Raw genomic sequence first — 56,450 nt, 5'->3', positions numbered from 1 at the left:
CCTCCGCCTCAAGTGCTTCTTTTGAAGCGTCGCGCGTCACGTGCATCTTCGCCCGGAGCTTACCGTTCACTTGGATGACGACCTCAATCTTATCGCTGACGAGTTTCGACTCGTCAAACGTTGGCCACGCCGCATACGTCAATTCTTCTGCCATCCCTAGACGCTCCCACAATTCTTCAGCCAAGTGTGGTGCGACCGGAGCGAGCATCTTGATGAAGTTGACCATCTCTTGCTTCGGTAACGTGTCTTGTTTGTAAGCTTCGTTGATGAAGACCATGAGTTGCGAGATCGCTGTATTGAAGCGAAGTGCCTCATAATCTTCCGTCACTTTTTTCACCGTCTGATGGTACGTGCGCTCAAAGTCGGCCGTCGCAGCGACGTCTTCGAGTTTCGCTTGTTCGAACAAACGCCAGACACGGTCGAGGAAGCGACGTGCCCCGTCAAGGCCGTTCGTCGACCACGCGATCGCCGCATCAAGCGGTCCCATGAACATCTCATAGAGACGAAGCGTGTCGGCACCGTGTGATTTGACGATATCGTCCGGGTTGACGACGTTGCCTTTTGATTTCGACATCTTCTCGTTGTTCTCACCGAGAATCATGCCTTGGTTGTAAAGCTTTTGGAACGGCTCGTTCGTCGGGACGATCCCGATGTCGTAGAGCACTTTGTGCCAGAAACGCGCGTAGAGCAAGTGCAGGACCGCGTGCTCCGTACCACCGACGTACAAGTCGACCGGGAGCCAGCGTTTCAACTTCTCAGGATCGGCGATCATGTCTTCGTTATGCGGATCGATGTAGCGGATGTAGTACCAGCAACTGCCGGCCCATTGCGGCATCGTGTTCGTCTCACGACGACCCTTCTCACCCGTCACGGGGTCTGTGTACGTCAACCACTCGTCTGCGTTCGCGAGTGGTGACTCGCCTGTGCCTGACGGCTTGATCTCATCGATGATCGGAAGTTCGAGCGGAAGCTCTTCGATCGATACCGTCTTGAGCGTCCCGTCTTCCATATGAACGATCGGGATCGGCTCGCCCCAATAGCGTTGACGGCTGAACAACCAGTCACGGAGACGATACGTCGTCTTCGCCCGGCCCGTGCCGGCAAGTTCGAGTTCTTCGATGATCTTGGCGATGGCATCGACTTTATTGAGACCGTCGAGCGCTCCTGAGTTCACATGTTCGCCGTCTTCCGTGTAAGCCGCCTCATCCAAGTTACCGCCTTTGACGACTTCACGGATTGGGAGGTCAAACGTCTTCGCGAACTCATAGTCTCGCTCATCGTGGCCCGGTACGGCCATGACCGCACCCGTGCCGTATGTCGACAAGACGTAGTCAGCGATCCAAATCGGAAGTTGTTCCCCGTTGACCGGGTTGACCGCATAAGCGCCCGTGAAGACACCCGTCTTCTCTTTGGCGAGGTCAGTCCGCTCAAGATCGGTCTTCTTCGAGACTTCTTCCGCGTACGCTTCGACCGCGACGAGTTGTTCCGGCGTCGCGATCGCTTTGACGAACGGGTGCTCCGGCGCGAGTGTGACGTACGTCGCTCCGTAAAGAGTATCAGGCCGCGTCGTGAACACGGTAACGACTTTATCGTGCCCGTCGACTTTAAAGTCGACTTCGGCGCCGACCGATTTTCCGATCCAGTTGCGTTGCATCTCTTTGACGCTCTCTGGCCAGTCGAGTGTTTCTAAATCATCAAGCAACCGCTCCGCGTAATGCGTGATGCGGAGCACCCACTGTTTCATCGGGACGCGGTAGACCGGATGGTTCCCACGTTCAGACAATCCGTCGATGACTTCCTCGTTAGCGAGTACCGTACCGAGGGCCGGACACCAGTTGACCGCCACTTCGTCGACGTAGGCGAGGCCACGCTCATAGAGCTGCGTGAAGATCCATTGCGTCCACTTGTAGTATTTCGGGTCGGTCGTGCTGATCTCACGGTCCCAGTCGTACGAGAAGCCGAGGTCTTTCAACTGACGGCGGAACGTCCCGATGTTACGCTCCGTGAACTCGCGCGGGTCGTTTCCTGTATCGAGGGCGTACTGTTCGGCCGGAAGACCGAACGCGTCCCAACCGATCGGGTGAAGGACGTTATAGCCTTGCATCCGTTTCATACGGGCGATGATATCTGTCGCCGTGTAACCTTCCGGGTGACCGACGTGAAGTCCGGCTCCTGACGGGTAAGGGAACATGTCGAGGACGTAGAAACATTCCTTGTCCGGGTCTTCCGTCGTCCGGAATGACTCTTTCTCTTCCCAACGTTTTTGCCATTTCGGCTCGATGTCTTGATGTTTAAAATAGCTCAAAATTATTCCTCCTCTGCATAATAAAAAGCCCTCCGCCCCGGTAAATGGGACGAAAGGCTTGAAAGCTCTCCGCGGTACCACCCATGTTGCATGTCTGCCACTTGAGACGCCGGTAACGAGGCGTAACTTCGGTTCACCCTACTTTTAGTTCAGGCGAACAGCTCCAAGGCGAGTTCTCGCGGTCCATATACCGGTTCACACCAACCACCGGCTCTCTAAAATATCGACCCTACGATACTATTCCTTATCAACGCAATTTTTATCTCACTTCTTCATTCTAGCGCAAGATAAAAATCCACGTCAATGTGAACTTACAATCACGTTTTAATTTGTTTGAGCGTCGAGATCGTTTTCACTGCGAAGAAAGCGATTAATCCGAATCCGACCTTGTTGACCAAGTCGGCGACGTTGTAGATGAGCTCACGCACTAACTGAACCTCTACCCCGGTCGCGAACAGGGTGACCGCGTAACCGATCGGGTAAATCGCCCAACCGATCAAGATGAATAGGCGCATGTTGAGCAGCGCTTTCCGAATCGGTGCCGGCGACGATTCCGCCGCTTTCGTGACGTTCGTGAACAGCAAGTAGATGATATAGATCCAGGCCAAACAGCCGACTAGATAGCCCCACAATCCAAGTTGCGTGAAGCCGCCGTTCAAGTTGATCGATGATTCACCGAGATATCCCGAAACGATCATAATAATGTCGGCGACGATCAATTTCGTCAGCAGTCCCGACTTCATCTTCCCTTTCAAACTGAGGAGAAGCGGGAACTTCACGAGCAAGAGCGGTGTCGTCACGAGCCAATCGATATAACGAATCTCGGTTGGAAAACCTGTGATCTCAGACAACAGTCCCGAATCACCAACGGCGTCCTTCATGAAATAGTAATGGATGGCAGCGACAAACGTGACCAAGGCAGCGACCGTGGCGACAGAACGATATTCCGGGTCAAGGCTGTTTCGTTCCACTAAAAAATAGAGCGTCGCGGCGGCCATCCCGACAAATCCGACCCAAAACATGTATTGGGTCGCGAGCACGAGTAAATTGACTTCTTCGTTCATGGTGTACATCCCCTCATCGGCTAGAAACAGGAAACGACGGAACGATTATGTGAAAGGATCCTTTACCTAGATTTTAAATGAGATTGCAACATCGCATGCAAATTGAATACGCGGTCGATGTGCAATTCGAATCAAGTTTGACGATTCAACGAACTGATTTTCATAAAGAAGAAAAGCGCTGTGACAATGAGTAGAAGCAACAATCCAAACACAGCGTTCATACCGAGTAAATCGAACGTGAGTCCTGAGAGTGTCGGTCCAATCATCCGTCCGACCGACGCGGCGATGTTGACGAGTCCTTGGAACTGTCCGGCTTTACCCGGAGGTGCAAGTTTTGCGGCGATCGTCGGGACGGCCGGCCAGATGAACATCTCACCGATCGTCATGACGATCATCGCGACCATGAACATCGTGAACCCTCCCGCGAACGGCACGATGATGAAAGCAGCGAGGAAGATGACGGCACCGACGACGAGTTGGCGCTTCAAATCGTCTTCAAAGTAGCGCAGCGCCCGGTTAAGGAGCGGTTGGGCGAACACGATCAACGCTCCGTTGACCGTCCACAGCAGTGAATATTGGCTGATCGTCACACCGAGGTCTTTCGAATGGACGGCGATCGTTCCTTGCCACTGGACGTAGACGAACCAGAGTGCGGCATAACCGATGGCGACAAACCACAGCGATTTCATCGTCGCGCCAGAGAGCGTCGTCGCCGCGGCCTCGAGCTGAGATTGGACGATTGGGCGACCCGGGTTTTTCAAGTAACGCAGGCCGAACAACAGCACAACGACGAAAAGGACCGACAAGAAGAAGTTCGCATAGAAGATCCACTCGATGTTGATACGCGCGATCTGACCGCTCATCGCCGTCCCGAGGGCAACACCGACGTTTTGGGCGACGTAAATCGCGTTGAACGAGCGCCGGCCGCCTTCAGGCCAAATCAAACCAGCAAACGCGTACACGGTCGGAAAGACGAGCCCACCCGAGAACCCGATCAAACCGAGCCATGCCAAATACCCGAAGAACGTAGCATGAAACAATAAGAATCCGAGCGAGCTCGCGAGCAACAGCCCGACCGAGATGACGAGCGTCCGCTTCCCGCCGATGCGGTCGAACAACGTCCCGCCGATATAGTTACCAGCGATCGCGAGCGCTGAGTTGACGAGCAGCGCAATACCTGCGAGCGTCATCGACTCGCCTAAATATCCATTAATATAGAGTGTGTTAAATGGCCATAAAAAAGACGCCGCCGTTGTGTTGAGCGCCATCGCAATGACTAGAATCCATACCGAAATCGGCATTTTATTGTTCATACCCGTTACTCCTTTCATTCCTTTAAACGATAAAAAATCCGGCACGACGGCCGAATCTGTGATGAGTCCTTCTCCAAGCTAACGGAACGCTACATAACTGTCAAGAAAAATTACTTATTATGAAGTAAAGCAAGTCCCACCTTGTGATAGCATGAGCAAGGAAGGAGAGGATAGCATTGAATAACCCGTTTGGCCAAGCTAGATTTCATAAATTAAATGAAGCGTATCGTCGCGAATTCGGAGAGAAAGTGTTCAAAGTCCCACTCGATGGCGGCTTCACTTGTCCGAACCGCGACGGTCTCGTCTCAAAAGGCGGCTGCACGTTCTGTTCGGATGACGGCAGCGGCGATTTTGCCGGCAACGCCTGTGATCCGATCCCGGTCCAGTTCGCCGAGGGCACGGCCCGTCTGCATCGGAAATGGAAGCAGGCGTTGTATATCGCCTACTTCCAAGCGTTCAGCAACACGTACGCACCCGTAGAGCGCTTGCGCGAGCTGTTCGAACCGGCACTCGCAGAAGAAGGCGTCGTCGGCCTGTCGATCGCGACACGTCCCGACTGTCTGCCAGACGACGTCGTCGACTATCTCGCTGAGTTGAACGAGCGGACGTCACTCACGGTCGAACTCGGCCTGCAGACGATCCATGATTCAACCGCGAAAAAGATCAACCGGGGTCACGACTATAAGACGTTCCTAGATGGTCTCGCGAAACTGCGGAGCCGGAACATTTCCGTCTGTGTCCATATCATCAACGGGCTTCCCGGTGAAACGCCAGACATGATGCTCGACACGGCCCGAGAAGTTGCTAAAATGGATATACAAGGAATCAAGATCCATTTGCTCCACGTCTTAAAACAGACGCCGCTCGCCAGACAATACGAGTTGGGGCTGCTCGAACTCATGGACGAGACGACATACGTCTCGCTCGTCTGCGATCAGCTCGAGTACTTACCGCCTGAAATCGTGATTCACCGATTGACGGGCGACGGTCCACCCGACTTATTGATCGGACCGACGTGGAGCCGGCACAAAATGGCCGTCTTGAACGCCATCAACGCCGAGTTGGAACGTCGTGATTCCTTCCAAGGAAAAAAGAAGGATGAGATCTATGGGATTAATGAGAGTTTTACCGTTCGCGAAGCATCTGTTAAGTGAACACGTTACAGACGGTTCCGTCGCCATCGATATGACGGCCGGCAACGGACACGATACATTGTTTCTAGCAGAACGAGTCGGCAGCGGCCACGTCTACGCGTTTGACGTCCAAGAGGCGGCAGTCAAGGCGACGACAGACCGCATCACCGCCGCCAATCTGCTTGATCGTGTCTCGGTCGTCCACGACAGCCACGACACGGTCAAGGCGGTCGTCGCGGATGAAACCCGTCCGATCACGGCGGCCGTCTTCAATCTCGGCTACTTGCCTGGGAGCGACAAGTCGATCACAACGACCGGCAACACGACGATCGACGCCCTCGAGCAATTGCTCGACGTGATGGCCGTCGGCGGTGTCGTCGTCGTCGTCATCTACCACGGCCATGAGAGCGGGAAAGTCGAGCGGGACGAGGTGCTCACGTACGTCGAGTCACTCGACCAAAAACGAGCCGGCGTTCTCCGTTACGGTTTCGTCAACCAAATCAATCATCCGCCATTCATCGTGGCGATCGAAAAACGGGCATGAAAACAGGCGACTCACGCGAGTCGCCTGTTATTTATTCCCGAATCAATTCATAAAACGTTAACAGCGTCTCCGCGAACTTCGTGTTCAACCGTTCATAGCCAAAGTGCGGGAACCCTTCGAGTCGACGGATGTAGACTTGGTCGCCGCCGATTTTGCGGCAGACGTTCAACGTCAGCTTCACGTCGGCGAAACGATCGTCCGGCGCGTAGAAGCAAGCGAGCGGTAAGCGAGGTAAATGTTTCTTCTCCTCTTGATGCTCGACGATCTCTTCTTCGATTTCGCGGTACTGCGCGTATGTGATCTCGCCGAAACGAGATGACTCTTCCCCGCCGCCGGTGAACGTCATCATACTGAGCGGCAAATCGGGGCGGAACCGGTCGACCGCACTGGCGACGACTTGTTTGAGCCCGCCGATTTGGCGGGACGAATGCCAATCAAAGAGCGGGGAGATGTATGTCAAACTCCCGAGCGGCACGTCGTACTCTTGCAGGAGGCGGTTCGTCAAGAGCGCCCCGAGACTGAAGGCGATGACGTGAATCGGTAGTTTGGACTGACTCGCTTCCCGTAGCGTGTTCTTGATCAGCTGTTTATGGTCTTCTGCCGTTAGTCCGACCGTCTGTCCGGTCACGACGAGCACCTCATAGTCGACACTGAGTCGCTGCAAAAATGCTTCACTGAGCCGGGACGTGAACTGTAACGGGTAAACGATCACGATGACCCCTTTTCGTGATTCTTCTTCATATGTCATGCTGTCACCTCATTATTAGTATGTCTCATCAATTCTAACAAAAAACATCAGCCGCTGACTGATGTTTGAAAGAAAATCCGTCTGGAGTCTTAGCGTGGGTCGTAACGCAAATGGATGAGCTCCATCGGTTGATCGTACACTTCTTCTTGAATTCGGTTCAGTTCGGTGAACGCTTGATGGCTTAAGAAGGCGATCGCTTGCTCGTTCGAACTCTCGACGTACAGCTCGATCGGCTGCGCTTTCCGCTCTTGGAGATGCGTCAGCAGTTCCGCCCCAAGTCCTTGGCGATGGTGAGCCGGATGAAGATAAAGACGAAGCACTTCCCACGTATCACCGCGGTCGATCGCATGGTAAAACCCGATGACGTCTCCTTCGGACTCACCGACGATGAACAACTGTTCTTTCGCTTCTTCACTCGAACCAATGGCCCGGACGATCTCTTCTTGTTGATAGGCGCGCTCCATCACCTTAGACCGAACGTCATCTGTCACACTGATGGTCGCAAGTGCGATATCTCGAATCGTGGCGGCATCTTCTGGTACGGCTTCCCGCATCTTCATAACAGCTTCCCCCTTTTGGCCAATCTAGTACTATCATTCCCCATCACGTAAAAAATATCCTGCCCTTCTATTACTTTTTCGTGTCGAAATAAAGCAGAACGTTATTTTCTATTTTAACTAGGGTATATGAGTACCAATGCCAACTTACAAAGGAGTGTTTAGACATGGAACCAACATTACAAAACGATCCGCACGCAGCTAACGCTAACAACCCGAATCGCCAATTCGACCAAACCAACTCGGGTGGTCCTAGAATCAACGTCGTGACCGGGATGCTTCTCGGTGCGCTCGTCGGCGGTCTGATCGCCCTACTTAGCTCGTCGAACCGTGAGACGACGAAACAGTCACTCACGAATGCGAAGTCGTCTGTCGGCGGTCTCGTCGACACGATCAAAGAAGATCCGGCCGGTAAAGCGTCTCAAGTCATCGAGCAAGTGAAATCGGCTTCAGGTATGATTCAAGAAGTATCGACCGATGTGCAAAACGTCTATGAAAAAGTTGTCGGTGAAGTCGACACGGTCAAACAAGACGTGAACAAAGTCGTCGAGACAGCCCAGGAAGCAAAATCAGATTTGCAAGATATTGGCGAGAAAGTCGTCGAGGCGAAAGATACGGCACTTGGCAACGAGAACGCAACAAACGAAAATAAACCACAAGCATAATAAAAAACGACCTTTCTCACGAAAGGTCGTCTTTTTGTGCTTATGCGAAACGTTTTGCGCCTTCTTCAAGCACTGCCGCTTTGTCCGTTTGCTCCCATGGGAGTTCAACGTCTGTGCGACCAAAGTGTCCGTAAGCTGCTGTCTGTCTGTAGATCGGGCGACGAAGGTCGAGCATCTTGATGATGCCGGCCGGACGAAGGTCGAAGTTCTCACGAATGAGTTCAACGAGTTCAGTCTCGCTCAATTTACCAGTGCCGAACGTGTCCACCGCGATTGAAACCGGGTGTGCGACACCGATCGCGTATGCAAGTTGAACTTCCGCTTTGTCAGCAAGTCCAGCTGCCACGAGGTTTTTCGCCACGTAGCGGGCCGCATATGCTGCCGAACGGTCAACTTTGGTAGGATCTTTACCTGAGAACGCACCACCGCCGTGGCGAGCGTATCCACCGTATGTGTCGACGATGATTTTACGTCCTGTAAGACCTGCATCACCTTGTGGTCCACCGATGACGAAACGGCCAGTCGGGTTGATGAAGTATTTTGTCTCGGCGTCGATGAGTTCAGCCGGGATGACTGCTTCGATCACGTGTTCTTTAAGGTCCGCTTGGATCTGCTCGAGCGTGATGTCTTCTGCATGTTGTGTCGAGATGACGATCGTATCGATACGGACCGGGTTGTTGTCTTGGTCGTATTCGACAGTTACTTGTGTCTTACCGTCTGGACGAAGGTAAGCAAGCGTTCCGTTTTTGCGAACTTCTGCCAAGCGACGTGACAATTTGTGAGCGAGTGAGATCGGGAGCGGCATGAGTTCAGGTGTCTCGTTCGTTGCATAACCGAACATGAGGCCTTGGTCACCGGCACCGATCGCATCGATCTCTTCGTCAGTCATTTGACCTTCACGAGCTTCGAGCGCTTGGTCGACACCGAGGGCGATGTCTGCCGACTGCTCGTCGATTGCTGTGAGTACAGCACAAGTCTCAGCGTCAAAACCATATTTGGCACGCGTGTAGCCGATTTCACGAACAGTTTCACGTACAACTTTCGGGATATCCACGTAAGTCGATGTCGTGATTTCACCAGCTACGAGCACGAGACCTGTCGTGACAGACGTCTCAGCCGCAACGCGGGCGTTTGGATCTTCAGCCAAAATGGCATCCAAAATCGCATCTGAGATTTGGTCACAAATTTTATCCGGATGTCCTTCAGTGACGGACTCCGAAGTGAAAAGTCGACGGTTCAAGTTTGACATTTCGAAAAACCTCCTATTAATAAGGGTGATGTGTGGACGGTACTCGTTCCCCTTACGCGTTGCTTTGGGACGGTAATGAAAAAAACCTTTCGCCACGTTCAATGGGAAAGGTTGAATCGTTCTTCCTTACCCTCTTATCGTTCGAAGCTGTCGCTTCGCTTCAGGATAGCACCTTTTCCGAAAAAAACTACAGGATCGGACGGTTGCTGGGCTTCGTAGGGCCTTGTTCCCTCCACCGCTCAGAATAAGAGTATCCGTTACGAACACCATCATATAAATGCCATACCGTTCTGTCAAGCGTATCTGCTTAATTTGTAAATTTCTTCGTAATCACGGAAATCATTTATGTTTGTGAAATATCAAACATTTTTTTGACGGTTTCCGTTTTTTCACTCCCCGCTTATACAGAATATGTTAGAATGTCCTTGTAAGAAAGCGCTTACTTTAAAGGGTAAAGAAATGCTTGTTTTTGATTAGTGTGTCACATATAATAAAAATGTCATACTAATCAAACGCGGAAGTATGCGGATTTCATCCACATCTATTTAGGGGAAAGGTGGGATTCAGGATGGCGACTACGCTCCTGAAAATCGAAGAATTAATTAAAGGTGCCGATGTATTACGGAACTTAACGGTTCCAGAATTGGTGGAAGAAGCCATTCGTAACGGTGAAGGCGTACTGACGAAAGACGGGGCTTTATCGGTCAGTACAGGGAAATTCACAGGGCGGTCACCGAAAGACAAATTCGTCGTCCAAGATGAAGTCAGCAACTCGTTAGTGGATTGGGGGCCGGTCAATCAGCCGATCGCAGAAGAAAAATTTACCGCTCTTCTCGACAAAGTCCTCACCCATCTCGAGACGAAACAGAAGCTGTATTATCTCGAAGCTTCGGCTGGAGCAGATGAGCACTACACGCTACCGGTACGCGCCATCACCGAGTACGCGTGGCACAGCTTGTTCGCGAAGCAGTTGTTCTTGCGGGAGTGGCCGACAGCCGGTGCGTTTGACCCATTCACGGTCATTTATGCGCCGAGCTACAAGGCCGACCCAACAGTTGACGGGACAAACTCAGAAACGTTTATCCTCGTTTCTTTCGCCAAGCGTACCATTCTGATCGGGGGAACAGAATACGGCGGCGAAATCAAAAAATCAATCTTCTCGGTCATGAACTTCCTATTACCTGAACAGCACGTCTTGTCGATGCATTGCTCGGCCAACGTCTCGGACGCCGGGGAGACGGCGCTCTTTTTCGGACTATCGGGCACGGGCAAGACAACGCTCTCGGCCGATACGGAACGTCATCTCATCGGTGACGATGAGCACGGTTGGTCACCAGACGGCATCTTCAACATCGAAGGAGGTTGCTACGCCAAGACGATCAACTTGTCGCGTGAGAACGAGCCGCAAATTTATGACGCCATCCGTTTCGGCTCGTTGATTGAAAACGTCGTCTTGAACGAAGACCGCTCAGCCGACTACAAAAACATCTCGCTCACCGAGAACACGCGAGCAGCTTACCCGATTCAATTTATCGATAACGCGATGCTCCCTTCACGGGCCGGCCACCCGAACACGATCGTCTTCTTGACGGCCGATGCTTACGGGGTGCTCCCGCCGATCAGCAAGTTGACGAAAGAGCAAGCGATGTATCACTTCCTATCCGGCTACACGTCAAAACTAGCCGGGACGGAGCGCGGCGTGACCGAGCCACAAGCAACGTTCTCGACTTGCTTCGGCTCACCGTTCTTGCCGCTCGCCCCGGAACGGTACGCCGACATGCTCGGTAAGTTGATCGAGCAGCATAACGTCGACGTCTACCTCGTCAACACGGGTTGGACCGGCGGGGCTTACGGTGAAGGGTCACGTATGAAGCTCAGCTACACACGGGCCATGGTGAACGCCGCGATCAACGGTCAATTGCGTGACGTCGACACTGTGAAGCATGACATCTTCAACGTCGACATCCCGGTCCATATCGATGGCGTCCCACAAGACGTGCTCAACCCACGTGACACTTGGAAAGATACAGCTCATTACGATGTCGAAGCACGAGCGCTCGCCTTGAAGTTCCAACAAAACTTTAAACGATTCACGAAAGCGAGTGAGAAAGTCATCGCTGCCGGCCCAATCGTCTTTTAACTCAAAATGACTAGTACCCCGCTCGGGCACTAGTCATTTTTTCTTGCAATCGCCAACATCCAATCCATCGCTCGGTCCGTCGTCTTCCATTTTTCCCAGAACGGGAGCTGATGGGCGAACGGCAAGATCCAAAGCTCTGCTTGCGAACCGATCTTGTCGGCGAGGGCGGTCGCATGACGAAGCCGGACTTGCTCGTCGTCCGTCCCATGAATGAGTAGCGTCGGCGCCTGCCAGTCTTTGAAGAGCGGAGACCGTTCGACATACGCCTCATGGACCGCCTCCGGGTCTCCCCCGGTCATCCGGCGCAACATTTTCCGCATCGAACGCTGTTCTTCATACGTCCACTCCAAATTCGTCACACCCGCCCACGACGTGACCGACGTGACGGGACGTTTTGATGCGAGCGACAACGCCATCATGCCGCCACGGGAAAAGCCGAGGGCGTGAATCGTCTGGTGCGTCCGGCTAATGCGGTCATACAGAGACACGACGTCCTCTAAGTCGGCGCCTCCGAAATCCTCTTTCCCGGTCCCCCCGTGGTTCCCGCGATAAACCGGCGCCACGACATGGAACCCTTTCGCCGCGAATTGCATCAGCCGAGGCAACCGCACGTCACCGATCCTTCCGGTGCCGCCTCGTAAATAAAACAGCACCTGGCCGTTTGGGCGTTTGGGCGTGATCGTGTAGGCGACGACTTCTTCCCCGTCACTCGTCTCGTACCAACCTCGATGAACGGGGTATCCCGCATAAGGAGGCAGGACGTCGACTCGATTAAACCAACTTTTTGTCATGGAGTACTTTCATCGTCTCGGGCAACACTTTATCTTTCATCATGAAACTGTAGCGGCCGTTACGGAGCAGGTTCGTCGGTAACGTGTCCAACAAGACGGCCCCATCGGTCTCATCGACGGCCGGATGATCCTCGAACCGCTCGATCTCCGCAAAATAAATATTTTTGATGACGGTGTCTCCACGCCCGAGCACCCGGTACTGCCCTAAATAATGGAGCGTCTTGACGACGCCTCCCGTCTCCTCGTACACTTCCCGAATCGCCGCGTCGTCCTCGTGTTCTCCGGGTTCGACTTTCCCTCCCGGAAATTCGAGTCCGCGCTGCTTGTGCTTCGTGAGCACCCATTTGTCCGCATAGCGGGCGACGACCCAGACGTGAAGCGGCGTATCCGAAAATGGATAGTGCTCGAAGCTCAACTCGACTTTATTGTGATAGTAGTCCGTGAATGTCAACATAGTCCATCCCTTTCTTTCCCGTGTCTACTCTCACTTTACCTTGTCTCACCCTAGTTTCAAACAAAAAAATAGGCCCGCCGAGGCGGACCTACAACAAATCATTGGTTTAAGCGCTTTTCAAGCTCAGCTTTTTGTTCTTCGTAACCTGGTTTTCCAAGCAACGCGAACATGTTCGCTTTATATGCTTCAACACCTGGTTGGTTGAACGGGTTGACTCCGAGAATGTAGCCGCTCATCGCGCACGCCTTCTCGAAGAAGTAGAACAAGTATCCGAGATGATATGGCGTCATCTCTGGCAATTCGACGACGAGGTTCGGCACGTTTCCGTCCGTGTGGGCGAGAAGCGTTCCTTCCGCCGCCTTGTCGTTGACGAATTGGATCGTCTCACCGGCAAGGAAGTTCAAGCCGTCGAGGTCTTGTGCGTCTTCCGGGACGTTCAATGCGTGACGGACGTTCGTGACACGGATGACCGTCTCGAACAAGTCGCGGCGACCTTCTTGGATGTATTGTCCCATCGAGTGGAGGTCAGTCGAGAAGTCAACAGCCGCCGGGAAGATCCCTTTGTTGTCTTTGCCTTCTGACTCGCCATAAAGCTGTTTCCACCACTCTGATACATAGTGGAGTGCCGGCTCGTAGTTGACGAGAAGTTCGATTGATTTACCTTTCGCATACATGGCGTTACGGACGACCGCGTACTGATACGCCTCGTTCTCTGAAAGTTCAGGTGAACTGTAGGCATTTTCCGCGTCACGCGCACCTTCCATGAGGGCATCGATATCGATGCCTGCCGCAGCGATTGGAAGCAAACCGACTGGTGTGAGGACAGAGAACCGTCCACCGACATCGTCCGGAATGACGAACGTCTCGTAACCCTCTGCATCAGCGAGCGTCTTCAAAGCGCCACGGGCACGGTCTGTCGTCGCATAAATGCGCTCACGTGCGCCGTCTTGGCCGTACTTCTCTTCCATGAACTGCTTGAGGACACGGAAAGCAATTGCCGGCTCTGTCGTCGTTCCCGATTTTGAGATGACGTTGACCGAGACTTCTTTGCCTTCAAGTACTTGAAGCAACTCCGTCATGTACGTTGACGAGATGTTGTGGCCCGCGAAGAAGACTTGCGGGGCGTTACGCTCCTCTTTTGACAACACGTTGAAGAATGAATGTTGCAGCATCTCGATGGCTGCACGAGCGCCGAGATACGACCCACCGATTCCGACGACGACGAGGACGTCCGAGTTGTCGCGGATTCGTTCAGCGGCCGCTTTGATGCGTGCGAACTCATCCGTATCAAAATTCGTTGGAAGGTCGACCCAGCCTAGAAAATCGCTGCCGGCACCGCTCCGGTCGTGGATGACCGAATGGAGTGCTTTCACCGTTTCTTGCATTTGATCGACTTCGTGTTCCCCGACGAAAGACAGGGCGTTAGAATAATCGAAACGTACTGTTGACATGGCATTTCCTCCTTTAAATCGCTCATCTAAGAGCCATACATGACCCATCATAAACGGAAACGACGGATTCGTTCAATCATTATTGCAAAATAGGCATCAAATCGCCTTATTTGCTCAATTCAAGAATCGCAGCCACGTCTTCGCGTTCGAGTGTACGGAAACGTCCGAACGCTCCACGCTTCATCGCTGAATCAAGGATCGCCTCGAACGTCGATTCGTCGATCTCATAGTCGCGGAGTGAACTTGGCGCACCAAGTTGGTCAAAGAAAGCACGAACCGCTGTGATCGTACGTTTTGCCGTCTCGAGGTCTGTCGCACCCGGTTCGACGTCGAACACTTCTGTCCCGAGTCGTGCGAACCGTGCCGCGTTGTCTTCTTCAAGGACGTGCTCCATCCAGCGTGGGAAGAGGATGGCGAGGCCGCCTGCGTGCGGGATGTCATGGACAGCCGAAACGGCGTGCTCGATGTTGTGCGACGCCCAGTCGCCAGAAGCGCCCATCTGCAAGACCCCGTTCAAGGCGATCGTGCCTGCGAACAAGATGATGGCACGCAAGTCGACGTTCTCTAAGTCGTCGACGAGCTTCGGTGCCGACTCGACGACCGCTTTCAAGACGCCTTCAGTCATCCGCTCTTGAACCGGAGCGTGGTTCGGGTGGAAGTACTGCTCGAAACAATGGCTCATCATGTCGACGATGCCATAGATCGTTTGGTCTTTCGGCACCGACACAGTATAGCGCGGGTCGAGGATCGAGAACGTCGGATAGACGAGCGGGTGGCCCCAACCATATTTCTCTTGCGTCTCCCAGTTCGTGATGACCGAACCGGAGTTCATCTCAGAACCTGTCGCCGCGAGCGTGAGCACCGTCCCGAACGGTACCGCTTCAGTCGGGATATGGTCACGGAGGACGATGTCCCATGCGTCGCCGTCATACGGGATCGCTGCCGAGATCAATTTCGTGCAATCGATGACTGAACCGCCGCCGACCGCGAGCAAGGCGTCGATGCCTTCTTCGCGTGCTTTCGTGACCGCACGTCTCACCGTTTCAATCCGCGGGTTCGGTTCGACACCTGAGAAGTCGACGAACTCGATGTCCGCTTTATTTAATTCAGCAACGACTTCCTCATACGTCCCGTTCTTCTTGATGCTCCCGCCTCCATAGACGAGCATCACTTTCTTCGCGTCAAGCGCTTTGAGCTCCCCTGTGAGCTTCTCGATCTGATGCGTCCCGAAGATCAATTTCGTTGGGTTTTTGTATTCAAAGTTGTGCATAAGTCATCCTCCTTCAAAAATATGTAACACCTACACTATATACCCTGTTTTTCTGTATTGAAAAGTGATTAGCCCTGACTGTATATGCGGTCGATGATTTGATGAAGCAGGACCGCCTGTTCGGCCTGCTCGTATGACGGCTCATGCCGACACGCTTCAAGGAAGGAGCGAATCTGTGTCGCGTACGGATCGTCTAACGTCAAATGAGCCGGCGTCTTGTCAAACAGAGCGCCATGTTCTTCTGTATGGATCGTGAGCGGGAACAACGACGCACCGCCGGCTGTCCCGCGCAATTCGACGTTCATCGTATCCTTCGGCCCGATGTTCGCCATGAAGCTCGCATCTAAAAAGAGTGAGGCCCCGTTCTCGAACGTGACCATCGCCCGGGCCGTGTCTTCAACCGAGAAGTTGTCGGCGTCCCAATCCCCCATCAGACCGACACCAGGACGCGTCCCAAGATACTGTCCGACGTGACCGACCACGTCGACCGGTTTCGGATAATCCATCAAATAGAGAGCGAGGTCGAGCATATGTACGCCGATATCAAGTAGCGCCCCGCCTCCTTGAAGTTCTTTGTCCGTGAACACGCCCCAACCCGGGATGCCACGGCGCCTTAGGGCGAGCGCGGTCGCCGCATAGATGTGACCGAGTTCATTTGAGTCAATCAAACGTTTCAGCAGTTGCGTGTCCGTCCGATGCCGGAAATGGAAGCCGTAGTGGAGCGTCCGGTTGGCCCGCTTGGCCGCTTGTAGCATCTCGTCCGCCTCACGCTCCGAGATGGCCGGCGGTTTCTCGCAAAGGACGTGACAACCAGCATCGAGCGCCTGGATGACATGGTCTTTATACAGGGCGTTCGGTGTGCAGACGCTGACCGCATCAAGCTGCTCGTTTGCGAGCATGTCCGCTACCGTGTCATAAACCCGTTCGATCCCGAACTGACGAGCAACCACCTCCCCGCGCTCCCGTGTCCGGTTCATGACCGCGACGACGTCCGCCCCGGCCGCGATGTAATGCGGGATGTGTGCGTTTGTGGCGATACCACCCGTCCCGATGATTCCAATTTTCATGTAAATCTACTCCTTTCTCTATCTCTTTCGGGAACGTCTCTTCAATTTCCTGTACAAAAAAAGGCGACCTATTTGGAATAGGCCGCCTTTCATCACTTACTTTTTGAAATTCGTGTTTTTGATCCAGTCTTCGAGCTTGTCCTTGAGGACTGTGAAGCCTGGCGCTTCTTCTTGCTTGAAGTTTGAAGCTTCGTTGCGGCGTGGTGCGCCACGACGAGCTGGCTTAGCCGACTTCTCGCGTTTTGGTGCTTCTTGTGTCGCTTTCATTGAAAGCTTGATTTTCTTAGATGCTTCATCAACATCAAGAATTTTCACTTCAACTTCTTGGCCGACTTGAACGTACTCGTTCACGTCTTTCACGTAGTCGTGTGAGATTTCAGAGATGTGGACAAGACCTTGTGTCTCGTCGTCGAGTGCGACGAACGCACCGAAAGGTTGAATTCCTGTTACTTTACCTTTTAAAACTTGATCTTTTTCGTATTTTGCCATTACAAACACTCCTATGCTAAATTCATCAACTTACTATAACATACTTTTTTCGATAAAGTGTAGAAAATAGTAAAAAAGATTATTTAGGATTATTTTGACGTTTCAAAGTCGCACCTCAGGGTAAATACAAATCAAGCAAGACTTCAAGTATTCCCCCCTGATTCCGCTAGGCTAACGCCTAGCCCTTTTTTTGTTTTAAGATGTCGCAAACGTCCGCTGCTAGCCGATTTCATAGACATCCCCACTAGCCATCTCGTCCAAACTCATCGCGAATCGACCGACCGATATCCCCAAGTCCATCGCGGTCGGTTCGTACGAATGTTCAAGGTTCGGGTGCCTTACTCATTTACCTTCTAATCCGCCCTCAATCTCGACCCCATAATCTATATTCACACGCCACTTTCGTATATCTTCCCATTTTATGTTACATCGTTCAACCCATTTTAGAATAATCGGTCGATATTCGGTCGTGGCCGAGGCGCGATCACCATTCATCTTGTCGCTAAAACGTCAACAGACCCTCATCGCTGAGAGTCTGTCGTTGACGTTGCCAATTCAAACTGTTTCATGAACCGATCGATACGGCGGATCGCTTCTTGAAGCTGCTCGATCGACGTCGCATAACTCGCACGGACAAAGCCTTCCCCGCTCGCTCCGAACGCATTGCCCGGAACGACCGCCACTCGCTCTTCAAGCAGCAACCGTTCGGCGAACTCCTCGCTCGAAAGCCCGGTATGACGGATGGACGGGAATGCATAGAACGCACCACCCGGGACGTGGGTCGGGAGACCTGCGTCATTTAACGCCTGGATAAAATAGTTACGACGCTGGCGATAACTCTTCACCATCTTCGGGACGTGTTGGTCACGGCTACGCAGCGCCTCGAGCCCTCCGAATTGGACGAGCGTCGGCGCACACATCATGCCGTACTGATGCACTTTAAGCATCTCACGCGTCACGACTTCCGGCGCGCATGTGAACCCGAGCCGCCATCCGGTCATCGCAAACGCTTTTGAGAAACCGTTGACGACGATCGTCCGCTCGCGCATGTCGTGGAGCGTCGCGAAGCTCGTGAACGGGGCATCGTAAGACAGCTCCGCGTAGATCTCATCGCTCACAACCCACAAATCATGTTTCGTAGCGAGTTCCGCGATTTCGGCGAGTTCTTCGCCTGTCATCGTCGCACCGGTCGGGTTCGACGGGAAGCAGAGCAAAATCGCTTTCGTCCGTTCCGTGATCGCTGCTGCGACGTCTTCCCGATTCAAGCGGAACCCGGATTCCGGACGACAAGCGACCGGGACGACGGTTCCACCGGCTAATTCAATGAGCGGCCCGTAGGAGACGAAAGCTGGCTCGACGACGAGAACCTCGTCACCTGGGTTCAATAAAGCACGGAAGGCGATATCGAGCGCCTGAGACGCCCCTGTCGTGACGATCAGTTCGGTCGCCGGGTCATACGTGACGTCAAAACGGTCGGTCATGTAACGAGCAATCGCTTCACGCAGCTCGAGCAGACCCGCGTTGGCACTATAAGCCGTATAGCCTTGCTCGAGTGCCGCGTAGCTCGCTTCGCGGACGTTCCATGGCGTGATGAAGTCCGGCTCTCCCACCCCAAGAGAGACGACATTTTCCATCGTCTGTGCCAAATCGAAGAAACGGCGAATGCCAGACGGCTTCATCGAGACGACTTGATTCGATAGCGACTTCATGGCGTGATGTTCAACCGTTTGTCTTCGACTTGTGGGGTGAACAAAATACCGTCATGCTTGTACGTCTTCAACTTGAAGTGGGTCGTCGTCGACACGACCGAGTCAAGCGGTGACAGTTTGTCCGAGACGAACGACGCCACGTCTTGGAGCGAATTCGCCCGGATGACGACTTGCAGGTCGTACGCGCCCGACATCAAATAGAGAGCCGTCACTTCCGGGAAGCGGTAAATCCGTTCCGCGACCTCGTCAAACCCGCGACCTCGCTTCGGTGTGACTTTGACGTCGATGAACGCCGTGACATCGTGACGGTTAATCTTCTGCCAGTTGATCATCGCCCGGAAACCGAGCAAGATGCCGTCTGCTTTGAACTTCTCGAGCATCGTTTCGACGGTCGCCTCATCGGTCGCGAGCAAGTCCGCGAGCAACTTCGTCTCGAGGTATCCTTTTTCTTCAAGCAATTCCAAAAGTTCTAACTCTTTTGTTGTGTACATATTAGTTGTCTCCTTCCGTTCTACCGGGAAACGTCCCTGCGAACGACCTTTCTGTCTGTCTCACGTACTCCCGCCGTTCGGACTGGACGATATGAAAATTTTTCATCTCCATATTCACCAAATCGTGTTTTTGACAAAACCGCTCAAAGTAGCGTCGACGCGCCTCATCTTGTTTCGCCGATAAGTTGTCGGTTCCGTTAAAAGCGTAGAGCACCGTTGCCCGGGCTGGATGAACGACCGTCCCGTGCTCAATCACACGTAAGATAAAGTCCCAGTCCCAATAGTTATAAACCGTCTCATCGAACATGCCAATGACGTCATGAAGCCGCTTGCGGTAAAGCGTGCCGGACGGGATGAACGTCGAGTCTTGCCGAATCCGGTCCAAGTCGAGTTCGTAGGCGAACGCCTCCCACTCCGTGACGACCCGCCGTCCGTCTTGCCATGTGAACCGAAACAGTTCCGCATCGGTGAAGACGAGGTCTGCCGTCGTCAAATCATCGAGCGCTCGTTCGATATGGGTCGGCATGAGTAAATCATCGTCATCTAATAAGAGAATATACTCGCCTCTTGCCTCCATCACACCTCGGTTTCGCGCTTTGACGTGATGATTTTCTTCAAGCTCGATCAACCGAACCGACAATCGATTCAAAAAAGGCGCCAAAAGATGTTGTTTTGGCGGCCCATCATTATTTACTACAAGCACTTCGAACTGTTGAAACGTCTGTACCGTCAAACTTTCGAGCAGTTCCGTCAGTTCCGCCTCACGCGCGTAGGCCGGAATGACGATCGAAACGAGCGGCCTCATCCGCGGTAAGCAGTTTCGACGTGCGGTAAGATGGCTTCCCAGCTGACGCCGTTCTCTTTTGATACTGTGACAAAATCGCCGTAAGCGAATACGCTCTCGACACCTTCGATCGTGACGAGTTTCGCGAGAAGCGGCTGATCTGTCGTTTCGCCGGCTTTCACACTTTGGCTCTTAGCCCCAAAGACGTTTTCAGGAAGTGTAATTTTCATTGCATTTGGATTAGGTGTTGGATCGATTCGTAACATAGTGGTTCCCCCTTATAATTGACAAGCTTCTGAAGATGTAAGTAACTGTTTGGCCATGGCGCGTGTATCTTCCTCAGTTGGACACTCGCCAAACGAATCCGTTAAAATGCGACGGATCGTCTCATTCAACTCCGATTCCGAGTCGATCTGCACGAGCGCCACTGTGATGTCATCGAACTCTGGCCCGTAAGACCCAAGCCCGTAACCGAGCGGGTCCCATGCTAATAATAAATCTTCTGAACGCATTTTTAAAACCCTTCTTTTTAGCCTTGATATTATATCGTACTTCCTCAATCTACCGCACTTTTGACGATGGCGCTAGCCTTACCTCGGATTTCCCGCTTTTTCAAATCGAGCCAACACTATATCTAGTATTGGTTCCTGGTCATAACCTTTTTAATAATTTATGAAATCAGTGACATTCTTCTTGATTTCCGTATTGACAAATCGGATTGAACGCTTACGAAAAAAGCGGACAGCTTTGACCTCGGGAGTCAGTAAATCTTTTTTTTCGTCTCATATCACGTCTCAAAACGGTTGAGAGCGCCGTTTTAGAGTAAAAGTAATTCATAGCGTCACAGTTTTATGAATTTCAAAGATTGCAAAACTAAATATGGGTGATTTATGATTAAAAAGAGAATAAAACGTCAATATATAGTTAACGGATATTTATCACGTTCTCTACCCAATGACGTTGTATCGGACTAGTTCCGCTATACCTTTATAATTTCTACACCTGAAGAAGGAGTGATCGTTTTGACATCCCCTATCCACCACGAGACGATGTTGCCGGCAACACCAACCCTTGCCGACGTAGCAACATTGATCCAATCCTTAACACAACGCTACCCGCAGCTCAGCGTCGCACGCTACGAGGAACGTTTGATTCGAGCACTCGATTCAAAATCACTGACACAAGATGTAGTATATGACTTGATGACGATGCACGCCCTCGATATGTTGAAGGCTGAAGAGCCAGACTGGACATTCGTCGCGACCGAGATGTACTTAAACCGTCTCTACCTTGAAGCAGCACGCAACCGCGGGTATGACGCTTCGATGCGTTACGGCTCACTCTATTCGATGATCGAGACGCTGACGAACAAAGGCATCTTCACGTCGGCGTTAATTGACACATACTCTAAAGAAGATATCACTTATTTAGAGACGTTGATCGACCCGTCACGCGATCGCCTCTTCACTTACATCGGCCTACGGACGTTATCGGACCGTTACCTCGGACGTGACCACGTCAAAAACTTGTACGAGCTCCCGCAAGAACGGTTCATGGTCATCGCCATGACGCTCATGCAAAACGAGGCCGCGTCTAAACGGGTCCAACTTGTCGAAGAAGCTTACTGGGCGCTCTCGAACCTGTATATGACCGTCGCCACACCGACGCTCTCGAACGCCGGTAAATCGTACGGGCAGCTTAGCTCTTGCTTCATCGATACGGTCGATGATTCACTCCGCGGTATTTACGACTCGAACACGGACGTGGCCACACTTTCAAAAGGCGGCGGCGGCATCGGGGTCTACCTCGGCAAAATTCGTTCACGCGGAAGTGACATTAAAGGATTCAAGGGTGTCTCGAGCGGCGCGTTGCCTTGGATGAAGCAGTTGAACAACACGGCCGTCTCGGTCGATCAACTCGGCATGCGTCAAGGCTCGATCGCCGTCTACTTGGACATCTGGCACAAGGATATCTTTGAATTCCTCGATGCCAAGTTGAACAACGGCGATGAGCGCCTCCGCACTCATGACTTGTTCACCGGCGTCTGTTTACCGGACTTGTTCATGCGTACTGTCGAAGCGCGGGGCGATTGGCATTTGTTCGACCCGCATGAGATCCGCACAGTCATGGGCTTCAGTCTTGAAGACTTCTACGACGAGACGGATAACGGCGGTTCGTTCACCGAGAAATATATGGCTTGTGTCAACAATCCAGAGCTCACACGTGTAACGGTGCCGGCCATCGACCTCGTCAAACGCTACATGCGCTCACAGCTCGAAACGGGCACGCCGTACATGTTCTTCCGGGATGCGGTCAACCGCGCCAACCCGAACAAACATGCAGGTATGATTTACAGCTCGAACCTCTGTTCAGAAATCGCTCAGAACATGTCGGCGACGACAATCGATGAAGAGTACACAGCAGACGGGAAAATCGTTATCACGAAGACGCCGGGCGACTTTGTCGTCTGTAACTTGAGCTCGATCGCACTCGCACGTGCCGTCAAATCCGACGTGCTCGAGCGCCTCATCCCGATTCAAATGCGAATGCTCGATAACGTCATCGACCTCAACACGATCGAAGTGCCGCAAGCGATGATCACGAACCAAAAATATCGTTCTGTCGGTCTCGGCACGTTCGGGTGGCACCATTTGCTCGCCCTCGAAGGCATACGCTGGGAATCGGTCGACGCCGTCCATTATGCTGAAAAACTTTACGAAAAAATCGCCTATCTCACGATTCACGCGTCGATGGAACTCGCAAAAGAAAAAGGCGCGTTCGGCGTGTTTGAAGGTTCGGAATGGCACACGGGCGAATACTTCAGTCGCCGCAACTACCGGTCGCACGACGAGCTCGACTGGGACGGCCTCGCGGCCGAGGTTCACCAAAACGGTGTCCGCAACGCCTATATGATGGCCGTCGCCCCGAACTCGTCGACAGCGATCATCGCTGGCAGCACCGCTTCGATCGACCCAATCTACAAGAAAGTCTATTCGGAAGAGAAGAAAAATTATAAGATCCCAGTGACCGTCCCTGACCTCAACTCGGAGACGAACTGGTTCTATAAATCAGCGTTTGAAGTCGACCAACTTTGGAGCATCCGTCAAAACGCGGCCCGCCAACGCCACATCGACCAAGCGATCAGTTTCAACTTATACGTCAAGAACGACGTGAAGGCGACTGAAATGCTGGGGATGCACCTCGAGGCATGGTCGCTTGGTATGAAATCGATCTATTACACGCGTTCAACGACCGTCGAAGTCGATGAATGCGAATCGTGTTCGTCGTAACATCTGTTTAACGAAAGGTGGGACCTAACCATGAACGTCGCAATCGTCTATAGTTCAATGAGCGGGAATACAGAAGAGGTCGCCGAGTTGATTCAGGCGACCCATGTCGATCGGGGTGACCGTGCCGTCTTGTACGAAGCGGACCGCATCGGCCATCGCGAGGCCGGGTCGCTCGCCACGTACGACCTCGTCTATTTCGGGTCGTACACGTGGGCCGATGGCGTCTTACCAGACGAGATGAAAGATACGTTTCGGCTTCTCTTGAAAGAGCAGTCGGTACCGATTCGTCAAGCCGCCGTGTTCGGGACGGGTGACAAGATGTTCGTTCATTTCTGCCGCGCTGTCGACGAGATGGCATACCACCTTTCGAAATTTGGAATCCCCCTTGCCGGTGAACTGTTGAAAATCGAACAGTCGCCGCGCAACCAACCGTACAACGTCCGTGCTTGGACCGAGCGGTTGGCACGAAACGCCGAAGAAGGAGTTCACGTCTATGACCATTCAAAAGATCAAACTACTGTCGCCCAAACATCCTAACCGGGCGACAGCCATTATCGGTGGCGAGACGAGTTCGATCGTCAACTGGAACGATATCGCCTATCCGCAATTTTATACGATTTATAAACAGTTACTGTCTAACTTCTGGATCCCAGATGAGATCTCGATGTCAAAAGACATGCAACAATGGCCGCAACTGACCGAGCGTGAACAAGACGCGTTCAAACGCATCATCGGCTTGTTGTCGATTCTCGACTCGGTGCAGACACGCTACATTCTCGAGTCGGCGATGTTCTCTTCCGACTCGTCGGTCCACTCGGTGCTCGCCATCATCGCCCAGCAAGAAGTCGTCCATAATCAATCATACAGCTACGTGTTGTCGAGTCTTGTTCCGCTCAGCGAGCAGAACCGCATCTTCGATATCGCCAAAGATGACGAGATGGTCATGAAACGTAATCAGTTCATCTTAGACTTGTATGAAGATTTCCGGGCCGTGCCGAACGCGGAGAACTTCGCGAAGTCTCTCGTCGCCTCGGTCATCCTTGAAGGCATCAACTTCTATTCCGGATTCGCCTACTTCTATAACCTCGCCCGTCATCAGAAGATGGTCGGGACGTCGACGATGATCAGCTATATCCAACGGGACGAGATGCAACATTCGCATTTCGTCAGCCAGCTGCTTCGCGCCGTCTTGACCGAGAACCCGGAAATCGATGCCGACGGAAGCTTCAGCCAGTTCGTCTACGACACGATGGGCCAAGCGGTCGACCTCGAGATCGAGTGGTGCGAATACGTACTCCGTGACCTCGATGGCCTCGACGTCAGCGAGATGCGCGATTACATCAAATATCTTGCCAACAAACGCCTGCGCGTCATCGGGTTGAACGATTTGTATGAAGGTTTCAACGAGGACGTCATGCCGTGGATCCGTGCCTATTCGGACGACTCGCTCAACGCGACGAAATCCGATTTCTTCGAACAAAAATCACGCTCATACGCGAAAGTGACCGACGCCAACGGTTTCGACGACTTATAAGCCAAGCCCTCTTCCATTCGGACGAGGGCTTGTTTACTACATAAAAGGAAGGCCCCGGCTCGTGTTGAGCTGGGGCCTTCTGTATACTCCTGCGCGAGCAGGTTGGAATTAATGGTACGCTCTCACGTATTGGGCAATACCTTCAGCAACACCGATTGCCATGCGCTGGCGCGATGCTTCACTGCGAAGGTGGACAATATCTTGCGGAGACGAGATGAACCCGAGTTCGACGAGTGCTGACGGCATCGTGTTATACGTGATGACGTAGTAGTTCGCTGTCTTGACACCACGGTTTTTCATCCCTGACATTTCACCCATCAAATTCGATTGGATGTTCGTTGCGAGCACCCGACTCTTGGCACTATGGGCCGACGAGGTCGAGTAGAACGTTTCGACTCCGTTCGCCGCGGATGTCGTCGCCGCGTTCGTGTGCAGGCTGACGAAGAGATTGCCACGTAAGTTTCTAGCCGCTTGGACACGTTGATCGAGCGTCAAGTAAACGTCTGTCGAACGTGTCAACCGGACTTCGTAACCATACTTCGAACGAAGATACGCTTCCGTACGTTTCGTCACGTCGAGTACGACCGTCTTCTCATAAAGCGAGCTGCCTACAGCTCCCGGATCGGTCCCACCGTGTCCGGCATCGAGAATGATGACAGCACCACTTGATGTGCTAGGCTTCGATGTCGATGCATACGCCGTTGAGATGTAACCATCACGGTTGTTGTATTTAATCTTGTAGAAACCGTTCGATGAACCGTAGTGATCGACTTGCGTGCCGTGTGCAAGTTTCCCGAGTATCGTCGAGCTAGCCGAAGCCGTCGCTCTTACGTTCAAGACATCACCCGGTGTGTTGATATACACTTTTCCTTTTGGGGCAGCGACCGGTGTTGATGGTGCCTTACCAGCAGTCAACCATGAAGTCGGTGTGAAGTAGGTCTTCGTCCCGACGAAAACGTTTGACCAGCTTGAGTTGTATGTGCTGTACGTGACGGCCGTGTACTGCGGCAAGACGAGCAATACCGACGAACTCTGGTGCGTTTTACCGAACAAGTTGATGTTGCGGTTGGCGTATCCTTGAACTTTCGTCTCGACTGGTTTTGTCGTTGTCGGCGGTTGGACCGGGGCAACGCCTGGTGTGATCCATGCCGTCGGCGTGTAGTACGTGTCGCTGCCGATATAGACAGTCGACCAACTCGAGTTGTATTTGCTCGATGCGACTACCGTGTTCAACGGAAGTACTTTAACGACTTTCGATGCCTGGTTGCGTGTATCGAACAATTTCAATTCTCGATTCGCATAGCCAGTCTCTGTCGTCGTCGCCGGCTTCAGTGTCCCGGCTGTAATTCCTCGAGTCGGTGTGTAGTAGGTCTTCGTGCCTTCATAAATGACCGACCAGCTCGAATTGTGGATACTGAACGTGACAGCGCGCTTGGCCGGGATCGTTTTCGCGACCGGTGATGTTTGTAGCGTGCGATTGAACAGCTGAATGTCACGATTCGTGTAGCCCGATTGCTTTTTAGGCGCTGAAACGACTAGTTTTGGTGCAATGTAAGCTTTCGCCGCGTAGTACGTCTTTCCATTCAAGAACACTTTGGCCCATGATGAATTATGGACGGCATAGTTCACTTCCGTGCCTTTTTTTAGTGTCGTAAAGATTTTAGCATCACGGTGTGACGTCACTCGAATGTTCAAGTTTTCTGTCGTAACACCAGTCGATGATGCTGATTGGGTCGTGATCGTCGTCGGTGACGAGACGATCTGTTTAATGTACGGGGCCGAAGCATAGTAAGTGCGACTATTTAAATACACTTTATGCCATGATTGGTTATAAGTCCCATACTTTACTTTTGTGCCTTTGGGTAACGTCGTGATGACCGCCCCCGCTGTGCTAGGTGTTGATCGAACGTTTAAATTGACAGTCGTTTCGCCGTCTAATGTCGATGCCTCAACCGCAGGGATTTGAGCACCGAACAACAACAGCGATAAGATGAGAGCAACTTTCAATAGCTTCATTTTCATCCAAAATATTCCTTTCTTCTCGCGCTAATTTATACTAACAACACCTTCATAGTAGCATAACGCTTTTTAAAAAAAAGTAAGTATTTGAAAAAAAGATGAATATTTTTGATAAAAAGGGGAATACTTTTCTACCAGTTTTTACGAATGATGATAAATTTGTTTGTTTCATGCCATTCTTCGTCGATTATGAACGATTCCGGCAACTTCCAGTCTTGCTCGAGAGAGGACGTTATGATGAACGGCTCGTCCGGTTGACGAATGACGAACCCATCCAGCCCTTCGACATGGGCAATCTTTAAAAAACGTTTTAAGTTATATTCTCTTTCTCTATATCGGCTCGCTTCCTCCGAAGGTTTAGCTTCAATTCCTCCCCAATATCGACCAGGTTTAAAGCGCGTATACAATCGCACCGACGATTCGGTGATCGGGTCAGGCGTATGGTCGAACCGTCCGAAATCCCGCGCGGTTTTCTCATCGATCAGCGAACCGATTTCTGCATACAAATCAAGCTCAATCTCGCGCGCGATATCGAACACCGCTGCTTGGACGCTCTCGATTCGATACTGTAACGAACCCGGTGTCGATGATGCTTTCAATTTTTTATCCCCTTCGTATGCGTTCAAAGTCCGGGCAACCTCCCCCGCTTCCCGAACGAGCGAATAGTAAGCGCGATGAACGAGACGCTCCCCTCGTCCGTTCGATTGATCGTCAAGTTCGATCGCATACTGATTGGCGAGACAAGTTGAAATGACGAATACGTCTAACAACTCTTCCACGAGCGCTGCTTCGTCCTGGTCATGCAAGGCGCCGCCCACTTCCCCCACTTCTTCTAATAATCTGGCCAAGCCCGATAACGGCCGCCAGTACCCTCCTAAGTGGATAATCATCCGATCGATTTTCTGTTGAATCTCCTTCATATTTAATCACCTATCCATCCTCTTAATTTACCAGTTGCGTGGTATACTATGCTCAATCCAATTGTTAGGAAAGGGGCAACGCCTCATGTCTCCTCTAAGGCTTTGGCAATTACTTCGATTTCTCCTTGTCGGCATCGGACTCGTGCTCGTTATTTGGGGACTGAGCGTCCTCTTTACGTACACGTATCCTTTCGTGTTCGCTTTCTTGTTATCCTTGTTGACAGTCCCCCTCGTCAACTTGTTCGAGCGTCAGACGAAGATGCCGCGTGCCCTTGGCACCCTCGTTTCACTACTAATCGTCATGAGTCTTGTCAGCGGCGTCATCGCCATCGTCGTCACCCAATTGATCCGTTACTTGACGATCGCGGCCGAAAAACTTCCAGACCAGATCGAGACGTTCACTGCCTACGTGCAGCGTATGTTCAATCAAAAAATCGCTCCGTTCGTCAACGACGCCTACGACAGCATCCAGCGGTTAAACCCTGGTCAAACGACATCGCTCGAAGGTGGCATCACTGAAATCGGTGTCCAACTCGGTGCCGCGATCGGCGTCCTGTCTCGAGGTGTCGCCGGCATCTTGCAAGACATCCTGAGCGCACTCCCGCTCGTCCTGCTCTTGTTCGTCGTCATCGTCCTAGCCTGGTTCTTCATCACAAAAGACTGGCCGTCTTACATGCGTTCGATCGAACGGTTGAACAAACGAAAAGGCTTTAAAGAGTTCGAACTCGTCATGCTCAATTTACGCTCGGCTTTGTTCGGCTATGTCCGGGCCCAACTGACCCTCATTTCCATCACGTTTGGAATCGTCTTGGTCGGTATGTTCATTCTACGTGTCGACAATCCGTTCTCATTCGCCTTGTTAGCAGCATTCTTTGATCTGTTGCCTTACCTCGGTGTCGGGACACTCTTAGTGCCATGGGCAGCCTACGCGGCCATCTCAGGCGACTGGTTCAGCGCAATCGGGCTTCTCGTGCTCTACATCCTCGTCATCGTCCAACGTAACTTGGCCGAGCCGAAGATCGTCGGCTCTCATATCGGCCTGGATCCGCTCGCGGCTTTGATCTCGATTTTTGTCGGTCTGCAACTGTTCGGTGTCCTCGGTTTCATTTTAGGACCAGTCCTCGCGGTATTGCTGAAAGCACTCTACAACGCCCAAGTATTTCATTACATATGGAAGTTCGTCCTCGGACCGACCCAGACACCAAAAGAGCGATGACCGCGTCATCGCTCTTTTGTCTTCGGTACCGCTACGAACGGTAATCCCTCTGTTTGATGCGGATGCGTCTCTAAGCCTGTCGTCCCGGCCTCATAGGCGGCGACGGCAAGGATACATGCGTCGATAATATCGTCGACTTTGACGTTCGACATCTTCCACTTCCACGGCGAACTTTTCGAATAGCGCCGCAACAGCTCGATCCGTTCGGCTTCGCCGGCCTCAGTCTTTTTGCTGAAATCGGCCTCGTGTCCGGTCATGACAGCGAAACAGACTTCCGGATGCGACTCATACACGTCTTCAGCCGTGATCGTTTGAAACTCACGAATACGCGGCACGAGGTTCCATGCTTGCTTGCTGATTCCTTTTCCAATCAGTTCGCGGCTTCTCACATTGGCGGCTTCATACGTCTGTTCCATCACGACGTCTTGAATCGGCGGCGTGAAGATCGACGACTTCCGTTGCTTCAACTGAGCCCGCATCCACGCATCGCACGTCCGGTCCGGGTTTGAGATCGTCCCGAGATCGTTCGGCATATCGACGAAGTGCATTGCCCCGTCAATCAATAAATCTTCCAACTGTTCTGAGATGGTCAAGCACAGCGAGATGCTATCGTACGTGATTCGTACCCAGCCTCCGCGTGCCCCATCAATTCCTACTCCGACCACGGCGTCCCTCCTGAATCAAAAACAAAACTCCGAGCACCGCACTAAAGACGGATACCCCCAACAACAACTGGCTCGGCCAAGCCGCATAGCCGAGGCCTGCGGCGATGGCCAAACCGATTAACATCAATCCGAATTTCAACGCTTCCATCCTTCGAGCATTGACGCGAGCGTCCGTACCATGACACCAGTCGGGCCTTTTGGACCGAGGTCACTCACCGAAGAGCGCTCGCTCGTTCCCGCGATATCGAGGTGGAGCCACGGCGTGTCACCGACGAACTCGCCGACGAACGCGCCACCGAAAATCATATGACCGTAACGGCCCGGTGAGTTGTTCAAGTCGGCGACTTCAGATTTCCGAACTTGCTTGATGAACACATCAAAGTAAGGCATTTGCCAAACGAGCTCATTCGTTGCTCGGCTCGCCGTCTCTAGTGCCTCATAGAGCGAGTCGTCGTTCGTCAGGCAACCAGTCACCTCAGTACCGAGCGCGACGAGTACACCGCCTGTCAGCGTTGCTACGTCGATGATGGCTTTCGGCTCATACGTCTTCGCGAACGTCACCGCATCGGCAAGAACGAGTCGTCCTTCCGCATCGGTATTGAGCACTTCGATCGTTTTCCCGTTCATCGCCGTAATGACGTCGTCCGGTTTGAACGCGTCTCCTGAAATCATGTTGTCCGTTGAAGGAATGACACCGAGCACGTTGACAGCCGGTTTCGTCGTCGCGAGCGTCTCAAACAGACCGAGCACGGTGGCCGCACCACCCATATCACCTTTCATCCCGACGATCCCGTCTTTCGGCTTGATCGAGTAACCGCCCGTGTCGAACGTGACACCTTTTCCGACGACGGCAATCGGCGCATCGTCCCCGGCACCGTTGTACTCAAGCACGATCAACTTCGGTGGAATTACCGAACCTTGATTGACAGCGAGCAGCGCCCCCATACCGAGCGCCTCCATCTCTTCTTTTTCAATGATTCGATGGCTGAAACCATGACGCTCGGCCAGGTCGACGGCGTAGTCGGCAAGCGCCACCGCGTCCAAAATGTTAGCCGGCATCATTGTCAACGTCCGAGCGACGTTGACCCCACGCCCGTAAGCGGCACCCGCTTCGACGTCCGCTTCGTTCGCGTCTCCTAAAAGAGTGATCGTCACGTCGGGTGTCGCCGATTTTGGAGCCGACTTGTATGTAGGATGCTCATATGTCGCCATCTCATACGCTTCGGCGAACAAGCTCGCTGTGCCTGGTTCAAACGTGTCGAGCGCGACCGCGACGTCCGTGAAGGCGCGGGCTTTGATTTCTTTCGCGACTTTCCCGAACCAATTCCGCAAGTTTTCGACGGACGAATCGTTGCGTTGTCCTAAACCCACGAACAGCACGCGCTTGATGTTCCCCTCAAACGTCGGCACGATCGACAATTCCCCTGTCTTCGTCGAGATGTCAGCTGACTGGATGAGCGATTTGACGCGCCCGTTGAACAACGTATCGAGCCCTGCTTCGACAGCGTCGGCCGCCCCGATTCCGACAACGACCGTGTCGTATGAACCGGTCCAGTCTAATTCAGCGAATTTGTACATTTTTTGCCACTTCCCTTCTTTATATAAGGTAAGCATAACGAACTTCATCGAAATAATGAAATAGTATGCGCAATCGTCGCTAATTCTTCAAATTCAAAGGCCATCTCCTCGTTGTGACGATGATTTATTTTATGATAGGATAGGAAAGTACGCAATCAGGCATCCCTCGTGCTCGAGGCGAGGCCATTTTGTTCGGTCGAGGCTTCCCCTAGTAGTAGACCGTTGCTACTTTAATCTTCCGGGTTTTCGTTAGTTCCTTTTTCATTTCGGGTAAGAACTAACGAGGTAACCGTCGGAAAGAACACTATTTCTTTGAAGAGAGGGATTACGCTTATGTCACACATTAAAGGTATTGGCGCATCTGCAGGAATCGCAGTTGCGAAAGCATTCGTCATGGAGACACCTTCATTTGACATCCCGACGAACAAAATCGAGGACGTAGCAGCTGAGAAGGCACGCTTCCAAGCAGCCATCGCTCAGTCGAAAACTGAACTCGAAGAAATCCGCCAGATCACACTGCGTGAACTCGGAGAAGATAAGGCTGAGATCTTCTCAGCTCACTTGCTCATCGTGGAAGACCCAGAGATCGTCTCGCAAGTGAACGAAAAAATTGAAAGCGAACACATGAACGCTGCGAAAGCGCTCGATGAAGTCGCTCAAACGATGATCATGATCTTTGAATCGATGGACAACGAGTACATGCGCGAGCGCGCGGCTGATGTCCGCGACGTCACGAAACGCGTCATGGCCCACATTCTCGGCGTCACGTTCATGACACCTGCTTCAATTTCTGAAGAAGTCATCATCATCGCTGAAGATTTGACACCGTCTGACACGGCTCAGCTCAACCGCAAATACGTCAAAGGGTTCGCGACAAACATCGGCGGTCGTACGTCACACTCGGCCATCATGTCGCGCTCACTTGAAATCCCGGCAGTCGTCGGAACAAAAGTCGCACTCGAAGAAATCAAGAACGGCGACCTCGTCGTCATCGACGGGACAGAAGGAGACGTTTTCGTCAATCCGTCTGAAGAACTCGTCAATGAATACGTCGCAAAACGTGCGTCATTCGAAGCCTACAAAGAAGAGTTGAAGCAACTCGTCAACGAAGAATCTGTCACGGCAGACGGTCATAAAGTGAAACTCGCGGCGAACATCGGGACACCGAACGACCTTGAAGGCGTTCTTAAAAACGGTTCTGATGCGATCGGTCTTTACCGGACAGAATTCCTTTACATGGATTCAGAAACGTTCCCGACTGAAGAAGAGCAGTACACAGCATACAAAACAGTAATCGAAGGTATGGAAGGCAAACAAGTCGTCATCCGTACGCTCGACATCGGTGGAGATAAAGAATTGTCTTACCTCGACCTCCCGAAAGAGATGAACCCGTTCCTCGGCTATCGCGCCATCCGCCTTTGCCTTGAAGAAACGGACTTGTTCCGCACACAGCTTCGCGCCCTTCTCCGCGCCTCGGCTCACGGTGACCTCGCTATCATGTTCCCAATGATCGCGACACTTGAAGAGTTCCGCGCGGCGAAAGCCCTTCTTCTCGAAGAAGAAGCGAAGTTGAAAGCAGAAGGCGTCGCTGTCGGTAACTACGAGACAGGGATGATGGTCGAAATTCCTTCGACAGCCGTCATGGCGAAACAATTCGCGAAAGAAGTCGACTTCTTCTCTGTCGGCACGAACGACTTGATTCAATACACGATGGCAGCTGACCGCATGAACGAGAAAGTCTCGTACTTGTACCAGCCGTTCAACCCGGCCATCTTGAACCTTCTCCACAACGTCATCACAGAAGCACACAAAGCAGGCAAATGGGTCGGCATGTGTGGCGAGATGGCTGGAGAAGAGCTCGCGATTCCAATCCTGCTCGGACTTGGCCTCGACGAGTTCTCGATGTCGGCTTCAAGCGTCCTTCGCGCACGTAGCCTCGTGAAACGTTTGACGAAAGCTGAAACAGAAGCGATCGTCAACGACGTCCTCAACATGGATACAGCCGAAGAAGTCGTCAACTTCATCAGCCAAAAATTCGATATTAAAGCATAATCAAAAGCGGCTCTCGCAATTTGCGAGAGCCGCTTTTTTTGCGCTTATTCCGCGCCTTTGTCATCCGTTCTAAAATCGAGTGCTTCCCCGGCGACGACTGTCTCTCCGAACGGTACGACGACGACTTTGCCGTCCCCGTTCGTCCAAATGATCGGCGTGATGAGCGACGGGACTTTGTCACGAATCAAGTTGAGGTCGACCTCGAGCAGAATATCTCCCGCTTCGACGCGGTCACCTTCTTTGACTTTGGCGACGAACCCTTCCCCTTTCAGATTGACCGTATCAAGACCGACGTGGATGAGAATCTCGCGTCCGTCGTCCGCGAGCAGCCCGATCGCGTGTTTCGTCGGGAAGAACGTCGTGATGTGACCGGTGACCGGTGCCACGACTTGGCCTGAACTCGGCTCGATCGCGAACCCTTCACCCATCATCCGGCCCGAGAAGACTTGGTCCGGTACATCGTCAAGCGACAAGATGACACCGGACATCGGTGCGAGGAAGCGGTGGTCGGCATGCTCGGCCGCTTCCGGTGTGATGACCGCTTTTTCTTTCGGTTTGTACTCGCCACCTTCGATGATGGCGGCGATTTGCGATTTGAGTGTATCGGACTTCGGTCCGAAGATAGCTTGAATATTATCCCCGACTTCAAGCACACCGGCGGCACCAAGATCTTTCAGCAAGTCTTTGTCAACTTGTTTGACATCGTTCACGGTGACACGGAGTCGTGTGATACAAGCATCAAGATGCTTGATATTCTCAGGACCACCCAGACCGACGAGCACTTCGTACGGAAGGTCATCCCCAACGACAGCCCGTGCGCCTTTTCCTTCGGCGACGACGTCACGACCAGGAACTTTCAAATCGAATTTCGTGATCGCGAAACGGAATCCAAAGTAGTAGACGACCGCGAAGACGAGACCGACTGGAATGACAAGCCACCAAGCTGTTCGGTTCGGTAATACCCCGAACAACAGATAATCGATGAGTCCGCCTGAGAACGTCATCCCGATTTTAACGTTGAGCAAGTGCATCGTCATAAAGGATAGTCCAGCGAATACAGCATGAATACCAAAGAGAAGAGGTGCGACGAAGACGAACGAGAACTCGATTGGTTCTGTGATCCCCGTCAAGAATGAAGTGAGGGCTGCTGAGAAGTAAAGTCCTTCCACGTCTTTACGACGCTCTTTCGGGACCGTATGGTACATGGCGAGACAAGCGGCAGGCAACCCGAACATCATGAACGGGAATTTCCCGGTCATGTACGTCCCAGCTGTGAATTCGACGCCGTCACGAAGCTGGGCGAAGAAGATCCGTTGGTCACCTTGAACGAGGTCTCCCGCCTGGTTCGTATATTCCCCGAACTGGAACCAAAACGGCGAGTACCAAATGTGGTGAAGACCGAAAGGAATCAATGACCGTTCGACCAAACCGAAGACGAATGCGGAAACGGCTACGTTCGCTTCAATAATCGTACTTGAGAACGTATTGATGGCCGTTCCGATCGGCGGCCAGATATAAGCCAGCGCAATCCCGATCACCAAACTGAACGCGGCGGTCGCAATCGGAACGAAACGTTTCCCGGCAAAGAATCCTAAGAAGTCCGGCAACTTGATGTTAAAGTACTTGTTATACGCGAACGCGGCAATCAAACCGGCGATGATACCACCGAATACCCCCATTTGGAGCGTCGGGATACCGAGTACCGATGCATAGGCAGGGTCTCCCTGGGCAATTTCTGCAGTAATCCCGTTCCACGTGCTGATAACTTTGTTCATGATCAAATAACCAACGATAGCAGCTAACCCGGCAACACCGTCTCCGTTGGCCAGCCCAATGGCGACCCCGACGGCGAACAACAGACCTAAATTGGCAAACACGATATCCCCGGCATCGGTCATGACTTGCCAAATGAGGACGAGTGCATCGTTTGCCAAGAAAGGTAACAGCGAAACGAGATCAGGATTTTGGAACGCCGTACCAAATGCAAGTAATAGACCGGCTGCCGGCAAAATCGCAACCGGAAGCATGAGCGCCTTCCCGATCCGCTGCAATACGCCAAACACTTTCTTCCACATCATGGTTCCTCCTTTTGTCAGAATACTTACTTTTCCCCATCTGATACCAGGCTGAAACCGTTTCCCCATACAAAAAAGCCAACCCTTAACGGATTGGCTTAATACTTAGTTTGCTTTCTTTTCGTTACCTGAAGCGATGACCGCTTGCATCTCTGATTTCAATGCATCCGAACGTGGTCCAAAGATCGCTTGAATGTTGTTACCGACTTCAAGGACACCAGCTGCCCCGAGACGTTTCAACTCTTCTTTGTTCACTTGGCTCTTATCTTTCACTTCGACGCGAAGACGTGTGATACATGCGTCAAGGTGTTTGATGTTTTGCGAACCACCGAAACCAACGAGGATATCTTGTGCAAGTTCCGAACCAGTAGCTGTTGATTGCTCAACGACTTCATCTTCACGGCCCGGTGTTTTAAGGTTGAACTTACGGATAACGAAACGGAATCCGAAGTAGTAGACGACTGCGAACGCGAGTCCGACTGGAATGACGAGCCACCAGTCTGTACGGTTAGGAAGTACACCGAAGAGAAGGTAGTCGATCAAACCGCCCGAGAACGTCATCCCGATTTTGACGTTCAAGATGTGCATGACCATGAATGAAAGACCAGCGAAGACTGCGTGTACTGCGAACAAGAGTGGAGCTACGAACAAGAATGAGAACTCGATCGGCTCAGTGATACCAGTCAAGAACGATGTGAGTGCTGCCGAAGCCAAGAGACCGCCGACGACCGCTTTACGCTCAGGACGTGCTTCATGGTACATCGCAAGTGCTGCTGCAGGAAGACCGAACATCATGAACGGGTATTTACCAGTCATGAACGTACCGGCTGTAAGCTCGGCACCGTCACGGATTTGAGCGAAGAAGATCGCTTGGTCACCGCGGACAATGTTACCAGCTGCATCCGTGTATGATCCGAATTCGAACCAGAACGGTGAGTAGAAGATGTGGTGAAGGCCGAACGGGATCAATGAACGTTCGATCAAACCGAAGACGAATGCCGCTAACGTGCGGTTTTCAGTCAACATGAAGTTTGAGAACGTGTTCAATCCGTGCTGAACTGGTGGCCAGATGAGAAGCATGACGAGACCAGCGACGACAGCTGCTACCGCAGTTACGATTGGGACGAAACGCTTACCAGCAAAGAATCCAAGGAATTGCGGCAATTCGATATTGAAGTACTTATTGTATGCCCAGGCCGCTATCAGACCGACGATGATACCACCGAAGACACCTGTTTGAAGTGTTGGGATACCAAGGACTGACGCGTAAGCCGGGTCACCTTGTGCGATGATCTCAGGTGTGAGTTCGAGCCAAACACCCATGACTTTGTTCATGATGAGGAACCCGACGATGGCTGCGAGTCCGGCAACGCCGTCCCCTGCTAAACCGATCGCGACACCGACTGCGAATAAGAGTGCTAAGTTCGAGAAGATAATGCCGCCTGCTTGCTCCATGAGCTGAGCAAACTTAACAACGCCTGCGTTAGTCAACCAACCAGCGCGTGACGTAAGGGCCGGGTTTTGCATCGCGTTACCGAATGCGAGAAGAAGACCGGCTGCCGGCAAGATCGCAACAGGAAGCATAAGCGCTTTACCGACTTTTTGAAGAACACCAAAAATCTGCTTAAACATGATAAATCCTCCTTTTGTAATTGTTTATTCTGAAACCGAACGTAGATGTCAGACAACCGACGTATCTAAACGTTTTCATAATGAACGTTTATAAAAACAGAAACAGGCATGAATAAGGTATAGAACGTAGACCTCTCCTCAATAGAGAAATCGTAGCCGTTCCACTCCTTACTCATGCCTGATCGAATCAGTAACACGTAAGATACGTGGTATCAGTTATCTACTTGTAGTCAGTCGCTGGAGATGCATCGTCAAATATGTCGCTTCACCTCGTGGGACAGGACGCTTTAATTCGCGTTCCATGATGCCCATCAGCTCCCAAGCAGTACTATAGCATAGCGGATATTCTTCACGCAACACCTTTTCTATTTTTTGTGGAGCCTCGACTGTCTCACCTGTCGCAACCCGCTCAACGGCGTACCTTAAGTGCCGAAGTAAGCGCTTATAATCGAGCGAAGTCCGGTCCATTTTGACGTTCAAACGACTCTCAATCGTCTGAACGATCTGGCCGATGATTTGATTGTGACGATTGACTTCGAGGACGTTTTTAAACGTCGTCGCCGAATGGATATGAAGGGCGATAAATCCGACCTCGGCATCAGGAAGCAACACATCGAGGCGCTCGTGGATCATGTCGACGATCCGTTCAGCGAGCGCGTACTCGTTCGGATAGAGCGATTCGGTCTCGAGTAAGAACGGATTCGTCACTTCCATCCCTTGCTCGATCCGTTTCATCGTAAAGAACAAGTGATCGGTCAGGCCGATATGGATATGTTGGTCGACTTTTTTTCCTGTGTTGCTCTCGATGAAGCCGACGATGTCTTGCATGAAGGCGATGAAGTCTTCATCGACGTGCTTCACGAGCTCACGGTATTGAGATTGCTCTTCCTTATCCGTCAATTGATACACTTTCTCCGGGACGCTGGCCGGGTCGACGAGATCGCCCGCTTTCTTGCCGAAGCCAATCCCCTTCCCAAGCAGAATGACTTCCGGATCCGTATCATGTTGACAAATGACAACGCTATTATTCAACACTTTTTTGATCGTATACATCGGTAATGTCAAACGTATCGCATCCCTTACTAATTAAATCGTTATCTTATCTAGTATATCGGTTCAGCTTCTAAAAAAGTAGGCAGAAACCAAAAAAAGACGAACATTTCTGTCGTCTTTAAAACATCGAGTAACCGCTCTTACGCAAGTACCGGATGGTGACCCCTGCCAAGATGGCACCGAGCAATCCGAATCCGAGCATAAAAATGTCGAGAAACTGCAGACCGAGCAGACGCTCATAGACGTTCGCGAGCGCGGTCGATGTTTCCGTGACGTAGCTTGACAGCTTGACGTTGTCGATCATCATGATGACGAAAATCGGATAGATGAACACGAGCGTCCACGTCTTTTTGAGCAGCATATTCAAGATGAACCCGATGCTGAAGAAGATGACTAAATATAAAATCGCGCCAATGACGGCTTGGATGATGTGCATGTGATTGCCCCCTTTTCCCGTTGTCTATTATACCGAAAAGAAATCCGCTTGGTCAAAGAAGTTCACTGAATCGTTGACATGAAAAAACAGCCCGTTCAAATGAACAGGCTGCTCGTCGGCTCAACCGAATCAGAATTTACCTTTTTTAAGGACGAGACCATATTTTTTGAGCTCGATAAAGTGTTTGTTGTCGATGACTTTCTTCATAAATGAAGCGTTACGACCGAAGATCTTTTTGCCCATGACGATTCCGATTCCATCGTTATGACCAAGTGACGCGACCGTCCCTTTGCTCTCATACGTGAACTTCGAAGTCGACTTGCCGTTGATGAGCGCAGCGATGTTTTTCGCCACGTTGTGCGCTTGTTGCGTCGCGATTTGTGCCGTCGGCGGGTACGGACGGTTCGAGACAGGATCCATGACAGCTGAGCAGTCACCGATGATGAAGACGTTATCGTGGCCAGGGGCACGGTTGTCCGCCTCGACCATGACACGGTTACGGACCGCTTCGAAGCCAGACTTCTCAACGATCGGGCTGCCGCTGACGCCGCCTGTCCAAAGGATCGTGTTCGCTGCGATCGTCTCCGTCGTCTCACCTTTGAGTGGACCGAACGTGACGACACCTGGCTCTACACCTTTGATGCCGTTGCCGAGTTTCATCTCGACGCCGTTACGCTCGAGCCATTTTTGCGCATACGTCGTGAGTTCCGGGTCGAACCCTGGAAGAACCGTTGGCGCTGCCTCGATGTTAACGATGCGGACCGCTTCACGGGGAACATCGTACTGTTTGCAAAGTTCAGGGACACGGTTGACGAGCTCACCGAGGAACTCGATACCTGTGAATCCGGCACCACCGACGACGATCGTGACGAATGAACGGTCAGATGATCCGTTCGTCTTGTATTGTGCGAACGAGTACTCGATATGTTCTTTAATTTTACGAACGCTGTTGAGCGAGTTGATCGTCATCGCGTTCTCTTTAAGGCCCGGGATACCAAACGTTTCCGGTACGCCACCGAGGGCGAAGACGACGTAATCGTACTCGACAGTCGATCCGTCTTCGAGCATCACTTGTTTAGCTGTAGTATCGACGCGATCGACGATCCCTTTGACAAATTTAACGCGTGACGCATTGACGACGTCGTTAATGTAGACACGAGCCTGCTCAGGCTTCATCGTTCCAGCCGCCGGCTCATGAAGCCAAGTCGTTTGGTAATGGTAATCGTGTTTGTTGATCAACGTGATGTTTGCATCTCCAGCTGCAAGCGTCTTCTGAAGGTTTACTGCCGTGATGAGTCCACCGAAACCTGCGCCGAGGATAACAATGTTAGGTCGTTTCATGTTCATTTCCACCTTATTTTAAAAGTTTTGTTTTCCTGAACAACTATGTTGTGTGTTTTTTCACATAGACGTTCACAATAAAGCCTAATTCTTGTTCAACCAATGTTCACAATTGCTTCCCGTTCATTGTACGACGTTTAATCCGTTTTCTCAATGAAAAAGCTTATCTTCTTGAATTTTTTTCGAAAGTATTGCATCTTTGTACTGAATGGATTTAGTTCACGTTAGACCATATAATAGAAGTACACGCTTCATGAGGAGGAATTCGATGAAATCGACGAAAGATGTAGTCATTATCGGTGGTGGTCCAATCGGACTGTTCACCGCATTTTATGCAGGTATGCGCCAACTCGATGCGACGTTGATCGAAAGCTTGCCACAACTAGGCGGGCAATTATCGACGCTCTATCCAGAGAAATATATTTATGACATCGCCGGCTTCCCGAAAGTGAAGGCCCAAGATCTAGTCGACCAACTGAAAGCGCAAGCCGATCAGTTCGAACAAGATTATCGCCTTGGCGAGACGGTCGAAACGGTCGAGCGACTCGAAGACGGTACGTTCCACATCTCGACGAACAAGGACGAGTACCATACGAAAGCGATCATCATCACAGCCGGCAACGGCGCGTTCGCCGCACGTCCGCTCGGACTCGACGGTTGTGAAGATTATGCGAACCTTCATTACTTCGTCGACAGCATGGAGAAATTCCGCGACCGTCGCGTCATGATTGCCGGCGGCGGCGACTCGGCCGTTGACTGGGCACTCATGCTCGAAGGTATCGCCAAAGAAGTCCATATCGTCCACCGTCGTGACCGCTTCCGGGCTCACGAGCATACGGTCGAACAAATGAAGGCCTCGACGATCAACGTCTGGACGCCTTATAATATCGAATCGCTCTCAGGTGCGACCCATATCGAGTCGGTCGAACTGACGGACAAAGACGGCGCATCGAAGTTCGTCGACATCGACGACTTGATTTGTAACTACGGATTCGTCTCATCGCTCGGCCCGATCAAAAACTGGGGCATGGAGTTTGAGAAAAACACGATCCGTGTCGACTCACGAATGGAGACCACAGTCGCAGGCATCTTCGCTTGCGGTGACATCGCCACGTACGAAGGCAAAGTGAAATTGATCGCGACCGGCTTCGGTGAAGCACCGATCGCCGTCAACCAAGTGAAGCAGCTCGTCGACCCGACAGCGCGTCACCCACAACATTCAACCTCGGTATTTGCCGGGAAATAAAGACTGGCCTCTCATCTGCGAACGATGAGAGGCCGTTTTTTCATTTGCGGATCGTTTGAATGATGACACGGTCAATCCAATCATCGAGTTGCGTGAACACGAAGCCAGCTTTTTTCGCCTCGGCGTTCGACATGTAGTAGTCGACGTCCGTATCGTACGGGGACGACTCCCCATCCTTAATGATTTGGACCGGTTTACCGATATGCTGTCCAATTCGTTCCATAAGCGCACCTAGCGAGATGAGGCCGTCGCTCGCGGCGTTGAACGGCCCCCTCACATCGGCACGGCCGACCCATTCCAAGAAAGCTGCCGCCTCGAAACTCGAGATGAATCCCATCAACGCCTCCGGGTGATGTAATACGATCGGTTCTTCGTTCCGAACCGCGTCGACATAAAATTTTAACCGGTCGGTGTAATCATCCGGCCCTAGGACGATCGGCAAACGCACCGTCGTGACCGGGAACGAGGCCCGATGGAAGAAGTACGATTCGGCCTCTCGTTTCCCTTGTCCGTAATCGTGTTCCGCGTCGAGGTGATATTCATGATGGAGCGGATTGAAGTCACTCTCTTTTAAAGCTGCCTCTGGCGCATAGACGGACATCGTCGACGTGAGCACATATTTCCCGACCCGGTCCATGAAGGCATCTGTCGCGATCTTCGCCTGATACGGATTGAAACAAATATTGTCGTAGACGAGGTCATACTCGTTGCGTGCGAGGTCTTTCATCGTCGCGACCGACTGACGGTCGCCTTTAATGGAGCGGATGCCTTCCGCTTCCGGCACTTGCAGCTGTCCGCGTGTGACAATCGTCACGTCGTCCCCGGCTTCAGCGAGCCGCAGTGCGAGCCGTTTCCCAAAGTAACGTGAGCCACCAAAAATCAACACTTTCCTCATCACTCCTACCCCCTTCTCATCCTTCTTCCACCAATATTCCCGTTCATTTCCTCTCATTAACATACTCACCAAAAAAGGTTGCCGAACATGTCGGCAACCCGTCTATCGTTTAGCAATCCCCGGGCGTGCCGGCGTTCGCCGCCGTCCGGAAACTCGAGCCGCAACCGCACGTCGCGATCGCGTTCGGGTTTTTGATCGTGAAGCCGCCACCGAGCATCGACTGCTTATAGTCGATTTCGAGCCCGTCGACGACACCGTGATCAGCTTCGGCGACGATGACGCGGACGCCATGATGGTCGAACTGAACATCCTTGTCCGTCTTGTCTTCATCGAACCCCATCCCGTAGGATAGGCCGGTACACCCACCACCTTGGACTTTAATGCGTAAGAACTGGGCTTCAGGGCGTTCGGTCTGTTTCATCATATCGATGACTTGTAGTGCGGCTGGTTCTGTCAAATGAATCATCTGAACTCCTCCTCATTTATCTTCACTTCAAGTCAACTGACTTGTGATTTTGTGAAATATCTTGTATAACTAAACTGTAACAAAAAAAATTAAATCGTTCCATCTTCGGGGCAGGGTGAAATTCCCGACCGGCGGTATTGAAGACAAGATCTTCTCAGCCCGTGAGCGAGCAAGGCGTTGCTTGCTGATTTCGTGAGATTCGAAAGCCGACAGTAAAGTCTGGATGGGAGAAGATGGCGGCATCCGACCGATATTCGGATGTTTTCTTTGGCGTGGGCATTCCTACGTGAGAAAACATCTATTTCGTATGCGCGTAAACTCTCCCGATTGTATGATGCAATCGGGTTTTTCTATGCGACGGGTGCCATTCATCAAGGAGCGACAAAAGGAGAGATTTTGATGAAAACAACGCGCAACAAACGATTGACAACACTGGTGACGCTATCGATGCTCGGGGCAATTTCATTCGTCCTCATGCTCTTTAACTTCCCGCTGCCTTTCCTACCGCCATTCCTAAAAGTGGATTTCAGTGACATCCCAGCGCTCGTCGCCGGAATCGTCTTCTCGCCACTAGCAGGCGTCGTGGTCGTCGCTCTAAAAAACGTCCTCTACTATGTCTTTAACGGTGGCGGCGTTCCGGTCGGTGAAGTCGCGAACTTCTTTGCAGGTGTCGCATTCATGTATCCGGTCGCTTGGTTCTACCATAAACGTAAAACGAATAAAGCGCTCGCTTCAGGCCTCGTGGCCGGTACGATCACGATGGCGCTCAGCTTGGCGATTTTGAACTATCTACTCATCTTACCAGCTTACGCGTTCTTCTTCGGAATGACCGAGATGGCCGATCCAGCAGTCAAGACGAACCTCGTCCTGTACGGTATCTTACCGTTCAACTTGATTAAGGCATTATTGATCACCGCCTTGTTCGTCCCGCTCTTCCTGAAGTTGAAGCCGTGGATCGAACGTCAACAAATGCAACTGCAAGCGTAACGCCAAATCATCCAAAGGAAACATTCCTTGGGTGATTTTTTGTGTTCAATATATGGAGACCACAAACAAGAGCGCCCACCGGAGTGAGCGCTCTTGTTTGTGAATAACGATTAGAGAAGAAGACCAGCGAGAGTCGCTGACATCAAGTTCGCAAGCGTACCTGCGAGAATCGCGAGGACACCCATACGTGCGATGTCGTTACGACGGTTCGGAGCCATACCACCAAGACCACCGAGAAGGATAGCGAGTGATGAGATGTTGGCGAATCCACAGAGTGCGAACGCGATCATCGCTTCTGTACGAGCTGACAAATCACCTGAACCGATGATCGGTGCGAACTCAGAGAAGGCAACGAATTCGTTCAAGACGAGTTTTTGTCCAAGGAAGCTACCGAATTGTACGGCATCTGCCCATGGCACACCGATGACGAACGCGAGCGGTGCAAACACATAACCGAGAATCAATTGAAGTGAGAGACCGTCAAAGCCGAACAAGCCACCGATTCCACCGAGGATCAAGTTGACGAGTGCGATCAATGAAACGAAGGCAAGAAGCATCGCACCGACATTCAATGCGAGGAACAAACCGTCTGACGCACCGCGAGCGGCCGCATCGACGAAGTTTGCTGCTTTATCTTCTTCATCTTCAGCAATTTCGATATCATCATCCGGTACATCCGTTTCCGGAACGATGATTTTTGCAAACATCAAACCGGCAGGCGCGGCCATGAAGCTCGCGGCGAGCAAGTACTCGAGCGGAACACCGAGTGCGGCATATCCAGCAAGTACCGAACCGGCAACTGATGCGAGACCACCAACCATGACGGCAAACAATTCAGATTGTGTCATTGTTGGAAGGTAAGGCTTGATGACGAGCGGTGCTTCCGTCTGACCGACGAAGATGTTCGCCGTCGCTGAAAGCGATTCTTTACGTGACGTTCCGAGTGCTTTTGCAAGTGCCGTACCGAGGATACGGATGACCCATTGCATGACGCCGATGTAGTAAAGAAAGGCAATTAAAGAAGACATAAAGATGATGATCGGTAAGACTTGGAACGCGAAGACGAAGTTGTCTCCCCCGACAGCCGTACCGAAGACGAAGCTGATTCCGGCGTTCGCCGTGTTCAAGACGTTTTGGACGCCTCCTGAGATCCATTCCAACGCTGTGCGTCCTGCCGATGTGAAGAGGACGAGGAATGCAAATGTAAACTGCACCGCGAAAGCGGCAAGGACTGTACGCCATTTGATGGCTTTACGGTTGGTCGAGAAGATGTAAGCGATTCCAATTAGTGCCAAAATACCAACCACGCTCATGATATTCATTGGTGTTGTGCTCCTTTCATATTGAAAACCCGATAATTGTGTTATACCCGAACCAAGATGTGCCCTACCGTTTGAAACGCTTTCTTTTTGTGTTGTTAAACGTCAGACAACCTACATTCGAACCTCTTAGAATATACCAAACCGTTTTAAAAAAAGCAACGGGTCAAAAAGAAAAAAGTTTGAGAAATCTCAAACTTTTTTACCAGGCTATCTCTTCGATTTTTTCATACACGTTCGTAACGAGTTGCTCCGGCGTCTCCCCGATCACGACTTCTCCGTCGACGAGACAGAACAAGTCGAGCGAGCAGACCCCACAGTAGCCGGTACAGCCATATTCGACGACGTCTAGGTCAGGATCGGACTCTAGTTTGGCCCGGGCGATCTGTGAACCCATCGCTAAGTTCGAGGCACAAAACTCGATGATCGGATTCATCATTTTTTTCACCGTCTTTCTTCCCCTATTGCGGGAAAATGGTTCTTCTACGAGGTATTATATCATGGTACAGTTAGAGAGTAACAAAGGGGGATTTTTATGCGCAAATTAGTCGTCTTAGGAGGCGGTTACGGGGGTATGCGTGTAATCGAACGCGTCCTCGGCCATCAGCTGAAGGACGTATCGATCACATTAATCGACCGTCTACCTTATCACGGATTAAAAACAGAGTATTATGCACTAGCCGCAGGAACGGTATCCGATCGTGACATCCGTGTCGATTTCCCGGAAGAAGTCGACTACATATACGGGCAAGTCACGGATATCGATACGACCGACAAGATGGTGTTGCTCGCAAGCGGGGAAAAAGTGCCGTACGACGACCTCGTCATCGGCTTAGGCTGCGAGGACAAATACCATAACGTGCCCGGCGCCGCCGAGTTCACGTACAGTATCCAAACGTTAGAAGAGTCACGCAAGACGCAACAAGCGATCAACGGCTTGTCGCCCGGTTCGATCGTCTCGATCGTCGGGGCCGGACTATCCGGTGTCGAGCTCGCGAGCGAACTCCGGGAGAGCCGTCCCGATCTGACCGTCCGACTGTTCGACCGTGGTCCTTCCGTCCTGTCCTTTTTATCGAGCCGTGTCTCGATGTACGTTCAATCGTGGTTTGAAGAGCATGGCGTTGAAGTCATCAACAATGCCAACATCGTCCGGGTCGACCCAGACGGTCTGTGGAACCACGAACAACACTTTGCCGCTGACTTGACGGTCTGGACGGCCGGGATCCAACCGGTCGCCGTCGTCCGGAACCAAGGCTGGGAGCTCGATGGGGGCGGCCGTGTGAAACTGACACCGCACCACTACGTCCCCGATTTCCCTGACGTCTTCGTCGTCGGTGACAACGCCAGCCTCCCGTACGCACCTTCAGGTCAACTCGCCGAGGCACAAGCGGAACAGATCGTCCAAGTGCTGCTCTGCAAGTGGAAAGGCGTGGCTTATCCTGAGTTGCCGGATATTAAACTTCGAGGCACGCTCGGGTCGCTCGGGAAGAAGGCCGGCTTCGGCGTCTTCATGGGGAAACAGTCGCTGACCGGGAAAGTGGCCCGACTTCTCAAGTCCGGTATCCTGTGGAAACATAAAGTCATCAAATAATATGACCGAATCGCGAAATGGCTACCTTGCCTTCTCGCGATTTTTTTATGTGATGACAGCCGCTTATCCGTTCATCCTTCTTTGCCTTGCGCCAAAAGTCTTGTATCTCTGTCCCTGATATACTTGTCTAAATTTTCAGATTATTGATTCGGCGGATGCGACGCTCTCAGGATACACGGCAAGTTCAGCGACGTCGTCGTTCCAACTTCGCTAAATCGAAAACAAGGTTGAACGAATGTGTATTCGCTCAACCTTGTTTTATGATGTCGTTTAATTCTCGTCAATCGCCGTATACACTTTACGCAACTGGACGACTCCTTCGTCGACGACTTCCCCGTTCAAGAGGACGAGCGGGTAAAACCATTCGTCTTGCTTGATTGCCTCGGCGATCTCATCATCCGCTTGCTCGAAGTCGATGTATTCGAACTCGAACTTGCGCTCCGGATATTTCCGGGCGAGCGCACTTTGTAACCATTCATATGTCTCGACCGAGCTCGGTGCCCCGACACAGCTCGCACACTGTACTTCTGCCCCGTATACCGTAATTTTCATCGTCATTCCCCCTATCCATTTCTATTATACAAAAACCACGCAGCGCCCTTGTCACAAAACGCTCAGCGTTAATGATTGAGAAACAATCTCAAACTTGCTAGAATAGAAGAGAACCAGAAAGGGGTAGATACCATGGAAATGTTTGATCAAGTCCAAGAAGTACTCGATAAATTACGCCCGTTCTTGCTTCGCGACGGCGGTGACGTCGAACTCGTTGATGTAGAAGAAGGCATCGTCAAACTTCGTTTGATGGGTGCATGCGGCAGCTGCCCGTCTTCAACAATCACTTTGAAAGCCGGAATTGAGCGCGCGCTCATTGAAGAAGTACCTGGCATCGTCGAAGTCGAACAAGTATTCTAAACAAAAAGGGAGACAAGCGTCATCCCTTTTTTTCATGCATGTGTCCATTCGTCCAAGCTCTCGACCATATAGGTCGGGAGCTTTTCTTGTTCTTGGATGAACGCCGGCCCGTGAACGCCTGAATTGACGTGCAGCGTCCGTAGCCCTCCATTGATCCCAAACAAGATGTCCGTATGGTAGTTGTCCCCGACCATGACGACCTCATCTTTCGTCAGACCGATCATCTCGAGGGCGATGTCAATCATGACCGGCTCCGGCTTGCCGATGAAGAACGGGTCTTTCTCCGTCGTCACCGTGAGCACGGACGTCAGCGCCCCGTTGCCCGGTAAAAAGCCGCGCTCGGTCGGGATGGCGATATCCCCGTTCGTCGAGATGAAGCGGGCGCCGGACCGAATCGCGAGCGCACCTTTCGCCAATTTCTCGTACGTGATGTGGCGGTCGAGCCCGATGACGACGTAGTCGGCTTTCGGTTCGTCCGTCACATGGAAGCCACGCTCTTCAAGCGCGATCCGGAGACCGTCTTCCCCGATCATATAAACGGTCGCCCCTGGTGTCATCTTCTCGATATAACGGGCCGTTGCCATCGCACTCGTCAAGACGTGCTCGGGCGTCACATGAACACCCATCGACACGAGCTTATCCGCGACTTGTTTCGGCGTCATCGAGGCGTTGTTCGTGACGAACAAGTACGGGAAGCCTGTCGCCTCGAGCCGGTTCACGAAGTCGACCGCTGCTTTGATCGGCTCGGTGCCCGCATAGATCGTTCCATCTAAATCAAATAAGTATCCTTTAATTAAATTCATCTAATCACTCGCTTTCCGGTAGAAATGCTGATACTGGTCCAAGTTCCACTTCTAAATAGCGGCGGACTTGCTCGGGAAATGCTGCGAACGTCTCTTTTTGACGCTCCGTCCAGGCGTCAAAGCGAGCCGAATCCGACGTGACGAACTCCCGGACGTAATAGGCACGCATCATGACGAGCTCTTTCGCCGCTTGAGCCGTCTGGGCGTCGAGTACGCGCTCGTCCAATAAAATGTCGACGATATCTTCATAACTCCCCGGATCGCGCATAATGAAGCCGTCAATCATCGAGTTGCCGACATCGATGACGCCTTCCATCAAATGCACGGCCAAACGCTCTTTCGCAAGTTCAAGTGTGAACGCGTCCCCTTCGAGCTGATTGATCCGATACAACATCGTTTCCATGTGGGCCAGCGTCTCATTGATTTTTTCTCTATTTACAAAATACATCGTCATCCCCCCTGCCCCTTATCATAATCTTTTTTCCGACTCGAGAAAAGAATCTCCCCTATTTACATCATTTATCCGATTGTGATACACTAATCCACGGATTAACACTTTAATTAGTATGTCACATTAAATAGAAATCACGTGGAGGGTTCAACACTATGGAACGAGAATTAGCGTTAGAGATCGTACGAGCAACCGAGGCAGCGGCACTGGCATCATCAAAATGGATTGGTCGCGGCCAAAAGAACGAGGCCGATGACGCGGCGACGTCAGCGATGCGCGAAGTGCTCGGTACGGTCAATATGGATGCGACTGTCGTGATTGGTGAAGGCGAATTAGATGAGGCGCCGATGCTTTACATCGGCGAACGCCTCGGTACGACGTTCGGGCCGGAAGTCGATATCGCGGTCGATCCGCTCGAAGGGACATCGATCGTCGCCAAAGGACTCGGCGACGCCATGGTCGTCATCGCAGTCGCCGATAAAGGCGCTCTCCTCCACGCACCTGATATGTATATGGATAAACTTGTTGTCGGACCGAACCTGAAAGGGAAAGTCTCGCTCGACGAACCGCTCGAGTCGATCATCGAGAAAGCCGCGCTCTATAACGGCAAACGTATCGAAGAAGTGACCGTCATCATGCAAGACCGCGATCGCCACGAACATCTCCGTCAAGCGGCGATGCGTATGGGCGCACGCGTCAAACTGTTCGATGACGGCGATGTCTCGGCCGGGATCGCCGCAGCCATCAAATCGAACCCGATCGACATCTTCATCTCGACAGGCGGCGCACCAGAAGGCGTCATCACGGCAGCAGCCGTCAAGGCGCTCGGCGGCGATATGCAAGCCCGCCTTCACCCGATGAACGAAGAAGAGACGGCCCGCGTCATCTCGATGGGCATCGAGGACCCGCTCCAACTCCTCACGATCGACGATCTCGTCAAGAGTGACGATTGCATCTTTGCCGCGACCGGTGTCACGACAGGTGAACTGCTCGACGGCGTCAAGTTCTTGACGGACGATATCGTCGAGACGACGTCGCTCGTCATGCGTTCGAAGACGAAGACGATTCGCAAAGTCGTCGCTGAACACACGTTGTCGTTGAAGCCGTACCTGAACAAACAACAAGTCGAAGCATGACAAAACCTCCGCTCAAAATTTGAGCGGAGGTTTTTTTTAGAAGCCTTGTTCCATATCAGGCGTCCCGACGTGGTTCGTGCGCCGCTGATCTGCTCCTCGGAGCGAATCATAGAACGCAGCGTACGTCGTCGAGAAGTACGGATATACATACAAGAAGCCGATTCCGAGCGTGAGCACACCGACGAAGAACCAACCGATGAACGAAAGGACGAGCTTGAACGCGTCCATCTTGTGGCCATCCATCATCCGACGTGACTCGGTGATTGCCTCGAGAGCCGACAGTTCCGGCTGATCACGTAAAATATAGTTCGTGAGCGAGTACGAGAACGCTTTAACGATTCCTGGGATCACGAGTAACAATGCCCATAAGAAGATGAACAACCCTACGAAGAACGGAGCGAGCACGTGCTTCACATAGCCGGTTTGGAACGGTTCAAATAATTTCGAGACGGCCGGCTTGTCGCCGCGTGACACGGAGAGGACGAGCCATGACCATCCGACCGTGAGCGGTGCGATCAACAACGTCAGAAGGAACGATAAGAACGATAACGTCATCTCGATAGACGTCAATGGTTCCATTGACTCTGCGTCAATCGTCGGTGCGAACGATTGAGGGATCCCGTTTAAGATAACGAACAAAATCAAAATTCCAGCGAGTAGCCAGCGATTGCCTGTCAACATTTTTTGTGCGTGTTGTTTCCATTGTGCTGTCATAGTATCCATCCTTTGTTTGTGTTCTTTCCTTAGTGTACGTCATTGGCCGGCAGAAGGTTTCAAAAAACACGAAAACAGGGGAAAGGTTTCTCCTTTCCCCTGTTAATATAAGATATTGCCCATAAAAAACTGTGACATCGATAGAATAAATAAGAGCACACCTGTAGCGACAACAGTCAGTGAGATTGCCTTGAACAGCCGGCTTCTTAGGAATGTATTCCGATACTCGAACCGGCGAACGAGCAAGACGTGGACCAACTCAAACAGCAAGACCGCAGCTGTGAAGTAGAATGTCATGATACTCCCCAATCCGAAGAACAGCATTGTCAATAAACCTAATCCTAAGTTGTGGATTCGGTTATGGACGTCATCGCGATCGCCGACGGTCGTCGTTTGTACGTGTTGCATCCTTCCACCTCGCTTCCAAAACCCGAACAGAAAAAGTTACCTTATATATAAGTTATCACAATTTTCTTATCTCTAAACCTGTCACACCGTCATTTCACCTAAACGAAACATCTAGGAAATATATGTAATAAAAAAAGCGCTGATGTCATCAGCGCGTCATGAACCGGTCGAAGTTTCAGCTTCTTCCGCTTTATTGAATTTTCGTTTTAGTTTAAGCGGTTGTTTCGTTCCACCAAACACGGGACCGTCTTCACTTTCATCAATCTCTGTCTCTTTCTTCAACACGAAGAACGGACAACCGAAGTTACAGTACTCGTATACATAGTCCATCACATGGTCGATTCGATTATCGTACGTGGCAAACTTCGACTTCACTTCATAAAATCCTTTGAGACGAAGTTGACCATGTCCCCAATCGCCGACGATGTAATCGTATTTATCGAGCACATCGCTATAACGAGCGATGAACGCCTCTTCATCAAACCCGTCACGCTTCTCTTCGATGACCGTATATCCATGGTGATTCACTCTAATCATTTTCACACCTCCACTTTCCTATCATATCATGCCCGCCTGCCGTTCCTCTATCGTTTTCGAATCGCGTCATGGCGCGCCATGATCGTTTCACGTAGTACGTCACGCAGGAGTTCCGGCATAAAGTAACGCTTCGGCTGGTCCGCCAAATACGGCAGGAGCGGACCGAACGTGAACATATCGACCGTGGCGACACGATACATCTGTTCAAGACTGATCTCGTTGCCGTGAAGAAAGTAGCGGCCTTGTTTCAATTCAAGACCGTGGACGATCGGGTGTCCGAGCACCGTCCCGCGGAATCCGAGCCCACGCACGTGCATCGTCGTGAACGGCTCCTCATGAACATCGCTCAAGAAACGAAGCAACGTTGCGCCGTCGAGTGTCAACAGGCATGGATTGATCGGGTGCGGACAGATGCGATGGAGCATATTGAGCGTGACTTGTCCGGGTGCCAACCCTTCAAGCAGGATGCCCGATGGAAGGATGCTTACTTCGGCATCACACCAGTCCATTAATCCATCCGCCAACAATTCCGCAATCGGAGATGGTCCGAACCAATCGCTCACATAGCCTGGTGTGGCGGCAATCGTCACGTCAAGCAAACTCTCAGCTTGTTCATACTCCAACCGCAACGCCCGTAGCGTGTCGTCGTCCTGAACGTGATCTGTCAAGTCATGGAGACACGCCTTCTTCTCTACGACTTGGCCGTCCCGAAGCGTCAACTCGACTTCTCCGACGTATTGCCCGTACTTCCCGGCCTGGGCGATCAACACCCCGTTTTTCATGACGCCGTCGTCTAACACGTGGTGCGTATGTGCCCCGAGGATGACATCGATAGCCGGGAACGCTTCAGCGATTCGCTCGTCGGCGTAGAAACCGAGGTGACTGAGCGCGATGATGACGTCACATCCTTTGAGTTCCTCGAGTGCCCGAGCAGTCGCCGTCAGCGGTGACTCAATTTGCCAACCGAGTTCAGGATACAGCTCTTCATACGGTGCGGTCACGCCGAACAGACCGACACGCACACCGGACCGTTCGAGGACGAGCGTCTCCGTCGCCCAGTCCGGTCGCGTCCCGTCCGCTTGATAGACGTTCGCGAGCAAGACGGGGAACGTCGCATCCTCATAGAGCGAATCGAGCCAGTCGTGCGGAAACGTGATGCCTTCGTTGTTGCCGATCGTCACGGCCGTCGGATTGAGCCGATTGAGCAAGCGGACGTTCACTTGCCCTTTCGTCACTTCCGTCGCCGGGTGTGTTCGATCGGCATGATCGCCGAGGTCGAAGACGAGCGTATCCTCGTGTCGGCGTTCGTTCAAAAAGGAGACAAGTTGGGGCCAATTATGAAATTTTGAATGCAAGTCATTGTAATGAAAGATTTTAATCGTATGCACGGCCATCCCCTCTTCCTAAAACAGGCTGATTTGGCTCGGGGCGAGCTCATACTCGGCACCGAGAATCTCAATCAAACGTTTCGCGTTCGGTGCCGCATCCCCGGCCGAGTTGTTGTTGAAATAGACGTAGACCGACTTGGCATCTCGTTCGAGTGCCCGGCACGCCGTCGCAAGTTCTTGCAGTTCGTCTTCGCTGTATCGATACAGGCAACGGACGTGACGCCACTCTTGGCTCGTCATCCCGGGTTTGCGGAGCCACCCTGCCGTATTGCGGCCGTGCAGACGGACGACTGCGACTTCCGGGTTCGTGACGACCGGGACGAACGGGATGCTGCTCTCTTTCGTCTGAGGTTCGTCGCACACCGTGTTGATGAAGCGTTGCTCGCTCAAGAACGCGAGCGTCCGGTCGCGAAATGCTTCCGAGAACCACGTCGGGTTCCGAAACTCGACGGCGATGTCATAGTCGATCAGCTCCGCTCGAATCGTCCTTAAATAGTCGAGATGCGGCTTCGAGACGTCGAACCACGGCGGGAGTTGGACGAGGACGGCCCGAAGTTTACCCGCCTGTTTGAGCGGCTCGACCGATGTCCGGTAGCGCTCGAACAGTTCGGCGAGCGGCAGCTTCGGTTCACGGTCGTGACCGCTCATTTCCCTGGAAACTTTGACGACGAACTGAAAGCCGTCCGGCGTCTCACGATTCCATTTCTCATAGTTTGTCACCGGTTGAATCGCATAGAACGAGGAGTCGACCTCCACCGTCGGAAAGTGCCCGGCGTATGTCGACAGTTTGTGCTTCCGCTCTTCCGGCGTCGTATAGAGCAGGTCGTGGTCTCCCCAACCGGTCACACCGACATAAATCATCGTGTTTCCTCCTCACATTATTGTTCGAACGATGTCTCCGCGTTTCGCTTTGACCAATTTAGGGTCCCGCTAAACGTCACGAGCAACAAGACAAGTCCCATGATGAACGGATAGCGCATGTCGATATCGAAGGCAATCCCGGCAAGCGTCGGCCCGACGATATTACCGATACTCATATAGGCGTTGTTCATCCCCATCGCGAAGCCTTGTTCTTTATCTGCCATCTTCGACACGAGCGTATTCAACACCGGACGAAGAATCGAGGTCGACAAGAAGATGATGAGCGTGATCGCGAAGAAAATCGCATACGATCCCGCGAACAGCGAGAACAAGAAGCCGAGTGCCGCGAGCATGATAAAGATGAGCACGACTTTGATCTCACCGAAGAGCGAGACGAGTCGGTCGACGGCAAACAGCTGAACGATGACACTGACGATCCCCGTACCTGTGATCATGACGGCAATTTCTTGCGGCGTCGCACTGAACGTCTCACTGACGAACAGTCCGAGCACCGATTCGTAGGCCATGAGGCCAAACGCCATGACCAAGTTGATGACGAGCACGAAGAAATAAGGTTTTTTAGTCGACGATAAGAGTTGACGTGGTAACGATTCGGTCTCGTTCGTCCGGACGTATGGTTCCCGGTCCGGCTCTTTCAATAGAATGATTGACGATATGACGGCGACGAATGAGACAATCGCCGACAACAAGAGCGGTGCTTTCAGCCCGAATTCGGCGAAAAAGCCACCAATCCCGGGTCCGATGACGATCCCGAGCGACATTGCCGCGGAAATATAGCTATTCCCTTTCGCCCGTTGTTTGAGCGTCGTGATGTCGGCCACGTACGCAAAGATTGCTGGAATGAGCAATGCGGCCCCGACTCCGCCGATGGCGCGCGAGATCAGTAAGACCGTCAGATTGTCCGATAAGTAAAAGACTGCCATCGAGATGGTGAACCCAATAAGCCCTGAAATAATCATCAGCCGGCGACCGTAAACGTCAGCCCATTTCCCCGCAATCGGTGACATGAGTAGCTGGGCCCCGGCAAAGACCGAAATCATCAGTCCGGCGGCGGTACCACCTTCGCCAATCATTTTTAAATAGTCCGGGATGATTGGAATGATAATCCCGAATCCTGCTACGGCGATGAACATGTTTAGCATGAGGATCGCCAATTGTTTCTTTTGTTTTGTTGTCAACGTGTGTCACTTCCTTTTCATCTATTCATTTTACTTGTTGATGAATGAAATGAGCAAACGATAAGACAGCAAAACACCCATCCTGGACCAGAGGATGGGTGACGGTAAAATTATGAGATGCGTGACTCGGCGAGTGATCGACTCGACCGCTGTTTCGGTAAGAACAGTGTGACGACATAAACAATCAACGTCGGAACTGCCCAGGCGAGCCCGATTTCAGCCATCGGCAAGTTCGTGACCCATGCAGTCACGGCTGTTGGAGCCAAGCCTTGTGCCGTCTCGAACAACGAGAACACGAGCGCCGTGTAAACGGTCGCCTTCATGGCGACTTGCGGGTTACGTTGAATCCGTTCCGTGACCGAAACGAGCACGAGTGCGATCATGACCGGGTACAAGAGCGTGAGCAACGGTATCGCGATTTCAATCAATGTGCCGAGGCCGACGAGTGAAATCAAGTAACCGAATAGCGTTGTCCCGATGACGACTTGGTAGTACTTGAGCGACTCGAACGTGTTACTCATGAACCGTGAAAACTCACTGATGAGTCCGACCGCTGTCGTCAAACAAGCAAGGAAGACCGCTGCCCCGAGTGCGAGCATGCCGACTTGACCGAACGATGTACCGGCAAACGTTTGAAGGAGGCTTGCGCCGTCAGTCGTTCCCGTAACACCCGTCATGTTCGCCCCGATCGATGCGAGCGAGATGTAGACGAGCATCAAACACGTGACGGCGAGTAAACCGGACGTCCGGAGAAGCGATGACGCTTCTTTTTGATCCGACATCCCGTTCGCTTTAAGTGTGACGAGGACGATTGCACCAAAGACGAGTGCCCCGAATACGTCCATCGTCAAGTAACCTTGTTTAAAGCCTTCACCGAGTGCCCCGAGCCACGTCTCATACCCTGCTGCTGGCGCGACCGGTGAGCCGAGCGGGGCCACAAGGTTTGTGATCCCGATGCCAGCAAGCAAGACGAGGAGGATCGGCGTAATGATCCGTCCGATGATCTCGATCAACTTTTGAGCGCGGAGCGTCAAGAGGAACGTCAAGCCGAAAAAGACAGTTGAACTGATGGCGAGTGTGAACGTCGACGGCGCACCGAGAAACGGCACGACTCCCATCTCATACGTGACCGCTGCCGTCCGAGGAATCCCGAAGAACGGTCCGATGGCCACGTACATTAATCCCGTCAAAAGGAGTGCAAGACGCTTCGGAATATACTGGGCGATTTGATCAGACCCTCCACCGACCCGCGCGACTGCGAACAAGGCGAGTAAAGGAAGTCCGACGCCGGTAATGACGAATCCGACTAGGGCTGGGAACAGGTTCTCACCTGCTAACGCTCCTAGCATCGGTGGGAACAGCAAGTTCCCGGCTCCGAAGAATAATGCGAAAATCGTAAACGCTAACGGGAATAATGTTGATTTTTTCATACAACTACCTCCACATACATTGTAATGCCTTCCGTGTCGTGCAATGCAACTAAATAACTAAATTTTCTGACA

The 56,450-nt window shown here is 52.0% G+C and carries 53 protein-coding genes, 2 pseudogenes, 2 riboswitches and 1 other annotated feature (1 of these 58 only partly in view); of the genes and pseudogenes, 14 read left to right on the top strand and 41 right to left on the bottom strand.

Annotated features, from left to right (window positions below):
* From leuS to EVJ24_RS11975, 3 genes are all read right to left on the bottom strand, one after another.
* Positions 1 to 2,305: the 5' portion of a leucine--tRNA ligase gene (gene leuS, locus EVJ24_RS11985; RefSeq protein WP_131441466.1), read on the bottom strand. Its footprint begins 98 nt before the window's first position; the window shows 2,305 of its 2,403 coding nt (coding positions 1–2,305); it begins with the start codon at positions 2,303 to 2,305; its stop codon lies beyond the left edge, outside the window.
* Positions 2,306 to 2,347: 42 nt separating this feature from the next.
* Positions 2,348 to 2,565 (bottom strand) — a binding site (T-box leader).
* Positions 2,566 to 2,622: 57 nt separating this feature from the next.
* Positions 2,623 to 3,369, bottom strand: coding sequence for a bacteriorhodopsin-like (locus tag EVJ24_RS11980; protein ID WP_131441465.1), 747 nt, complete (start codon positions 3,367 to 3,369; stop codon positions 2,623 to 2,625).
* 131 nt (positions 3,370 to 3,500) lie between these two features.
* The gene (locus EVJ24_RS11975) at positions 3,501 to 4,682 is read right to left on the bottom strand and encodes an MDR family MFS transporter (RefSeq protein WP_131441464.1); all 1,182 of its coding nucleotides are present in this window, start codon (positions 4,680 to 4,682) and stop codon (positions 3,501 to 3,503) included.
* Positions 4,683 to 4,858: 176 nt separating this feature from the next.
* Here EVJ24_RS11975 and EVJ24_RS11970 point away from each other — a divergent pair, with 176 nt between their 5' ends.
* Positions 4,859 to 5,836, top strand: a complete 978-nt coding sequence (locus EVJ24_RS11970; protein ID WP_131441463.1) for a TIGR01212 family radical SAM protein — start codon at positions 4,859 to 4,861, stop codon at positions 5,834 to 5,836.
* Positions 5,790 to 6,359 (top strand): tRNA (mnm(5)s(2)U34)-methyltransferase, encoded by a 570-nt coding sequence (locus tag EVJ24_RS11965; RefSeq protein ID WP_131441462.1) that lies wholly within the window; start codon positions 5,790 to 5,792, stop codon positions 6,357 to 6,359. The genes EVJ24_RS11970 and EVJ24_RS11965 overlap by 47 nt, the downstream gene beginning before the upstream one ends.
* A 31-nt stretch (positions 6,360 to 6,390) precedes the next feature.
* On the opposite strand, the gene EVJ24_RS11960 is transcribed toward EVJ24_RS11965, so the two are convergent.
* Complete coding sequence (locus tag EVJ24_RS11960) at positions 6,391 to 7,107, bottom strand: alpha/beta hydrolase (protein ID WP_070329405.1); 717 nt, start codon at positions 7,105 to 7,107, stop codon at positions 6,391 to 6,393.
* Positions 7,108 to 7,196: 89 nt separating this feature from the next.
* On the bottom strand, positions 7,197 to 7,667 hold the full coding sequence (locus tag EVJ24_RS11955; RefSeq protein ID WP_131441461.1) for a GNAT family N-acetyltransferase: 471 nt from the start codon (positions 7,665 to 7,667) through the stop codon (positions 7,197 to 7,199).
* Positions 7,668 to 7,831: 164 nt separating this feature from the next.
* On the opposite strand from EVJ24_RS11955, the gene EVJ24_RS11950 reads away from it, so the two are divergent.
* The gene (locus EVJ24_RS11950) at positions 7,832 to 8,329 is read left to right on the top strand and encodes a YtxH domain-containing protein (protein ID WP_131441460.1); all 498 of its coding nucleotides are present in this window, start codon (positions 7,832 to 7,834) and stop codon (positions 8,327 to 8,329) included.
* Positions 8,330 to 8,369: 40 nt separating this feature from the next.
* Here the strand turns inward: EVJ24_RS11950 and metK are convergent, their stop codons facing one another.
* Positions 8,370 to 9,578, bottom strand: a complete 1,209-nt coding sequence (gene metK, locus EVJ24_RS11945; protein ID WP_071397872.1) for a methionine adenosyltransferase — start codon at positions 9,576 to 9,578, stop codon at positions 8,370 to 8,372.
* 131 nt (positions 9,579 to 9,709) lie between these two features.
* A riboswitch (SAM riboswitch) is annotated at positions 9,710 to 9,829 on the bottom strand.
* A 317-nt stretch (positions 9,830 to 10,146) separates the two neighbouring features.
* On the opposite strand from metK, the gene pckA reads away from it, so the two are divergent.
* Positions 10,147 to 11,718, top strand: a complete 1,572-nt coding sequence (pckA, locus tag EVJ24_RS11940) for a phosphoenolpyruvate carboxykinase (ATP) (protein WP_131441459.1) — start codon at positions 10,147 to 10,149, stop codon at positions 11,716 to 11,718.
* Positions 11,719 to 11,747: 29 nt separating this feature from the next.
* Here the strand turns inward: pckA and EVJ24_RS11935 are convergent, their stop codons facing one another.
* From EVJ24_RS11935 to EVJ24_RS11885, 11 genes are all read right to left on the bottom strand, one after another.
* A complete protein-coding gene (locus EVJ24_RS11935; protein ID WP_131441458.1) occupies positions 11,748 to 12,509 on the bottom strand; it encodes an alpha/beta hydrolase family protein in 762 nt (253 codons plus the stop codon).
* Positions 12,490 to 12,963, bottom strand: coding sequence for an RNA deprotection pyrophosphohydrolase (gene ytkD / locus EVJ24_RS11930; RefSeq protein ID WP_070328784.1), 474 nt, complete (start codon positions 12,961 to 12,963; stop codon positions 12,490 to 12,492). The genes EVJ24_RS11935 and ytkD overlap by 20 nt, the downstream gene beginning before the upstream one ends.
* Positions 12,964 to 13,061: 98 nt before the next feature.
* The gene (locus EVJ24_RS11925) at positions 13,062 to 14,414 is read right to left on the bottom strand and encodes a glucose-6-phosphate isomerase (protein ID WP_071397875.1); all 1,353 of its coding nucleotides are present in this window, start codon (positions 14,412 to 14,414) and stop codon (positions 13,062 to 13,064) included.
* Positions 14,415 to 14,520: 106 nt separating this feature from the next.
* Positions 14,521 to 15,684 (bottom strand): iron-containing alcohol dehydrogenase, encoded by a 1,164-nt coding sequence (locus EVJ24_RS11920; RefSeq protein ID WP_071397876.1) that lies wholly within the window; start codon positions 15,682 to 15,684, stop codon positions 14,521 to 14,523.
* 68 nt (positions 15,685 to 15,752) lie between these two features.
* Positions 15,753 to 16,751, bottom strand: coding sequence for a Gfo/Idh/MocA family protein (locus tag EVJ24_RS11915; protein WP_131441457.1), 999 nt, complete (start codon positions 16,749 to 16,751; stop codon positions 15,753 to 15,755).
* Between the two features lie 96 nt (positions 16,752 to 16,847).
* Positions 16,848 to 17,240: a S1 domain-containing post-transcriptional regulator GSP13 gene (yugI, locus tag EVJ24_RS11910; RefSeq protein ID WP_016509788.1), complete on the bottom strand. Its 393-nt coding sequence runs from the start codon at positions 17,238 to 17,240 to the stop codon at positions 16,848 to 16,850.
* Between the two features lie 521 nt (positions 17,241 to 17,761).
* Positions 17,762 to 18,949: an aminotransferase gene (locus tag EVJ24_RS11905; protein ID WP_131441456.1), complete on the bottom strand. Its 1,188-nt coding sequence runs from the start codon at positions 18,947 to 18,949 to the stop codon at positions 17,762 to 17,764.
* Positions 18,946 to 19,440, bottom strand: coding sequence for an Lrp/AsnC family transcriptional regulator (locus EVJ24_RS11900; RefSeq protein WP_131441455.1), 495 nt, complete (start codon positions 19,438 to 19,440; stop codon positions 18,946 to 18,948). The genes EVJ24_RS11905 and EVJ24_RS11900 overlap by 4 nt, the downstream gene beginning before the upstream one ends.
* Position 19,441: 1 nt before the next feature.
* On the bottom strand, positions 19,442 to 20,245 hold the full coding sequence (locus EVJ24_RS11895) for a glycosyltransferase family 2 protein (protein WP_131441454.1): 804 nt from the start codon (positions 20,243 to 20,245) through the stop codon (positions 19,442 to 19,444).
* Positions 20,242 to 20,490, bottom strand: coding sequence for a NifU N-terminal domain-containing protein (locus EVJ24_RS11890; RefSeq protein ID WP_131441453.1), 249 nt, complete (start codon positions 20,488 to 20,490; stop codon positions 20,242 to 20,244). Before EVJ24_RS11890 ends, EVJ24_RS11895 begins: the two co-directional genes overlap by 4 nt.
* A 12-nt stretch (positions 20,491 to 20,502) precedes the next feature.
* On the bottom strand, positions 20,503 to 20,736 hold the full coding sequence (locus tag EVJ24_RS11885) for a DUF1871 family protein (RefSeq protein ID WP_131441452.1): 234 nt from the start codon (positions 20,734 to 20,736) through the stop codon (positions 20,503 to 20,505).
* Positions 20,737 to 21,246: 510 nt separating this feature from the next.
* On the opposite strand from EVJ24_RS11885, the gene EVJ24_RS11880 reads away from it, so the two are divergent.
* Genes EVJ24_RS11880 through EVJ24_RS11870 form a run of 3 tightly spaced genes read left to right on the top strand, consistent with a single transcriptional unit; the run spans position 21,247 to position 25,048 of the window.
* The gene (locus EVJ24_RS11880; RefSeq protein WP_269089714.1) at positions 21,247 to 23,514 is read left to right on the top strand and encodes a ribonucleoside-diphosphate reductase subunit alpha; all 2,268 of its coding nucleotides are present in this window, start codon (positions 21,247 to 21,249) and stop codon (positions 23,512 to 23,514) included.
* A 30-nt stretch (positions 23,515 to 23,544) separates the two neighbouring features.
* Positions 23,545 to 24,051 carry a flavodoxin domain-containing protein gene (locus tag EVJ24_RS11875; protein ID WP_131441450.1) on the top strand — a complete coding sequence of 169 codons (507 nt, stop codon included), beginning with the start codon at positions 23,545 to 23,547 and terminating at the stop codon, positions 24,049 to 24,051.
* Complete coding sequence (locus EVJ24_RS11870; protein ID WP_070328775.1) at positions 24,008 to 25,048, top strand: ribonucleotide-diphosphate reductase subunit beta; 1,041 nt, start codon at positions 24,008 to 24,010, stop codon at positions 25,046 to 25,048. The genes EVJ24_RS11875 and EVJ24_RS11870 overlap by 44 nt, the downstream gene beginning before the upstream one ends.
* A 108-nt stretch (positions 25,049 to 25,156) precedes the next feature.
* On the opposite strand, the gene EVJ24_RS11865 is transcribed toward EVJ24_RS11870, so the two are convergent.
* Positions 25,157 to 27,070 carry an N-acetylmuramoyl-L-alanine amidase gene (locus EVJ24_RS11865; protein ID WP_131441449.1) on the bottom strand — a complete coding sequence of 638 codons (1,914 nt, stop codon included), beginning with the start codon at positions 27,068 to 27,070 and terminating at the stop codon, positions 25,157 to 25,159.
* 128 nt (positions 27,071 to 27,198) lie between these two features.
* Positions 27,199 to 27,987: a MazG nucleotide pyrophosphohydrolase domain-containing protein gene (locus EVJ24_RS11860; protein ID WP_131441448.1), complete on the bottom strand. Its 789-nt coding sequence runs from the start codon at positions 27,985 to 27,987 to the stop codon at positions 27,199 to 27,201.
* 85 nt (positions 27,988 to 28,072) lie between these two features.
* On the opposite strand from EVJ24_RS11860, the gene ytvI reads away from it, so the two are divergent.
* Complete coding sequence (gene ytvI / locus EVJ24_RS11855; protein WP_131441447.1) at positions 28,073 to 29,203, top strand: sporulation integral membrane protein YtvI; 1,131 nt, start codon at positions 28,073 to 28,075, stop codon at positions 29,201 to 29,203.
* 5 nt (positions 29,204 to 29,208) lie between these two features.
* On the opposite strand, the gene EVJ24_RS11850 is transcribed toward ytvI, so the two are convergent.
* From EVJ24_RS11850 to EVJ24_RS11845, 3 genes are read right to left on the bottom strand one after another with little or no spacing between them, the layout of a single operon-like run.
* On the bottom strand, positions 29,209 to 29,868 hold the full coding sequence (locus EVJ24_RS11850; protein ID WP_131441446.1) for a DUF429 domain-containing protein: 660 nt from the start codon (positions 29,866 to 29,868) through the stop codon (positions 29,209 to 29,211).
* Positions 29,849 to 30,016, bottom strand: a complete 168-nt coding sequence (locus EVJ24_RS15380) for a hypothetical protein (RefSeq protein WP_161568385.1) — start codon at positions 30,014 to 30,016, stop codon at positions 29,849 to 29,851. The genes EVJ24_RS11850 and EVJ24_RS15380 overlap by 20 nt, the downstream gene beginning before the upstream one ends.
* Complete coding sequence (locus EVJ24_RS11845; RefSeq protein ID WP_131441445.1) at positions 30,004 to 31,446, bottom strand: leucyl aminopeptidase; 1,443 nt, start codon at positions 31,444 to 31,446, stop codon at positions 30,004 to 30,006. Before EVJ24_RS11845 ends, EVJ24_RS15380 begins: the two co-directional genes overlap by 13 nt.
* 333 nt (positions 31,447 to 31,779) lie before the next feature.
* Between EVJ24_RS11845 and ptsP the strand changes: the two genes are divergently transcribed.
* Positions 31,780 to 33,498, top strand: a complete 1,719-nt coding sequence (ptsP, locus tag EVJ24_RS11840) for a phosphoenolpyruvate--protein phosphotransferase (RefSeq protein WP_070328769.1) — start codon at positions 31,780 to 31,782, stop codon at positions 33,496 to 33,498.
* 137 nt (positions 33,499 to 33,635) lie between these two features.
* On the opposite strand, the pseudogene ptsG (EVJ24_RS11835) reads toward ptsP, so the two are convergent.
* The 5 genes and pseudogenes from ptsG (EVJ24_RS11835) to EVJ24_RS11815 form a co-directional block, all read right to left on the bottom strand.
* A pseudogene (ptsG, locus tag EVJ24_RS11835) lies at positions 33,636 to 35,573 on the bottom strand (glucose-specific PTS transporter subunit IIBC); the annotation flags it as partial.
* Between the two features lie 132 nt (positions 35,574 to 35,705).
* Positions 35,706 to 37,205 (bottom strand): annotated as a pseudogene (gene ptsG / locus EVJ24_RS11830) (glucose-specific PTS transporter subunit IIBC); the annotation flags it as partial.
* Positions 37,206 to 37,421: 216 nt separating this feature from the next.
* Complete coding sequence (gene glcT / locus EVJ24_RS11825) at positions 37,422 to 38,258, bottom strand: glucose PTS transporter transcription antiterminator GlcT (RefSeq protein WP_236637645.1); 837 nt, start codon at positions 38,256 to 38,258, stop codon at positions 37,422 to 37,424.
* Between the two features lie 118 nt (positions 38,259 to 38,376).
* The gene (locus EVJ24_RS11820) at positions 38,377 to 38,694 is read right to left on the bottom strand and encodes a YuiB family protein (protein WP_070328765.1); all 318 of its coding nucleotides are present in this window, start codon (positions 38,692 to 38,694) and stop codon (positions 38,377 to 38,379) included.
* A gap of 129 nt (positions 38,695 to 38,823) precedes the next feature.
* Complete coding sequence (locus EVJ24_RS11815; RefSeq protein ID WP_071397893.1) at positions 38,824 to 40,035, bottom strand: NAD(P)/FAD-dependent oxidoreductase; 1,212 nt, start codon at positions 40,033 to 40,035, stop codon at positions 38,824 to 38,826.
* A 268-nt stretch (positions 40,036 to 40,303) separates the two neighbouring features.
* On the opposite strand from EVJ24_RS11815, the gene EVJ24_RS11810 reads away from it, so the two are divergent.
* A complete protein-coding gene (locus EVJ24_RS11810) occupies positions 40,304 to 41,281 on the top strand; it encodes an NAD(P)/FAD-dependent oxidoreductase (RefSeq protein ID WP_131441441.1) in 978 nt (325 codons plus the stop codon).
* 40 nt (positions 41,282 to 41,321) lie between these two features.
* Here the strand turns inward: EVJ24_RS11810 and EVJ24_RS11805 are convergent, their stop codons facing one another.
* Positions 41,322 to 42,176 (bottom strand): epimerase, encoded by an 855-nt coding sequence (locus EVJ24_RS11805; protein ID WP_070328762.1) that lies wholly within the window; start codon positions 42,174 to 42,176, stop codon positions 41,322 to 41,324.
* 109 nt (positions 42,177 to 42,285) lie between these two features.
* Positions 42,286 to 42,642 (bottom strand): HesB/IscA family protein, encoded by a 357-nt coding sequence (locus tag EVJ24_RS11800; protein ID WP_131441440.1) that lies wholly within the window; start codon positions 42,640 to 42,642, stop codon positions 42,286 to 42,288.
* A 97-nt stretch (positions 42,643 to 42,739) separates the two neighbouring features.
* Positions 42,740 to 42,881, top strand: a riboswitch (FMN riboswitch).
* Positions 42,882 to 43,041: 160 nt separating this feature from the next.
* On the opposite strand from EVJ24_RS11800, the gene EVJ24_RS11795 reads away from it, so the two are divergent.
* The gene (locus tag EVJ24_RS11795; protein WP_131441439.1) at positions 43,042 to 43,629 is read left to right on the top strand and encodes an ECF transporter S component; all 588 of its coding nucleotides are present in this window, start codon (positions 43,042 to 43,044) and stop codon (positions 43,627 to 43,629) included.
* Positions 43,630 to 43,739: 110 nt separating this feature from the next.
* On the opposite strand, the gene EVJ24_RS11790 is transcribed toward EVJ24_RS11795, so the two are convergent.
* Complete coding sequence (locus EVJ24_RS11790) at positions 43,740 to 44,951, bottom strand: NupC/NupG family nucleoside CNT transporter (protein ID WP_131441438.1); 1,212 nt, start codon at positions 44,949 to 44,951, stop codon at positions 43,740 to 43,742.
* A gap of 199 nt (positions 44,952 to 45,150) precedes the next feature.
* Positions 45,151 to 45,387 (bottom strand): YuzB family protein, encoded by a 237-nt coding sequence (locus EVJ24_RS11785; RefSeq protein ID WP_131441476.1) that lies wholly within the window; start codon positions 45,385 to 45,387, stop codon positions 45,151 to 45,153.
* A 96-nt stretch (positions 45,388 to 45,483) separates the two neighbouring features.
* On the opposite strand from EVJ24_RS11785, the gene EVJ24_RS11780 reads away from it, so the two are divergent.
* Entirely contained in the window at positions 45,484 to 46,539 is a 1,056-nt protein-coding gene (locus tag EVJ24_RS11780) for an NAD(P)/FAD-dependent oxidoreductase (RefSeq protein WP_131441437.1), read from the top strand.
* 270 nt (positions 46,540 to 46,809) lie between these two features.
* Here EVJ24_RS11780 and EVJ24_RS11775 read toward each other — a convergent pair whose 3' ends face one another.
* Positions 46,810 to 47,097, bottom strand: coding sequence for a DUF1462 family protein (locus tag EVJ24_RS11775; RefSeq protein WP_071397900.1), 288 nt, complete (start codon positions 47,095 to 47,097; stop codon positions 46,810 to 46,812).
* 126 nt (positions 47,098 to 47,223) lie between these two features.
* On the opposite strand from EVJ24_RS11775, the gene EVJ24_RS11770 reads away from it, so the two are divergent.
* The gene (locus EVJ24_RS11770; RefSeq protein WP_012726833.1) at positions 47,224 to 47,451 is read left to right on the top strand and encodes a NifU family protein; all 228 of its coding nucleotides are present in this window, start codon (positions 47,224 to 47,226) and stop codon (positions 47,449 to 47,451) included.
* A gap of 32 nt (positions 47,452 to 47,483) precedes the next feature.
* Here the strand turns inward: EVJ24_RS11770 and EVJ24_RS11765 are convergent, their stop codons facing one another.
* Together EVJ24_RS11765 and EVJ24_RS11760 are read right to left on the bottom strand one after the other, a co-directional pair.
* The gene (locus EVJ24_RS11765; RefSeq protein ID WP_070328756.1) at positions 47,484 to 48,254 is read right to left on the bottom strand and encodes a TIGR01457 family HAD-type hydrolase; all 771 of its coding nucleotides are present in this window, start codon (positions 48,252 to 48,254) and stop codon (positions 47,484 to 47,486) included.
* Between the two features lie 4 nt (positions 48,255 to 48,258).
* The gene (locus tag EVJ24_RS11760) at positions 48,259 to 48,702 is read right to left on the bottom strand and encodes a DUF86 domain-containing protein (RefSeq protein ID WP_201740375.1); all 444 of its coding nucleotides are present in this window, start codon (positions 48,700 to 48,702) and stop codon (positions 48,259 to 48,261) included.
* A 158-nt stretch (positions 48,703 to 48,860) separates the two neighbouring features.
* On the opposite strand from EVJ24_RS11760, the gene glpX reads away from it, so the two are divergent.
* Positions 48,861 to 49,841, top strand: a complete 981-nt coding sequence (gene glpX, locus EVJ24_RS11755; protein ID WP_070328755.1) for a class II fructose-bisphosphatase — start codon at positions 48,861 to 48,863, stop codon at positions 49,839 to 49,841.
* A gap of 36 nt (positions 49,842 to 49,877) precedes the next feature.
* Here the strand turns inward: glpX and EVJ24_RS11750 are convergent, their stop codons facing one another.
* The 7 genes from EVJ24_RS11750 to brnQ all read right to left on the bottom strand — a co-directional run bounded on the left by EVJ24_RS11750 (position 49,878) and on the right by brnQ (position 56,378).
* Positions 49,878 to 50,555, bottom strand: a complete 678-nt coding sequence (locus EVJ24_RS11750) for a DUF975 family protein (RefSeq protein ID WP_131441435.1) — start codon at positions 50,553 to 50,555, stop codon at positions 49,878 to 49,880.
* 102 nt (positions 50,556 to 50,657) lie between these two features.
* Complete coding sequence (locus EVJ24_RS11745) at positions 50,658 to 50,963, bottom strand: hypothetical protein (protein ID WP_071397903.1); 306 nt, start codon at positions 50,961 to 50,963, stop codon at positions 50,658 to 50,660.
* 156 nt (positions 50,964 to 51,119) lie between these two features.
* Positions 51,120 to 51,500: a YutD family protein gene (locus tag EVJ24_RS11740; protein WP_035386184.1), complete on the bottom strand. Its 381-nt coding sequence runs from the start codon at positions 51,498 to 51,500 to the stop codon at positions 51,120 to 51,122.
* A gap of 47 nt (positions 51,501 to 51,547) precedes the next feature.
* Entirely contained in the window at positions 51,548 to 52,894 is a 1,347-nt protein-coding gene (locus EVJ24_RS11735; RefSeq protein ID WP_131441434.1) for a bifunctional metallophosphatase/5'-nucleotidase, read from the bottom strand.
* Between the two features lie 9 nt (positions 52,895 to 52,903).
* Positions 52,904 to 53,749, bottom strand: coding sequence for a DUF72 domain-containing protein (locus EVJ24_RS11730; RefSeq protein WP_131441433.1), 846 nt, complete (start codon positions 53,747 to 53,749; stop codon positions 52,904 to 52,906).
* Positions 53,750 to 53,766: 17 nt separating this feature from the next.
* Positions 53,767 to 54,948, bottom strand: a complete 1,182-nt coding sequence (locus tag EVJ24_RS11725; RefSeq protein ID WP_071397906.1) for an MFS transporter — start codon at positions 54,946 to 54,948, stop codon at positions 53,767 to 53,769.
* Positions 54,949 to 55,058: 110 nt separating this feature from the next.
* Positions 55,059 to 56,378, bottom strand: a complete 1,320-nt coding sequence (brnQ, locus tag EVJ24_RS11720; protein ID WP_131441432.1) for a branched-chain amino acid transport system II carrier protein — start codon at positions 56,376 to 56,378, stop codon at positions 55,059 to 55,061.
* Between the last annotated feature and the right edge of the window lie 72 nt (positions 56,379 to 56,450).

This window comes from Exiguobacterium sp. SH1S21, from assembly GCF_004337175.1.
Taxonomy (GTDB): Bacteria; Bacillota; Bacilli; order Exiguobacteriales; family Exiguobacteriaceae; genus Exiguobacterium; species Exiguobacterium aurantiacum_A.
The sequence above is the reverse complement of the archived record's forward strand: the minus strand, read 5'-3'. Positions and strand labels throughout refer to the sequence as shown.

What these genes read in the sequence shown, in the direction of transcription:
- EVJ24_RS11980 (WP_131441465.1), bottom strand. Translation starts at nt 3,369, where the DNA reads ATGAACGAAGAAGTCAATTTACTCGTGCTCGCGACCCAATACATGTTT.
- EVJ24_RS11975 (WP_131441464.1), bottom strand. Translation starts at nt 4,682, where the DNA reads ATGAACAATAAAATGCCGATTTCGGTATGGATTCTAGTCATTGCGATG.
- EVJ24_RS11965 (WP_131441462.1), top strand. Translation starts at nt 5,790, where the DNA reads ATGGGATTAATGAGAGTTTTACCGTTCGCGAAGCATCTGTTAAGTGAA.
- EVJ24_RS11960 (WP_070329405.1), bottom strand. Translation starts at nt 7,107, where the DNA reads ATGACATATGAAGAAGAATCACGAAAAGGGGTCATCGTGATCGTTTAC.
- EVJ24_RS11955 (WP_131441461.1), bottom strand. Translation starts at nt 7,667, where the DNA reads ATGAAGATGCGGGAAGCCGTACCAGAAGATGCCGCCACGATTCGAGAT.
- EVJ24_RS11950 (WP_131441460.1), top strand. Translation starts at nt 7,832, where the DNA reads ATGGAACCAACATTACAAAACGATCCGCACGCAGCTAACGCTAACAAC.
- metK (WP_071397872.1), bottom strand. Translation starts at nt 9,578, where the DNA reads ATGTCAAACTTGAACCGTCGACTTTTCACTTCGGAGTCCGTCACTGAA.
- pckA (WP_131441459.1), top strand. Translation starts at nt 10,147, where the DNA reads ATGGCGACTACGCTCCTGAAAATCGAAGAATTAATTAAAGGTGCCGAT.
- EVJ24_RS11935 (WP_131441458.1), bottom strand. Translation starts at nt 12,509, where the DNA reads ATGACAAAAAGTTGGTTTAATCGAGTCGACGTCCTGCCTCCTTATGCG.
- ytkD (WP_070328784.1), bottom strand. Translation starts at nt 12,963, where the DNA reads ATGTTGACATTCACGGACTACTATCACAATAAAGTCGAGTTGAGCTTC.
- EVJ24_RS11925 (WP_071397875.1), bottom strand. Translation starts at nt 14,414, where the DNA reads ATGTCAACAGTACGTTTCGATTATTCTAACGCCCTGTCTTTCGTCGGG.
- EVJ24_RS11920 (WP_071397876.1), bottom strand. Translation starts at nt 15,684, where the DNA reads ATGCACAACTTTGAATACAAAAACCCAACGAAATTGATCTTCGGGACG.
- EVJ24_RS11915 (WP_131441457.1), bottom strand. Translation starts at nt 16,751, where the DNA reads ATGAAAATTGGAATCATCGGGACGGGTGGTATCGCCACAAACGCACAC.
- yugI (WP_016509788.1), bottom strand. Translation starts at nt 17,240, where the DNA reads ATGGCAAAATACGAAAAAGATCAAGTTTTAAAAGGTAAAGTAACAGGA.
- EVJ24_RS11905 (WP_131441456.1), bottom strand. Translation starts at nt 18,949, where the DNA reads ATGAAGTCGCTATCGAATCAAGTCGTCTCGATGAAGCCGTCTGGCATT.
- EVJ24_RS11900 (WP_131441455.1), bottom strand. Translation starts at nt 19,440, where the DNA reads ATGTACACAACAAAAGAGTTAGAACTTTTGGAATTGCTTGAAGAAAAA.
- EVJ24_RS11895 (WP_131441454.1), bottom strand. Translation starts at nt 20,245, where the DNA reads ATGAGGCCGCTCGTTTCGATCGTCATTCCGGCCTACGCGCGTGAGGCG.
- EVJ24_RS11890 (WP_131441453.1), bottom strand. Translation starts at nt 20,490, where the DNA reads ATGTTACGAATCGATCCAACACCTAATCCAAATGCAATGAAAATTACA.
- EVJ24_RS11885 (WP_131441452.1), bottom strand. Translation starts at nt 20,736, where the DNA reads ATGCGTTCAGAAGATTTATTATTAGCATGGGACCCGCTCGGTTACGGG.
- EVJ24_RS11875 (WP_131441450.1), top strand. Translation starts at nt 23,545, where the DNA reads ATGAACGTCGCAATCGTCTATAGTTCAATGAGCGGGAATACAGAAGAG.
- EVJ24_RS11870 (WP_070328775.1), top strand. Translation starts at nt 24,008, where the DNA reads ATGACCATTCAAAAGATCAAACTACTGTCGCCCAAACATCCTAACCGG.
- EVJ24_RS11865 (WP_131441449.1), bottom strand. Translation starts at nt 27,070, where the DNA reads ATGAAAATGAAGCTATTGAAAGTTGCTCTCATCTTATCGCTGTTGTTG.
- EVJ24_RS11860 (WP_131441448.1), bottom strand. Translation starts at nt 27,987, where the DNA reads ATGAAGGAGATTCAACAGAAAATCGATCGGATGATTATCCACTTAGGA.
- ytvI (WP_131441447.1), top strand. Translation starts at nt 28,073, where the DNA reads ATGTCTCCTCTAAGGCTTTGGCAATTACTTCGATTTCTCCTTGTCGGC.
- EVJ24_RS15380 (WP_161568385.1), bottom strand. Translation starts at nt 30,016, where the DNA reads ATGGAAGCGTTGAAATTCGGATTGATGTTAATCGGTTTGGCCATCGCC.
- EVJ24_RS11845 (WP_131441445.1), bottom strand. Translation starts at nt 31,446, where the DNA reads ATGTACAAATTCGCTGAATTAGACTGGACCGGTTCATACGACACGGTC.
- ptsP (WP_070328769.1), top strand. Translation starts at nt 31,780, where the DNA reads ATGTCACACATTAAAGGTATTGGCGCATCTGCAGGAATCGCAGTTGCG.
- glcT (WP_236637645.1), bottom strand. Translation starts at nt 38,258, where the DNA reads ATGTATACGATCAAAAAAGTGTTGAATAATAGCGTTGTCATTTGTCAA.
- EVJ24_RS11820 (WP_070328765.1), bottom strand. Translation starts at nt 38,694, where the DNA reads ATGCACATCATCCAAGCCGTCATTGGCGCGATTTTATATTTAGTCATC.
- EVJ24_RS11815 (WP_071397893.1), bottom strand. Translation starts at nt 40,035, where the DNA reads ATGAAACGACCTAACATTGTTATCCTCGGCGCAGGTTTCGGTGGACTC.
- EVJ24_RS11810 (WP_131441441.1), top strand. Translation starts at nt 40,304, where the DNA reads ATGAAATCGACGAAAGATGTAGTCATTATCGGTGGTGGTCCAATCGGA.
- EVJ24_RS11805 (WP_070328762.1), bottom strand. Translation starts at nt 42,176, where the DNA reads ATGAGGAAAGTGTTGATTTTTGGTGGCTCACGTTACTTTGGGAAACGG.
- EVJ24_RS11800 (WP_131441440.1), bottom strand. Translation starts at nt 42,642, where the DNA reads ATGATTCATTTGACAGAACCAGCCGCACTACAAGTCATCGATATGATG.
- EVJ24_RS11795 (WP_131441439.1), top strand. Translation starts at nt 43,042, where the DNA reads ATGAAAACAACGCGCAACAAACGATTGACAACACTGGTGACGCTATCG.
- EVJ24_RS11790 (WP_131441438.1), bottom strand. Translation starts at nt 44,951, where the DNA reads ATGAATATCATGAGCGTGGTTGGTATTTTGGCACTAATTGGAATCGCT.
- EVJ24_RS11785 (WP_131441476.1), bottom strand. Translation starts at nt 45,387, where the DNA reads ATGATGAATCCGATCATCGAGTTTTGTGCCTCGAACTTAGCGATGGGT.
- EVJ24_RS11780 (WP_131441437.1), top strand. Translation starts at nt 45,484, where the DNA reads ATGCGCAAATTAGTCGTCTTAGGAGGCGGTTACGGGGGTATGCGTGTA.
- EVJ24_RS11775 (WP_071397900.1), bottom strand. Translation starts at nt 47,097, where the DNA reads ATGACGATGAAAATTACGGTATACGGGGCAGAAGTACAGTGTGCGAGC.
- EVJ24_RS11770 (WP_012726833.1), top strand. Translation starts at nt 47,224, where the DNA reads ATGGAAATGTTTGATCAAGTCCAAGAAGTACTCGATAAATTACGCCCG.
- EVJ24_RS11765 (WP_070328756.1), bottom strand. Translation starts at nt 48,254, where the DNA reads ATGAATTTAATTAAAGGATACTTATTTGATTTAGATGGAACGATCTAT.
- EVJ24_RS11760 (WP_201740375.1), bottom strand. Translation starts at nt 48,702, where the DNA reads ATGTATTTTGTAAATAGAGAAAAAATCAATGAGACGCTGGCCCACATG.
- glpX (WP_070328755.1), top strand. Translation starts at nt 48,861, where the DNA reads ATGGAACGAGAATTAGCGTTAGAGATCGTACGAGCAACCGAGGCAGCG.
- EVJ24_RS11750 (WP_131441435.1), bottom strand. Translation starts at nt 50,555, where the DNA reads ATGACAGCACAATGGAAACAACACGCACAAAAAATGTTGACAGGCAAT.
- EVJ24_RS11745 (WP_071397903.1), bottom strand. Translation starts at nt 50,963, where the DNA reads ATGCAACACGTACAAACGACGACCGTCGGCGATCGCGATGACGTCCAT.
- EVJ24_RS11740 (WP_035386184.1), bottom strand. Translation starts at nt 51,500, where the DNA reads ATGATTAGAGTGAATCACCATGGATATACGGTCATCGAAGAGAAGCGT.
- EVJ24_RS11735 (WP_131441434.1), bottom strand. Translation starts at nt 52,894, where the DNA reads ATGGCCGTGCATACGATTAAAATCTTTCATTACAATGACTTGCATTCA.
- EVJ24_RS11730 (WP_131441433.1), bottom strand. Translation starts at nt 53,749, where the DNA reads ATGATTTATGTCGGTGTGACCGGTTGGGGAGACCACGACCTGCTCTAT.
- brnQ (WP_131441432.1), bottom strand. Translation starts at nt 56,378, where the DNA reads ATGAAAAAATCAACATTATTCCCGTTAGCGTTTACGATTTTCGCATTA.